Source organism: Tsuneonella sp. CC-YZS046, from assembly GCF_035581365.1.
Lineage (GTDB): Bacteria > Pseudomonadota > Alphaproteobacteria > Sphingomonadales > Sphingomonadaceae > JAWKXU01.
Genome location: NZ_CP141590.1, coordinates 1,529,722 through 1,586,978, shown reverse-complemented (window position 1 = coordinate 1,586,978; position 57,257 = coordinate 1,529,722). Strand labels below are relative to the sequence as shown.

At 64.7% G+C, this 57,257-nt stretch carries 50 protein-coding genes and 1 riboswitch (2 of these 51 only partly in view); of the genes, 24 read left to right on the top strand and 26 right to left on the bottom strand.

The features are described 5' to 3' along the window. The 5 genes from U8326_RS07765 to U8326_RS07745 all read left to right on the top strand — a co-directional run. Positions 1–989, top strand: the 3' portion of a protein-coding gene (locus U8326_RS07765) for a DNA-directed RNA polymerase subunit alpha (RefSeq protein WP_324743397.1). The gene continues 67 nt to the left of window position 1, outside the view; only the last 989 of its 1,056 coding nucleotides appear in the window; the start codon falls outside the window, past its left edge; the stop codon is at positions 987–989. An 81-nt stretch (positions 990–1,070) separates the two neighbouring features. Further along, entirely contained in the window at positions 1,071–1,490 is a 420-nt protein-coding gene (gene rplQ / locus U8326_RS07760) for a 50S ribosomal protein L17 (RefSeq protein ID WP_324743396.1), read from the top strand. A gap of 153 nt (positions 1,491–1,643) precedes the next feature. Further along, positions 1,644–3,749, top strand: coding sequence for a prolyl oligopeptidase family serine peptidase (locus U8326_RS07755; RefSeq protein ID WP_324743395.1), 2,106 nt, complete (start codon positions 1,644–1,646; stop codon positions 3,747–3,749). Positions 3,750–3,876: 127 nt separating this feature from the next. Next, positions 3,877–4,434 (top strand): hypothetical protein, encoded by a 558-nt coding sequence (locus U8326_RS07750; RefSeq protein ID WP_324743393.1) that lies wholly within the window; start codon positions 3,877–3,879, stop codon positions 4,432–4,434. Positions 4,435–4,549: 115 nt separating this feature from the next. Continuing rightward, positions 4,550–5,293 carry a hypothetical protein gene (locus tag U8326_RS07745; RefSeq protein WP_324743392.1) on the top strand — a complete coding sequence of 248 codons (744 nt, stop codon included), beginning with the start codon at positions 4,550–4,552 and terminating at the stop codon, positions 5,291–5,293. Positions 5,294–5,305: 12 nt separating this feature from the next. Here the strand turns inward: U8326_RS07745 and U8326_RS07740 are convergent, their stop codons facing one another. The 9 genes from U8326_RS07740 to U8326_RS07700 form a co-directional block, all read right to left on the bottom strand. Next, positions 5,306–5,914 carry a trimeric intracellular cation channel family protein gene (locus tag U8326_RS07740; protein WP_416385523.1) on the bottom strand — a complete coding sequence of 203 codons (609 nt, stop codon included), beginning with the start codon at positions 5,912–5,914 and terminating at the stop codon, positions 5,306–5,308. Positions 5,915–5,926: 12 nt separating this feature from the next. Beyond that, positions 5,927–7,330 (bottom strand): dihydrolipoyl dehydrogenase, encoded by a 1,404-nt coding sequence (lpdA, locus tag U8326_RS07735; RefSeq protein ID WP_324743391.1) that lies wholly within the window; start codon positions 7,328–7,330, stop codon positions 5,927–5,929. 10 nt (positions 7,331–7,340) lie between these two features. Next, on the bottom strand, positions 7,341–8,570 hold the full coding sequence (gene odhB, locus U8326_RS07730; protein WP_324743389.1) for a 2-oxoglutarate dehydrogenase complex dihydrolipoyllysine-residue succinyltransferase: 1,230 nt from the start codon (positions 8,568–8,570) through the stop codon (positions 7,341–7,343). Between the two features lie 19 nt (positions 8,571–8,589). Continuing rightward, a complete protein-coding gene (locus tag U8326_RS07725) occupies positions 8,590–11,430 on the bottom strand; it encodes a 2-oxoglutarate dehydrogenase E1 component (RefSeq protein ID WP_324743388.1) in 2,841 nt (946 codons plus the stop codon). 84 nt (positions 11,431–11,514) lie between these two features. Next, on the bottom strand, positions 11,515–12,405 hold the full coding sequence (gene sucD, locus U8326_RS07720; RefSeq protein WP_324743387.1) for a succinate--CoA ligase subunit alpha: 891 nt from the start codon (positions 12,403–12,405) through the stop codon (positions 11,515–11,517). Positions 12,406–12,428: 23 nt separating this feature from the next. Next, positions 12,429–13,391: a malate dehydrogenase gene (mdh, locus tag U8326_RS07715; RefSeq protein ID WP_324743384.1), complete on the bottom strand. Its 963-nt coding sequence runs from the start codon at positions 13,389–13,391 to the stop codon at positions 12,429–12,431. Positions 13,392–13,700: 309 nt separating this feature from the next. Further along, entirely contained in the window at positions 13,701–15,635 is a 1,935-nt protein-coding gene (locus tag U8326_RS07710; RefSeq protein WP_324743383.1) for a putative bifunctional diguanylate cyclase/phosphodiesterase, read from the bottom strand. Between the two features lie 141 nt (positions 15,636–15,776). Continuing rightward, the gene (locus U8326_RS07705) at positions 15,777–16,109 is read right to left on the bottom strand and encodes a hypothetical protein (protein WP_324743382.1); all 333 of its coding nucleotides are present in this window, start codon (positions 16,107–16,109) and stop codon (positions 15,777–15,779) included. Positions 16,110–16,246: 137 nt separating this feature from the next. Beyond that, positions 16,247–17,353, bottom strand: coding sequence for a cell wall hydrolase (locus U8326_RS07700; protein WP_324743381.1), 1,107 nt, complete (start codon positions 17,351–17,353; stop codon positions 16,247–16,249). Positions 17,354–17,514: 161 nt separating this feature from the next. Then, positions 17,515–17,703: riboswitch (cobalamin riboswitch) on the top strand. Positions 17,704–17,802: 99 nt separating this feature from the next. On the opposite strand from U8326_RS07700, the gene U8326_RS07695 reads away from it, so the two are divergent. From U8326_RS07695 to U8326_RS07680, 4 genes are read left to right on the top strand one after another with little or no spacing between them, the layout of a single operon-like run. Further along, on the top strand, positions 17,803–19,680 hold the full coding sequence (locus tag U8326_RS07695; RefSeq protein WP_324743380.1) for a TonB-dependent receptor plug domain-containing protein: 1,878 nt from the start codon (positions 17,803–17,805) through the stop codon (positions 19,678–19,680). Positions 19,681–19,682: 2 nt separating this feature from the next. Then, entirely contained in the window at positions 19,683–20,543 is an 861-nt protein-coding gene (locus U8326_RS07690; protein WP_324743379.1) for an ABC transporter substrate-binding protein, read from the top strand. Further along, a complete protein-coding gene (locus U8326_RS07685; RefSeq protein WP_324743378.1) occupies positions 20,540–21,493 on the top strand; it encodes an iron ABC transporter permease in 954 nt (317 codons plus the stop codon). Before U8326_RS07690 ends, U8326_RS07685 begins: the two co-directional genes overlap by 4 nt. After that, the gene (locus U8326_RS07680; RefSeq protein WP_324743376.1) at positions 21,493–22,239 is read left to right on the top strand and encodes an ABC transporter ATP-binding protein; all 747 of its coding nucleotides are present in this window, start codon (positions 21,493–21,495) and stop codon (positions 22,237–22,239) included. Before U8326_RS07685 ends, U8326_RS07680 begins: the two co-directional genes overlap by 1 nt. Before the next feature lie 42 nt (positions 22,240–22,281). Here the strand turns inward: U8326_RS07680 and U8326_RS07675 are convergent, their stop codons facing one another. Beyond that, entirely contained in the window at positions 22,282–24,462 is a 2,181-nt protein-coding gene (locus U8326_RS07675) for a M3 family metallopeptidase (protein ID WP_324743375.1), read from the bottom strand. A 227-nt stretch (positions 24,463–24,689) separates the two neighbouring features. Here U8326_RS07675 and U8326_RS07670 point away from each other — a divergent pair, with 227 nt between their 5' ends. Then, positions 24,690–25,409, top strand: coding sequence for a hypothetical protein (locus tag U8326_RS07670; protein ID WP_324743374.1), 720 nt, complete (start codon positions 24,690–24,692; stop codon positions 25,407–25,409). 22 nt (positions 25,410–25,431) lie between these two features. Here the strand turns inward: U8326_RS07670 and thpR are convergent, their stop codons facing one another. The 3 genes from thpR to U8326_RS07655 are packed head-to-tail and all read right to left on the bottom strand — an operon-like array spanning position 25,432 to position 27,206. Then, positions 25,432–25,950, bottom strand: a complete 519-nt coding sequence (thpR, locus tag U8326_RS07665; protein WP_324743551.1) for an RNA 2',3'-cyclic phosphodiesterase — start codon at positions 25,948–25,950, stop codon at positions 25,432–25,434. Between the two features lie 54 nt (positions 25,951–26,004). After that, positions 26,005–26,643, bottom strand: coding sequence for an HdeD family acid-resistance protein (locus tag U8326_RS07660; RefSeq protein WP_324743373.1), 639 nt, complete (start codon positions 26,641–26,643; stop codon positions 26,005–26,007). Between the two features lie 59 nt (positions 26,644–26,702). After that, on the bottom strand, positions 26,703–27,206 hold the full coding sequence (locus tag U8326_RS07655) for a hypothetical protein (RefSeq protein ID WP_324743371.1): 504 nt from the start codon (positions 27,204–27,206) through the stop codon (positions 26,703–26,705). A 167-nt stretch (positions 27,207–27,373) separates the two neighbouring features. Between U8326_RS07655 and uvrA the strand changes: the two genes are divergently transcribed. Together uvrA and U8326_RS07645 are read left to right on the top strand one after the other, a co-directional pair. After that, positions 27,374–30,355 carry an excinuclease ABC subunit UvrA gene (gene uvrA / locus U8326_RS07650; RefSeq protein WP_324743370.1) on the top strand — a complete coding sequence of 994 codons (2,982 nt, stop codon included), beginning with the start codon at positions 27,374–27,376 and terminating at the stop codon, positions 30,353–30,355. A gap of 198 nt (positions 30,356–30,553) precedes the next feature. Next, positions 30,554–31,159: a hypothetical protein gene (locus tag U8326_RS07645; RefSeq protein WP_324743369.1), complete on the top strand. Its 606-nt coding sequence runs from the start codon at positions 30,554–30,556 to the stop codon at positions 31,157–31,159. On the opposite strand, the gene U8326_RS07640 is transcribed toward U8326_RS07645, so the two are convergent. Continuing rightward, positions 31,138–31,455, bottom strand: a complete 318-nt coding sequence (locus U8326_RS07640; protein WP_324743368.1) for a hypothetical protein — start codon at positions 31,453–31,455, stop codon at positions 31,138–31,140. The genes U8326_RS07645 and U8326_RS07640 overlap by 22 nt on opposite strands. Positions 31,456–31,599: 144 nt before the next feature. Between U8326_RS07640 and U8326_RS07635 the strand changes: the two genes are divergently transcribed. The 4 genes from U8326_RS07635 (at position 31,600) to U8326_RS07620 (ending at position 34,762) form a co-directional block, all read left to right on the top strand. After that, the gene (locus tag U8326_RS07635; protein ID WP_324743366.1) at positions 31,600–32,742 is read left to right on the top strand and encodes a hypothetical protein; all 1,143 of its coding nucleotides are present in this window, start codon (positions 31,600–31,602) and stop codon (positions 32,740–32,742) included. A gap of 212 nt (positions 32,743–32,954) precedes the next feature. Then, positions 32,955–33,455: a nuclear transport factor 2 family protein gene (locus U8326_RS07630; RefSeq protein WP_324743365.1), complete on the top strand. Its 501-nt coding sequence runs from the start codon at positions 32,955–32,957 to the stop codon at positions 33,453–33,455. Between the two features lie 144 nt (positions 33,456–33,599). Then, the gene (locus tag U8326_RS07625) at positions 33,600–34,031 is read left to right on the top strand and encodes a CHRD domain-containing protein (RefSeq protein WP_324743363.1); all 432 of its coding nucleotides are present in this window, start codon (positions 33,600–33,602) and stop codon (positions 34,029–34,031) included. Between the two features lie 182 nt (positions 34,032–34,213). Next, complete coding sequence (locus U8326_RS07620) at positions 34,214–34,762, top strand: hypothetical protein (RefSeq protein WP_324743362.1); 549 nt, start codon at positions 34,214–34,216, stop codon at positions 34,760–34,762. Position 34,763: 1 nt separating this feature from the next. On the opposite strand, the gene U8326_RS07615 is transcribed toward U8326_RS07620, so the two are convergent. The 5 genes from U8326_RS07615 to rlmN all read right to left on the bottom strand — a co-directional run bounded on the left by U8326_RS07615 (position 34,764) and on the right by rlmN (position 40,399). Further along, positions 34,764–35,993: an argininosuccinate synthase gene (locus U8326_RS07615; RefSeq protein ID WP_324743361.1), complete on the bottom strand. Its 1,230-nt coding sequence runs from the start codon at positions 35,991–35,993 to the stop codon at positions 34,764–34,766. A gap of 59 nt (positions 35,994–36,052) precedes the next feature. Further along, positions 36,053–37,309 (bottom strand): cyclopropane-fatty-acyl-phospholipid synthase family protein, encoded by a 1,257-nt coding sequence (locus U8326_RS07610; protein ID WP_324743360.1) that lies wholly within the window; start codon positions 37,307–37,309, stop codon positions 36,053–36,055. A gap of 179 nt (positions 37,310–37,488) precedes the next feature. Continuing rightward, positions 37,489–38,256 (bottom strand): SDR family oxidoreductase, encoded by a 768-nt coding sequence (locus U8326_RS07605; RefSeq protein ID WP_324743359.1) that lies wholly within the window; start codon positions 38,254–38,256, stop codon positions 37,489–37,491. Positions 38,257–38,507: 251 nt separating this feature from the next. Then, complete coding sequence (locus U8326_RS07600) at positions 38,508–38,861, bottom strand: glycine zipper 2TM domain-containing protein (RefSeq protein WP_324743358.1); 354 nt, start codon at positions 38,859–38,861, stop codon at positions 38,508–38,510. Positions 38,862–39,154: 293 nt separating this feature from the next. Beyond that, the gene (gene rlmN / locus U8326_RS07595) at positions 39,155–40,399 is read right to left on the bottom strand and encodes a 23S rRNA (adenine(2503)-C(2))-methyltransferase RlmN (RefSeq protein WP_324743357.1); all 1,245 of its coding nucleotides are present in this window, start codon (positions 40,397–40,399) and stop codon (positions 39,155–39,157) included. A 282-nt stretch (positions 40,400–40,681) separates the two neighbouring features. On the opposite strand from rlmN, the gene U8326_RS07590 reads away from it, so the two are divergent. Continuing rightward, on the top strand, positions 40,682–41,347 hold the full coding sequence (locus tag U8326_RS07590; RefSeq protein ID WP_324743356.1) for an outer membrane protein: 666 nt from the start codon (positions 40,682–40,684) through the stop codon (positions 41,345–41,347). Between the two features lie 87 nt (positions 41,348–41,434). Here U8326_RS07590 and U8326_RS07585 read toward each other — a convergent pair whose 3' ends face one another. From U8326_RS07585 to U8326_RS07565, 5 genes are read right to left on the bottom strand one after another with little or no spacing between them, the layout of a single operon-like run. Further along, entirely contained in the window at positions 41,435–41,935 is a 501-nt protein-coding gene (locus tag U8326_RS07585) for a hypothetical protein (protein ID WP_324743355.1), read from the bottom strand. A gap of 56 nt (positions 41,936–41,991) precedes the next feature. Next, positions 41,992–42,195: a hypothetical protein gene (locus tag U8326_RS07580; protein ID WP_324743354.1), complete on the bottom strand. Its 204-nt coding sequence runs from the start codon at positions 42,193–42,195 to the stop codon at positions 41,992–41,994. Between the two features lie 7 nt (positions 42,196–42,202). Next, positions 42,203–42,382, bottom strand: a complete 180-nt coding sequence (locus U8326_RS07575) for a DUF4169 family protein (RefSeq protein ID WP_324743353.1) — start codon at positions 42,380–42,382, stop codon at positions 42,203–42,205. A 1-nt stretch (position 42,383) separates the two neighbouring features. Continuing rightward, entirely contained in the window at positions 42,384–42,872 is a 489-nt protein-coding gene (gene greB, locus U8326_RS07570; RefSeq protein WP_324743352.1) for a transcription elongation factor GreB, read from the bottom strand. Between the two features lie 13 nt (positions 42,873–42,885). Then, entirely contained in the window at positions 42,886–44,865 is a 1,980-nt protein-coding gene (locus U8326_RS07565; RefSeq protein ID WP_324743350.1) for a lytic transglycosylase domain-containing protein, read from the bottom strand. Between the two features lie 105 nt (positions 44,866–44,970). On the opposite strand from U8326_RS07565, the gene dapA reads away from it, so the two are divergent. From dapA to alaS, 7 genes are all read left to right on the top strand, one after another. Next, positions 44,971–45,852, top strand: a complete 882-nt coding sequence (gene dapA, locus U8326_RS07560; protein ID WP_324743348.1) for a 4-hydroxy-tetrahydrodipicolinate synthase — start codon at positions 44,971–44,973, stop codon at positions 45,850–45,852. A 52-nt stretch (positions 45,853–45,904) separates the two neighbouring features. Continuing rightward, positions 45,905–46,387, top strand: coding sequence for an SsrA-binding protein SmpB (smpB, locus tag U8326_RS07555; protein WP_324743347.1), 483 nt, complete (start codon positions 45,905–45,907; stop codon positions 46,385–46,387). A gap of 168 nt (positions 46,388–46,555) precedes the next feature. Then, entirely contained in the window at positions 46,556–47,131 is a 576-nt protein-coding gene (locus tag U8326_RS07550) for a DUF2062 domain-containing protein (RefSeq protein ID WP_324743345.1), read from the top strand. Then, complete coding sequence (locus tag U8326_RS07545) at positions 47,128–49,554, top strand: response regulator (RefSeq protein WP_324743344.1); 2,427 nt, start codon at positions 47,128–47,130, stop codon at positions 49,552–49,554. The genes U8326_RS07550 and U8326_RS07545 overlap by 4 nt, the downstream gene beginning before the upstream one ends. 111 nt (positions 49,555–49,665) lie before the next feature. After that, positions 49,666–50,730 carry a recombinase RecA gene (gene recA, locus U8326_RS07540; protein WP_324743343.1) on the top strand — a complete coding sequence of 355 codons (1,065 nt, stop codon included), beginning with the start codon at positions 49,666–49,668 and terminating at the stop codon, positions 50,728–50,730. Positions 50,731–50,840: 110 nt separating this feature from the next. Continuing rightward, the gene (locus U8326_RS07535) at positions 50,841–51,662 is read left to right on the top strand and encodes a class I SAM-dependent methyltransferase (RefSeq protein ID WP_324743341.1); all 822 of its coding nucleotides are present in this window, start codon (positions 50,841–50,843) and stop codon (positions 51,660–51,662) included. A 71-nt stretch (positions 51,663–51,733) separates the two neighbouring features. Then, a complete protein-coding gene (alaS, locus tag U8326_RS07530; protein ID WP_324743340.1) occupies positions 51,734–54,388 on the top strand; it encodes an alanine--tRNA ligase in 2,655 nt (884 codons plus the stop codon). 26 nt (positions 54,389–54,414) lie between these two features. Here the strand turns inward: alaS and U8326_RS07525 are convergent, their stop codons facing one another. Both U8326_RS07525 and U8326_RS07520 read right to left on the bottom strand, forming a co-directional pair. After that, a complete protein-coding gene (locus U8326_RS07525; RefSeq protein ID WP_324743339.1) occupies positions 54,415–56,184 on the bottom strand; it encodes a cation:proton antiporter in 1,770 nt (589 codons plus the stop codon). A 64-nt stretch (positions 56,185–56,248) separates the two neighbouring features. Further along, positions 56,249–57,257, bottom strand: the 3' portion of a protein-coding gene (locus U8326_RS07520; protein ID WP_324743338.1) for a bifunctional GNAT family N-acetyltransferase/carbon-nitrogen hydrolase family protein. The gene runs 605 nt beyond the window's last position; only the last 1,009 of its 1,614 coding nucleotides appear in the window; its start codon lies beyond the right edge, outside the window — the gene reads right to left on this strand; its stop codon occupies positions 56,249–56,251.

Genomic DNA, 57,257 nt, shown 5'->3' with positions numbered 1-57,257 from the left:
GCGATGGCAAGCGCAAGGCCACCTTTGTAGCTGAACCGCTGGAGCGTGGCTTCGGTCTGACGCTGGGCAACGCCCTGCGGCGCGTGCTGCTGTCCTCGCTGCAGGGCGCCGCGATCACTTCGATCAAGATCGAAAACGTGCTGCACGAGTTTTCTTCGCTTGCGGGCGTGCGCGAAGACGTCACCGACATCGTCCTCAACGTCAAGCAGATCGCGCTCAAGATGGAAGGCGAAGGCCCGAAGCGGCTTCAGCTTTCGGCGACCGGCCCGGCCGAGGTGCGCGCGGGCGATATCGCGGTCAGCGGTGATATCGAGGTGATGAACAAGGATCTCGTGATCTGCCATCTCGACGAAGGCGCGACGCTGAACATGGAACTCACGGCCGATACCGGCAAGGGTTACGTTCCCGCGGTTTCCAACCGCCCGGTCGATGCGCCGATCGGCCTGATCCCGGTCGACTCGCTGTATTCGCCGGTTCGCCAGGTCAGCTACAAGGTCGACAATGCCCGAGTTGGCCAGGAGCTGGACTTCGACAAGCTGAGCCTGACGGTCGAAACCGATGGCACCGTCACCCCGGAAGACGCCGTGGCCTATGCCGCGCGCATCCTGCAGGATCAGCTTGCCCTGTTCGTCCACTTCGAGGATGCGATCCCGCAGGGCGCTTCTCCGCTGATCGGCGTTGCGGCGCAGCCGGAAGAGAGCGACACCAATCAGCTCAACCGCTATCTTCTCAAGAAGGTGGACGAGCTTGAGCTGTCGGTCCGTTCCGCCAACTGCCTCAAGAACGACAACATCATCTATATCGGCGATCTGGTCCAGAAGACCGAGGCCGAGATGCTGCGCACGCCGAACTTCGGCCGCAAGTCCCTGAACGAGATCAAGGAAGTGCTGTCGAGCATGGGGCTGCGCCTCGGCATGGATATTCCGGGCTGGCCGCCCGAGAATATCGAGGAAATGGCCAAGAAGCTCGAGCAGGAGCTTCTCGGCTGATAACGGGTATCGGCGGCCGCCCCATTGGCCGCCAGGACCGGGCTACCTCATACGGGCCCCTTACGAACGAAGGAATGAGATATGCGTCACAAACTCGCCGGGCGTAAGCTCCAGCGCAAGAGCGGCCACCGCCGCGCTCTTCTGCGGAACCTTGCCGCCGCGCTCATCAAGCATGAGCAGATCCAGACCACCACGGCCAAGGCGCGCGAATTGCGGCCCTATGTCGAAAAGCTGATTACGCTGGCGAAGCGTGGCGGCCTTTCCAACCGCCGTCTGGCCCACTCGCGCCTGATGGACGAGACGCAGGAGCGCAAGCTGTTCGAAGTTCTGGCCGAGCGCTACGCCGGTCGCGAGGGCGGTTATACCCGCATCATCAAGGCCGGTATCCGCGCTTCCGACGCGGCCTCGGTTGCGATCATCGAGCTGGTCGACCGCGATGTGGACGCCAAGGGTCAGGACAGCGGCCCGGTCCAGAACGCAGAGGAATTCGAGGCGGCCTGATCGCTTGCCGATCCGATCCGCCGGCTTATTGAAAGGGCGGTTGCGAATGGTAAGTTCGCAGCCGCCTTTTCCTTTGGGAGCCGCCTTATGTTTCGTTGCGCGAGCCTCGCTTTGGGGGCCGTTTCGGTTCTCTTCTGTGCCTCTTCGAACGCCATGGAAACAGAGCAGGAAACCGTGAGCACGCTGTCCTATCCCGAAACCCGCCGCGACGAGATCGTGGAAACCATATTCGGGGAGAAGATCGCCGATCCCTACCGCTGGCTGGAAGGGGATGTGCGCAGCACCCCGGAAGTGGCGGACTGGGTGGCGCGCGAGAACGCGGTAACATATGCCTATCTGGACAAGCTCCCCGCGAGAAGCTGGTTCAAGGCGAAGATCGCGTCCTTGCTGGATTACGAGCGGTTCTCCATCCCGGAGAAGGCGGGAAAGCGCTATTTCTACACCCGCAATTCCGGACTGCAGAAGCAGTCGCAGCTTTATGTCCGCAACGGCCTGAAAGCCGAACCGCGCCTTCTGCTCGATCCGAACGAATGGTCGGCGGACGGCACCACCGCGCTCGATGCGTGGAAGGCGTCCCCCGATGGGCGCTATCTGGTTTACAGCATTCAGGAAGACGGCAGCGACTGGCGCCGCCTGAAAATCATGGATGTGAAAAGCGGCCAGGATCTTCCCGAGGAGCTGCGCTGGGCCAAGTTCACCAATCTTGCCTGGGCCGGGAAGGAAGGCTTCTTCTATTCGCGCTTTCCGAAGCCGGAAGAAGGGCAGGATTTCCAGAGCCGGAACTACAATCAGGCAATCTGGTTCCATCGCCTCGGAACCTCGCAGGATCAGGATGAGCTGGTCTTCGCCACTCCCGATCATCCCGAGCGCAGCCATCAGGCCGAGGTCACGCATGATGGCCGATGGGCGGTGATTACAAGCTCTTTGGGCACGGACGCGCGCTACGAAGTGCATGTCATCGATCTGGCGCAGCGCGGGAAATCGGGCTGGGCGGCGCGCACGCTGGTGAACGGTTTCGACAATGCCTGGAATTTGATCGACGGCGTGGGCGGGGCCTTGTGGTTCGTCACCAATCAGGATGCGCCGCGCTATCGGGTGATGGTGATAAATCTCGATGCGAAGAAGCCCGAATGGACGCAGGTCATCCCGCAGCTGGAAGAAACGATCGTCGGTGCGTCGCTGGTGGGGGATCGCCTGGTGGTGTCCTATCTCAAGGATGCGGCATCGCGCGCGCTCATCTTCAATTTCGGCGGGAAGGGTGTCGACGAAATCCGCCTGAATGGCCTCGGAACGGCGAGCGGCTTCAAGGGCAAGCCCGGCGATCCGGAGACATTCTTCAGCTTCGCCAGCTTCAATCGGCCTGCCGGGATCTACCGGATGGACCTCACCACCGGCAAAACGAGCGCGTTTGCGGAGCCGAAGCTGACTTTCGATCCCGAGGAATACGCGGTCGAGCAGCGTTTCTACACCTCGAAGGATGGTACAAAGGTGCCGATGTTCCTGGTGCGCAAGAAGTCCGTGGCGGCGGCGGGCATTCCGGTGCCGACCATGCTTTACGGCTATGGCGGGTTCGACATCGCCCTGACGCCCGGTTTCTCGCCCTTGCGCATGGCCTGGCTGGAGGCGGGCGGCGCCTTCGCGATGGCCAATATCCGGGGCGGCGGGGAATATGGCCGGGCCTGGCATGATGCCGGCCGGCTTGGCAACAAGCAGAACGTGTTCGACGATTTCATCGCCGCCGGCGAATATCTCAAGCAGGAAGGCATCGCCTCGCCGCATGGGCTTGCCATCGAAGGCCGGTCCAATGGCGGCCTGCTGGTGGGCGCGGTCGTCAATCAGCGCCCTGATCTGTTCGATGCCGCGCATGCGTCCGTGGGAGTGATGGATATGCTGCGGTTCGATCGGTGGACCGCCGGGCGCTATTGGGTCGATGACTATGGCTATCCGTCAAAAGAGCGGGATTTCCATGTCCTGCGCGCCTATTCGCCCTATCACAATATTCGCAATGGGGTGGACTATCCGGCGGTAATCGTCAGCACCGCCGACACCGACGACCGCGTGGTGCCGGGGCATAGCTTCAAATATGCGGCGGCTCTCCAGGCAGCCGATATTGGCGGCAAGCCGCATATCATCCGCATCGAGACTGGGGCCGGGCATGGTTCCGGCAAGCCGACCGACAAGGTGATCGGCGAGGGGGCCGATATTCTGGCGTTCCTTGCGGAGTGGACGGGATTGGCCTTGCCGGCAACGGAGCAATAAGGGTGTTCATAAAAGAAACGCTTTTTATGAACATTGGCTGTCAGCGAGGTTCAGTCCGATCTCAGTGACGATTCGATAGACCATCCTCATCCGGAGCAGTTCCGCTCCGATTGAAGAGGATGATGCCATGAAGACCATTTCCAAAGCCCTGGTCGGAACCGTCGCGGCTGGCGCGATGGCGATGACTTCGCTCTCCCCCGCCTATGCCCGCAGCGGCGACGGCATCGGCGCGGGCGAGATTATCGCGGGCGCCCTGATTATCGGCGGCATTGCCGCGGTCGCGGCTTCCGCCTCCAAGAACGATCGGGACCGTTATGATTATGGCGGCAACCGCTACAACTACAATGATCGTTACGGGCGGCGCGACAACTCGCGCCAGGCCGTCGATATGTGCGTCCGCACCGCCGAAAATCAGGCGAGCCGCTACAGCTATGGCCGCGCCAAGGTGACCGACGTTCGCCAGATCAACCGCAAGCGCGATGGCTATGACGTGAAGGGCCGGATCGCGGTGAACAATATGGGCCGCGCGTGGCGCAGCGGCGATCGCCAGTATGGCCGCGGCTGGAACAATGATTACCGTGGATGGAACGCCAACTATCGCGGTTACGATGCCGGCAGCTTCACCTGCAAGGTTCGTTATGGACGCGTTGTAGACGTGGACTTCAAGAATATCCGTGGTCTCTGACAGGCTGCGCGATCTTGCAAAGATCCAGGCGGTTCAGGCTCAAGCAAGCCTGGGCCGCCTATTTTCCACCCCAGAGCGCGGTATCCTGCCGCGCTCCATTTGAAGGACTGCCCATATGGCGCGTCTTCTTTCCCGCTTCGCTTCCGCAACAGCCCTGATCTCAGCCTTCTCGATGGCGGCTGCGCCGGCTTCCGCCGCTCCGCTTCCGGCAGCCCAAGGCGGATTGCCAAGCCCCGTCGCTGCGCAGGGCTGGGACGTTCGGCATGAAACCGCCAACAATTATCGCGATTATCGCCGCTGGGGCAGGCATCGCGGCGGCGGTATCGATACGGGCGATGTCATCGCCGGCGTGCTGATCCTGGGCGGCATCGCGGCCATCGCCAGCGCCGCCAGCAACAGCAAGCGGCAGCGCGAGACCGAGCGCTACCCCGACTATCCGGACCGCGATTATCGCGCGGAGGACTATCCCTCGCGCGATCGCCCATACGATTATCGCGGGGATCGGGATGATCGGGGCGGGTATTCCGATGGGCGCGGCATGGATCGCGCCGCCGATATGTGCGTCCGCGAAGTCGAGCGGCGCGAGCAGGTCGATGATGTCGATAATGTCGCCCGCACCGCTGATGGCTGGCGGGTGGAGGGCACCTTGCGCAACGGACGGGAATTCAGCTGCGAGATCGGCAACGATGGCCGGATAGGCGACGTCCGGCTCGATAGGAGCATTGCGGGAGCCGGTTCCGACGATCGCCAGTGGCGGGACGGGGATTATGCCCGCGCGCGGGAGCAAGGCTCCGCTCGAAACGGCGATGACGGACGATACCGCACGGCCGATGTTCCGGATTTCGACGGCGGGGTTTAAGTCCGCGAAAACTCAGCGCGAATAGGGCGGCAGCTCGATCTTCCAGATCAGCGCCGCCCCGCGCAAGGCAAAGCCGGCGGCGGCGGCCACCGACCAGACGATGCCGTCCGGCAATGCGAGCAGGGTGCCGGTCGCGCACAGGGCTGCAGCAAGGGCGGCGGCTGTGACGTAGAGTTCCGGGCGCATGATGATCGATGGCAGTCCCGCCAGCACATCGCGGATGACCCCGCCGATGCAGCCGGTGAACACGCCCATGATGATGGCGGGGAAGGGGGCCACTCCATAGGCGAGCGCCTTGGCCGTGCCGAGCACGGAAAAGGCCGCCATTCCGGCGGCGTCCGCCCATTCGAGCAAACGGCCTTCCCACCAGCGATGCGGCGTGAACCAGGCCACCAGCACCACCGCGAAGATCACCGGCGCGATGTAAGGATCGTGCAGCCAGAAGACGGGCACGCCGATCATGGCATCGCGCACCGAGCCGCCGCCCACGCCCGAGGAGAGCGCGAAGAAGCTCATCGTCACGAAGCTCTGGCGCAGGCGCGCCGCCAGCAAGGCGCCCGACAGTGCGAACACCGCTGTGCCGGCGAGATCGAGAACGGGTGGAAGAACGGTCGGAGCCACCGGCCCGATCCCTCAGATATGGATGGGCTTGCCCCGCACCGCCATCGCCGCTTCCTTGATCGCTTCGGAATGCGTCGGATGGGCATGGCAGGTATAGGCGATGTCTTCGGACAGGGCGCCGAATTCCATCGCCTGGGCCGCCTGGGCGATCATCGTTCCCGCAAGGGAGGCGATGCACCACACGCCCAGCACGCGGTCGGTTTCGGCATCGGCGATCACCTTCACCAATCCTTCGGTATCGCGATTGGTCTTGGCGCGGCTGTTGGCCGCCATCGGGAACTTGCCGACCTTGATTGCGTGGCCGGCTTCCTTCGCGGCTTCCTCGGTCAGGCCGACACCGGCGATCTCCGGCATGGTATAGACCACGCTGGGGATCACGGCATGGTTCACGATGCCGTGCTGGCCGGCGATATTCTCGGCCACGGCGATGCCTTCGTCTTCCGCCTTGTGCGCCAGCATCGGGCCGGGAATCACGTCGCCGATGGCCCACACGCCATCCACCCGCGTGCGGAAATCATGATCGGTTTCGATCTGGCCGCGCTGATTGGTTTCCAGTCCGATCGCTTCCAGGCCCAGCCCTTCGGTGTTCGGACGGCGGCCGATCGCCACCAGCACGCAATCGGCTTCCAGCGTTTCCGCGTCGCCGCCGGCAGCCGGTTCGATGGTCAGCGTGGCTATCTTGCCCTTCACGGCTGCGCCGGTGACCTTGGTCGAAAGCCTGAGTTCCAGGCCCTGCTTCTTGAACAGCTTGCCTGCTTCCTTGCGGATTTCGCCGTCCATCCCGGGCAGGAGCTGGTCGAGGTATTCGACCACCGTGACCTTCGCGCCGAGCCTGCGCCAGACCGAGCCGAGTTCCAGGCCGATCACCCCGCCGCCGATGACGACGAGATGGTTCGGCACCCGGTCCAGAGCCAGCGCGCCGGTGGAATCGACGACGATCCCCTTGGCGTTGTCCACTTCCACGCCCGGCAGGGGAGTGACGGAAGAGCCGGTGGCGATGACGATATTCTTCGCCGTCACCGTTTCGCCCGCCACATCCACGCTATGCGCGTCCTTGAACGCGGCCTTGCCCTTGAGCCAGGTGACCTTGTTCTTCTTGAACAGATATTCGATGCCGCCGGTCAGTTCCTTGACCGCGGTCGCCTTCTCGCCCTGGAGCGTGCCGAGATCCAGCTCGACCTTGCCTGTCCTGACGCCGAACTTGGCCAGCGTGCCATGGGCCGCTTCCTCGAACAATTCGGAGCCATGCAGCAGGGCTTTCGAGGGAATGCAGCCGACGTTGAGGCAGGTGCCGCCCAAAGTCTCGCGGCTTTCCGCGCAGGCCGTCTTCAGCCCAAGCTGCGCCGCGCGGATCGCCGCGACATAGCCGCCCGGACCGGCGCCGATGACGAGGACGTCGTAATCGTAGTCAGCCATTCCCAACTCCTCAGAGATCGATCAGCAGGCGCGTCGGATCCTCGATCGCATCCTTGATGATCTTCAGCGCGGTGACCGCCTCGCGGCCGTCGATCAGGCGATGGTCATAGCTGAGCGCGAGATACATCATCGGCCGGATGACGATCTCTCCACCCACCACCACCGGGCGGTCCTCGATACGGTGAAGGCCGAGCACGGCGGATTGCGGCGGGTTGATGATCGGCGTGGACATCAGCGAACCGAACACCCCGCCATTGGAGATGGTGAAGGTGCCGCCCTTCATGTCTTCCATCGTCAGGGTTCCCTCGCGGGCCTTGGCGCCATATTCGGCGATCGCCTTCTCGATGCCCGCGAAAGACAGCTTGTCCGCATCCCGCACCACCGGAACGACCAGGCCGTTGGGCGCCGAAACGGCGACGGAGATGTCCACATAGTTGTGATAGACAATCTCTTCGCCGTCGATCTGGGCATTGACGGCGGGGATGTCCTTCAAGGCGAGGCAGGCCGCCTTGGCGAAGAAGCCCATGAAGCCCAGCCTCACCCCATGCTTCTTCTCGAACAGGTCCTTGTACTGATTGCGGGCGGCGATCACCGCCGACATGTCGACATCGTTGAAGGTGGTCAGCAGCGCGGCGGTATCCTGCGCGCTCTTGAGCCGCTTGGCGATGGTCTGCCGCAGCCGGGTCATCTTGACCCGTTCCTCGCCCCGTCCGCTGCCCTGGGCCGCAGCCGGGCTTTCAGCCGCGACGGTTGCCGGCGCGTCGTCCGATTTCTTGGCCTGGGCGGCGGCCAGCACGTCTTCCTTGGTCAGGCGGCCATCCTTGCCCGTTCCCTTCACGACCGAAGGATCGATGCCATGCTCCAGCACGGCGCGGCGAACCGCGGGGGAGAGGGTGGTGGCGGAATCCGATGCTTCGGCAGCGGCCGGGGGCATCGAGCGGGAAGCGGGTTCGATCGGCGGCTGGGTCCGCTCCGTCACCGGCTCCGCGCCGGCGGCGGGAATCCCATCCTCGATCATGGCGATGATCGTGCCCACTTCCACGGTGTCGCCCACCGCGAACCTGTATTCGCCCATGACCCCGGCGACCGGAGCGGGAACTTCCACCGCCACCTTGTCCGTTTCCAGGCTGGCGACAGGCTCGTCGAGAGCGACTGCCTCGCCTGGCTTCTTGAGCCATTCGCCGATCGTGGCCTCTGTGACCGATTCACCGAGCGTGGGGACTTTTACTTCGCTGGACATTTGCGATTACCTTTGAGGATCAGCGCTTGTTCTTGGCTTCCTTGCGGCGGATTTCACCGCGCACGGAAAGGCCGAGGGCATCGGCGACCAGGGCCGCCTGTTCGTGGGCATGACGGGTCGCGAAGCCGGTGGCCGGCGAAGCCGATGGCGCGCGTCCCGAATAGCGAGGGCGCGCCACCTTGCCGTTCGCAACGGCCAGCGCCTGCTCGATCTGGCTTTCCACGAAGAACCAGGCGCCGTTGTTGCGCGGTTCCTCCTGGCACCATACCACTTCTTCCAGATTGGTCATCCGCGCGAGGCGCTGGGCAAGCGGTTCACCCGGGAACGGGTAGAGCTGCTCCAGCCGGATGATCGAAATATCCTTGAGATCGGCATTGTCGCGCGCTTCGATAAGATCGTAGGCGACCTTGCCCGAACACAGCACAAGGCGCCGGACATCCCGGTCGTCGATCTCCCTCGTATCGGACACGATCCGGCGGAAGTGGCTTTCGCCCAGGAATTCCTGCGTTTCCGACCGGGCCATGGGGTGACGCAGAAGGGATTTCGGCGTCATGATGACCAGCGGCTTGCGGAACGGGCGAAGCATCTGCCGGCGCAGAACGTGGAAGTAGTTGGCCGGAAGAGTGATGTTGCAGACCTGGATATTGTCGTTCGCGCAAAGCTGCAGGAAGCGCTCCAGGCGAGCCGAGCTATGTTCTGGCCCCTGGCCTTCGTAGCCATGCGGCAGCAGCAGCACGAGGCCGTTGGCGCGCAGCCATTTGGCCTCGCCGGCCGCGATATACTGGTCGATCACGATCTGCGCGCCATTGGCGAAGTCGCCGAATTGCGCTTCCCAGCATACCAGCGATTTCGGGTCCGCCAGCGCATAGCCATATTCGAAGCCCAGCACGCCATATTCCGAAAGCGGGCTGTCGTAGACTTCGAACCGGCCGTGCGGGAGCGTGCACAGCGGGATGAACTTGCGCTCGTCCTTCTGGTCGATCCACACGGCATGGCGCTGGCTGAAGGTGCCGCGCCCGGAATCCTGCCCCGACAGGCGGACATTGTAGCCTTCCGACAGCAGCGAGCCGAACGCCAGCGCTTCCGCCGTCGCCCAGTCGAAATCCTTGCCGTTCTCGAACATCGCGCGCTTGGCGTCGATGACGCGGCGCAATGTCCTGTGGATCTCGAGATCTTCGGGAACCGTGGTCAAGGTGCGGCCCAGGCTCTCGAACAGCTTTTCCTCGATGCCGGTGTGGACGTTGCGCCGCGCCGTTTCCGGATCGGCGGGCTTGTGCAGCCCGCTCCAGCGCCCGGCGAACCAGTCCACCGCATTGGGCTTGTAGCTCTTGGCCGCCTCGAACTCCTGTTCGAGAAGATCGTTGAACTCCGCGCGGGAGGCTTCGGCGAAATCCGGCTCGATCACGCCTTGGGCAAGCAGCCTGTTCCCGTAGATCTCGCTGACCCGGGGATGCTGGCGGATTCGCTCATACATCAGCGGCTGGGTGAAGCTCGGCTCGTCGCCTTCATTGTGGCCGAAGCGGCGGTAGCACCACATGTCGATCACGATGTCGCGGCGGAAGGTCTGGCGATAGTCGATCGCCAGCTTGCAGGCGAAGGTAACGGCTTCCGGATCATCGCCATTGACGTGCAGGATCGGGGCCTGAATGCCCTTGGCGACGTCGGATGGATAGGGGGATGAGCGCGCGAATTGCGGGCTGGTGGTGAAGCCGATCTGGTTGTTGATGACGAAGTGGATGCAGCCGCCGGTATTGTAGCCGCGCACGCCCGAGAAGCCGAGGCATTCCCAGACGATGCCCTGGCCGGCGAAGGCCGCGTCGCCATGGATGAGCACGGGCAGCACCTGCTCGTGCTTGCCCAGATCCTCGCGGAACGCCTGCTGCGCGCGCACCTTGCCCAGCACCACCGGGTCCACCGTTTCGAGGTGGGAGGGGTTGGGCACCAGGCTCATATGCACCTTGATGCCGTCGAACTCGCGGTCGGTGCTGGTGCCGAGGTGATACTTCACGTCGCCCGAGCCGCCGACATCGTCCGGATTGGCGGAGCCGCCCGAAAATTCGTGGAAGATGACCCGGTAGGGCTTGGCCATCACATTGGCGAGCACGTTGAGGCGGCCGCGATGGGCCATGCCGTAGACGATCTCGCGCACTCCATACTGGCCGCCGTATTTGATGACGGCTTCCAGCGCGGGAATCATGGATTCGCCGCCGTCCAGGCCGAAGCGCTTGGTGCCGACATATTTCTTGCCGAGGAATTTCTCATATTCCTCGCCACGGATCACGGCGGACAGGATCGCCTTCTTGCCGATGGCGGTGAAGTCGATCGACTTGTCCGCGCCTTCCATGCGGTCCTGCAGGAAGCGCCGTTCGTCCACATCCGAGATGTGCATGTATTCCAGGCCGACCTTGCCGCAATAATTCGCGCGCAGGATTTCGACCAGCTCGCGCACGGTGGTCCATTGCAGGCCCAGGCTTCCGCCGAGATAGACCTTGCGGTCGAGCGCCTCGTCTGAAAATCCGTTATATTCAGGGGTCAGGTCGGCGGGCAGTTCGCGATGGCTGAGGCCCAGCGGATCGAGATCCGCGGCCAGATGGCCCCGCACCCGATAGGTCCGGATCAGCATCATGGCGCGGATCGAATCCGCGGCCGCCGTCTCGATCGCGGCATCATCCAGCGGCGCGCCGGCCTTGGCCGATGCCTTGCGGATGGTGGCGGCGATTGCGGTGGGGTCGAGCGCGGGGGTGAGGTCGTCGCCCGCGGAGGTTTCGCTCAGCGGCCAGCGCGGGTTCTGCCAGCTTGGGCCGGGTTGCGGGCCGTCCTGTGCCTGGTCGGGAAGAAAATCGTGCAATTCGTTACCCATCGGGGTCACCTTCAATCACCGGCTATTCGCATTCCCATTCCCGACCGGCGGCCGGCGCCCTTGCGGAGCGCCGGCCATGCCCGGTCAGGCGATTTCCTTCAGCAGCGCATCCAGTGTGGTGCCCAGTTCGCTGGGGCTGGGGGACACGCGGATGCCTGCCTCTTCCATCGCCGCGATCTTGTCCTCGGCGCCGCCCTGGCCGCCGGACACGATGGCGCCGGCATGGCCCATGCGGCGGCCCGGAGGAGCGGTGCGGCCGGCAATGAAGCCCACCATCGGCTTCTTGCGGCCGCGCTTCGCCTCATCCTTGAGGAATTGCGCGGCTTCCTCTTCGGCCGAGCCACCGATTTCGCCGATCATGATGATCGACTTGGTGTCGTCATCGGCCAGGAAAAGCTCCAGCACGTCGATGAAGTTGGTGCCGTTGACGGGGTCGCCGCCGATGCCCACGGCCGTGGTCTGGCCCAGGCCGATGTTGGTGGTCTGGAACACGGCTTCATAAGTCAGGGTGCCGGAACGGCTGACGACGCCGACCGAGCCCTTCTTGAAGATGGAGCCGGGCATGATGCCGATCTTGCATTCCTCGGGCGTCAGCACGCCGGGGCAGTTCGGGCCGATCAGGCGCGACTTGGAACCGGAAAGCGCGCGCTTCACGCGGATCATGTCCAGCACAGGGATGCCTTCGGTGATGGCGACGATCAGTTCCATCTCCGCGTCGATCGCTTCCAGGATCGAATCCGCGGCGAATGGCGGCGGAACGTAGATGCAGCTGGCGGTGGCGCCGGTCGCAGCCTTGGCTTCGGCAACGGTGTTGAAGTTGGGCAGGCCGATATGGGTGGTGCCGCCCTTGCCGGGAGTCACACCCCCAACCATCCTGGTGCCGTAGGCGAGCGCCTGTTCGGTGTGGAAGGTGCCGGTGGCGCCGGTCATCCCCTGGGTGATGACTTTGGTGTTCTTGTCGACGAGAATGGACATGGAAAACTCCTGGGACGGGGGGATCAGGCCAGCGAGCCGTCGATGCCCTTGCAGGCGTCGAGCAGTTCCTTGACCGCGTCGACCGAAACCTGGAGGCCGGCCTTGTCGGCATCGTCCAGTTCGATCTCGATGACCTTTTCCACGCCATTGGCGCCGATCTGCACCGGCACGCCGACATAAAGCCCGTCGACGCCATAGGGGCCGTCGACATAGGCGGCGCAGGGCAGGATGCGCTTCTGGTCGTTCAGATAGGCTTCGGCCATGGCGATGCCGGATGTGGCCGGTGCATAGAACGCCGAGCCGGTCTTCAGCAGGCCCACGATCTCGCCGCCGCCCGAACGGGTGCGCTGCACGATGGCGTCGATCTTCTCCTGGGTGGAGAGGCCCATCTTGATGAGATCGGGCACAGGGATGCCGTTGACGGTGGAATAGCGCACCACGGGAACCATGGTGTCGCCATGGCCGCCCAGCACGAAGGTGTTCACGTCGCGGATCGAGACGCCGAATTCCCAGGCGAGGAAGGTCGAGAAGCGGGCGGAATCGAGCACGCCGGCCATGCCGACGACCTTGTTGTGGGGCAGGCCGGAGAATTCGCGCAGCGCCCAGACCATCGCGTCCAGCGGGTTGGTGATGCAGATCACGAAGGCGTCCGGGGCATTTTCCTTGATGCCTTCGCCTACCGACTTCATCACCTTGAGGTTGATGCCGAGCAGATCGTCGCGGCTCATGCCCGGCTTGCGGGCCACGCCGGCGGTGACGATGATGACGTCCGCGCCCGCGATGTCCTTGTAATCGTTGGTGCCGGTGATGTTGGCGTCGAAGCCTTCGATCGGGCCGCATTGCGACAGGTCGAGCGCCTTGCCCTGAGGAACGCCTTCGACCACGTCGAACAGGACGATGTCACCCAGTTCCTTCTGCGCCGCGAGGTGGGCCAAGGTGCCGCCGATGTTGCCGGCGCCGATGAGGGCAATCTTCTTGCGAGCCATAAGTCGACGAATTCCTTCCCTTTTGCGGGAGCTGGCGGCTGGCAAATGGCACAACCCCACGTCCCGCAGTGGGGAAGGCGCCGATGGACGGGGTTGCCCTAGGCTCGCCCGGACCCGATTGCAACCGCCAAAGCAAGAGGTTTCCAACTATTTTAAGATAATGGTTCGCAATATCTATAAGGGCGTGGGAAAACCCTTTTTCCGGGCCTGTGGGCGGGCGGGAACGGGCAATTTTCCTGTGTTGCGGCTACGCATAAAGCTGCCGGCGACGGAAAGGAATATCCCGCGAGCGGCGCCGGGTCGGCCGGGTCACGCGGCGTCCTTCTCCCGCTCCTTCACCAGCAGCATCGAGGCAAGGTAGTCCGGAACGGCGCGGCTGAAGTAATAGCCCTGGCCGAGGGTGCATCCCGCATTGCGGACCGCGCGGACCTGCTCGATCGTCTCGAGCCCCTCGGCGACGATGTCGAGTTCGAGGGTGGAGCCCATCCCGGCGACGGCCCGGAGGATGGCGTCGCTCTTGCGCCCGACATTGGCGCCGGACACGAAGCTGCGGTCGACCTTGATCTTCTTGAAGGGCAGCTTGTTGATATAGCCCAGAGACGAGAAGCCGGTGCCGAAATCGTCCAGCGCGAAGCGGATGCCGATCGAGGACAGCTCTTCCATGAACTGGGTCGTGTGGCTGTCGTCGTCCAGGAACAGACTTTCGGTGACTTCCAGCTCCAGCCGCCTCGGGTCGAGCCGCGCATCCTTGAGCGCATTGAGGATGCCCAGGGCCGCGCCGGGCGCCTTGATCTGCAGCGGCGAAAGATTGACGGCCACCGTGACGTCCTCGGGCCACTGCGCGCAGGCGCGCGCCGCCTGGCCGGTGATCCAGTTGCCCAGCGTGATGATGAGGCCGGTTTCCTCCGCCACCGGAATGAATTCGTCCGGGCGAAGCTCTCCCTTTTCCGGGTGGAACCAGCGCACCAGCGCCTCGAAGGTCCGAATGCGGCCGGTTTCCAGATCGACGATCGGCTGGAAGAAGACCGACAATTCGTTGCGCTGGATCGCGCCGCGCAGCTCCGCCTCGATCTCGCGGCGGCGAACCAGGTCGCGAGTCATGGATGCCGTGAAGAAGCTGGCCTGCCGCCTGCCGCTGACCTTGGCGTGATACAGCGCCAGGTCGGCGCTCTGCATCAATGTATCTACGTCGGCGCCGTCTTCGGGCAGCACGGCGATGCCCATGGATGCGCCGATCTCCAGGCGATCTCCATCGATCCGGAAGGGGCGCGTGATCTCGTCGAGAATCCGTCCGGCCAGTTCCTCGCACTCCAGCCTGGTATTCAGGTCGCAGGCGACGATGAATTCGTCGCCGCCGAAGCGCGCGACGGTCGCGTCCTGCGGAACCGAGTTGCGAAGCCGCCTGGCGACCTCCGCCAGCAGCTTGTCGCCCACGGGATGGCCGAGGGTGTCGTTGACTTCCTTGAAGCGGTCGAGGTCGATCCACAGCAGCGCCAGCCGGTGATCGTCGGGCAGAGTCATGAATTTCTCGGCTAGCTCGTAATTGAGGCCGGCCCGGTTGGCCAGCCCCGTGACGATGTCGGTCCGGGCAAGGACCTGCATTCGCTCGGCGAGCCGCGCGCTGGTTTCCGCCTCGGCCACGGACTTCCTCAGCGCGTCGTTCACATTCGCGGTGATCTCCATCATTGCCGGCAGCACCAGTACCAGCGCCACGGCGAGGGCCAGATAGGCGAGGTTGAGGTCGATCAGGGCATTGAAGCTGGCGAGCGAGATCAGCGGAATCAGCGAAAGGAACAATTGCCCGATGGCGATGAAGGGCCGGCCCGCATTGCGCGCGGAAATGCCCACGCCATAGATGATCGCGTTCGCCACCAGCAGGATCAGGATCTCGACTTCGACATGCCGCGCGATCGCGAACGCCGCGAGCACGCCGACGGTGAGGGCGTAGCTGAACGCGCCCACTTCGTAGAGCTGTTCGAGCCGCCTGGCATTCTGTTCGTTGCGGTTGCGCGCCAGCCAGAGCGCGTTGGTGACGCGCGCGATCGCGATGATCGTGAGCGCGACGCAGCCGTAGATGAGCCAGGGATCGTTGCTGACATAGGCGCCGATGCCGCTGGTCGAAATCCCGCAGATCGCGCCGATCACGAGGCTGCGCGGCTGCGAATAGAGCGTATCCACCATCAGGCGCCGGACCCGATCGTCGATCGCGTCCGTGCCGTTCAGGCCATTGAATATGCGCCGCAACCTTTGAATAGGTCTGCTCCTGAGAGAGTTCCCAGGGAGCATTTACCGGGAAAGCGTCACCGATTGGTTAAGAGCGCGCTAACGGCGACGATGGTGATATGCCGGACTGGATGGGCCCGAGGCCGGCGAATGCGATGCCGTTCAGCCCCGGCCGTTGCCGTCGCCCAGGCCGCCTTCGATCACTTCCCGGGCCAGCTGGCGGGCAACGCATTTGTCCAGGGTCCGGCAGATCGACATCCAGCGGTCATAGGATTGGCGATCGTTGGAAAAGAAGGCTTCCTTCGCTTCGTCCCGCGCCTGCTTGGCCGCGCCGAGCCCGTGCCGCGCGAAATAGCGCAAGGCGGTGTGCAGCAGCTGCTCGGCGTTCTCATCCGGATGATTGTCATTCGCCGCAATCGAGAACGCCGCTCTGGCGGCGAACCGGGTGGAGGGCATGAACCTGCTGTTCCGCGCCGCGGCGAAATGAATCGTCATTGGGGCTCCGTTTTCGGGTATACCGTGGGGAGCGCCAGTGTAGCGGGGCTTGGCTAATCCTTTCTTTGGAGTCTTGGTTTCGAAAACCGCCTCTGGCGTTAACCCTGTTCCCGCGAGCAGCTCCGGCACCCAGTGATTCACGGCTTTACGATCCATTCGCCGCTGCGCGCATATTCGGGCCGGACGCTTCCGGCAGTGGGCAGGTTCGATCCGGCGTAGAGATTCTCGCCGCCACGGCTTCGGACTGCTTCTGTATAGTCCGGCGCAATGGATTGATTGGAAATGCTTTCCCTGGATACGACGGCGGTGGATGCGGCCTGCGCAAATGCGGCCGGATCGGGAGCGGGCACATCGGCAGCGTCAGGGCGCAGCAATGCGGATGCCGCGGGTTCGGCGCCGAAATAGACGTTGCGGAATGCGGCGGGCCGGCCCGCCGCGCCGCCGAAGCGGTAGAAGATATGCGCCCCGATGATGCCCACCTGGGTCAGGCTGTCGGCCCAGTAGGGATGGACGGCGATGGTGTGGTAATGGGTCGCCAGCCCGATCGGCGCATAGACCGAACCGGAAAGGGCGGCTTGCGCGACGGCCCGCGCGCGATCCCAGCCGAAGCGGGAAGGAGTCCGCGCCAGGGCGCCGTCGCAGGTGAAGGTGAACTGGCAGCCGGTCTTGCGGGTGGAGCCCTGATACACCACGCCGCAGACCGTGTCGGGATAGGCGGGATGGGCCACGCGGTTCAGCACCACCTGCGCCACCGCTCTTTGCCCGGGGTCGGATTCGCTGGCGGCTTCGTAATAGATCGCCTGCGTCAGGCAGTGCAGGGCGCGCTCCTGATCGGTGGCGGTGCCGCGCGGGACGAGCGGCATGGCGGCCGGGCCGGCGATTGCCTGCTGGCTGCGCGCGTCGATATTTTCATTGTCCCAATGCGCGCCGGGCGCCAGCGGATCGCGCAATTGCGGAAGCGGGGCCTGGGAATCTTCCGCCAGATAATAGAAGGCGGAGCCGGGGAAACTTTCACCGGCTTTTTCAAAGGGCATCGCGGCAGCCGCCGCGGTGGTTTCGTCCTGCAGCAATGCCCAGTCGCCCGGCGCGGCGAAGGCCGGGACGGCCACCGCCACGGCCAGCGCGACAAGACGCCGGCCGCGATGCTTCACCCGCTGGCGCGCGGCCGCAGGGCGCGCGCGCCGCGAGAAGCGGGCACGAAATTCCCCGGGGCGTTCGTCTTGGATGGAAGCAGAAATTGTCACGCGATTCCCTGGATACATATCTGCGCTGAACGGCGCGCCTCGGCGCGTAATCCGGGACGGAAGCGGAAGCACTCCGTAATTTCGATCCGTGCCGAAGCGGCACAGCTCTCTCGAAAAGCCTTAATGATGCGGCTCTTGCACCGGCTGCCCGGCGCGCATATGGGCCGGGGCATGTCACGGGTGTCCGCTTCGGCGGGCCTAAGAGGGAAGCAGGCCTGATTCCTGCGCTGCCCCCGCAACTGTGACCGGGGAGCGCCTTGCCTCCAATGCCACTGGCCTCAGGGTTGGGAAGGCTGTCTCGGCGCGATGATCCGGGAGCCAGGAGACCTGCCCGTCGATGGTCGTTCAAGCCGCCGGGCGGGGTGTACCGATGGCAGCGATCCGGGATGGCGTCTGACATGCGCCAGCCTCTCGCCAGGAACGACGTTTCGTTCAAGGCAGGAGGTTCAATGCGCAAGTCACTCTATTTTCTCGGGACATTCCTTTCCATGGCCCAGCCCGCATGGGCGCAGGACCATCCCTCGGATGCCGTTCCGGATACTTCCTCCCGCCCCGATATCACGGTGACGGCCACCGGCCTGCCCCAGTCGATCGACCATACCGGGCAGCCGGTGACGATCATCGGCAGGGATGAGATCGCTTCCGTCCAGGGTGCGGATATAACCCGTATCCTGCGCCGTCTTCCCGGCACCACCTTCACCCGCAATGGCGGGCTTGGCAGCCTCACCCTGGTGGGCGTGCGCGGGGCATCCGCCGGGCAGACCCTGGTGCTGGTGGACGGGGTGCGGCTCAACGATCCGGCCAATGCCAATGGCGAATTCGACGTGTCGCAGCTTGCGGCGGGGACGGTGGAGAGCATCGAACTGCTGCGCGGCCCCAACTCGGTGGTATGGGGCTCGCAGGCCATGGGCGGCGTGATGAACATCGCCACCCGGCTGGAGAACGGGGTTTCCGCCAGCATCGAATATGGCGGGGAGGAGCAGGTGACGGCCACTGCCGCCGCCGGGGTGGTGAACGATCGGCTGGAGGCCGGGATTTCCGCCAGCTTCATCGATTCCCAGGGTTTCTCCACGGCGGCCGGCGGCGCCGAGGACGATGGATACCGCCAATACAATATCGCGGGCCGGGCCAGCTATCAGCTCACCGACGCCCTCGCCTTGACCGGCAGCGCCCGCTATGTCGAAGGGAAGGTCGATCTCGATGGCTTCCCGCCGCCGGATTATACCTTCGCCGATACCGACGCGACCGAGAAGCTGCGGGTCTGGTCCGGCCGGGTCGGCGCGCTCTATCAGGCCGGCGGGCTGACCCTGAACGCGGGTTTCGCCCTATCCGACACGCAGCGCGATGGGGACGATCCGTCCTTTCCCTACAGCATCGACGGCCGCTCCGAACGGGTCGAATTGCTGGGCCGGGTGGAACTGCCCGGCAATTTCGCGCTGGATTTCGGCGCCGACCACGAGTGGACCCGCTTTTCCAACGCGCCCGACAGCGGCAAGGCGGAAACCAGCAGCGGCCATGCGCTGATCGGCTATTACGGGCAGGCCCTGACGCTGACCGCGGGCGTCCGTTATGACGATCATTCCGAATTCGGCGACGAATGGACCTTCGGGGCCAATGGCGTGCTGGAATTTGCCCCGGACTGGCGCATTCGCGCTTCCTATGGCGAAGGCTTCAAGGCCCCCACGCTGTATCAGCTGCTGTCGCAATACGGCAATCCGGGCCTCGCCCCGGAACGGAGCAAGGGCTATGACGCCGGCATCTCCTACGGCCAGCGCGGCGATCCGCTGTATTTCTCGCTCTCCGGGTTCCGCCGGGATTCCCGCAACCTGATCGACTTCTTCAGCTGCTTCTCCGGCACCGATCCGCTTTGCGATACCCGGCCGTTCGGCTTCTATTTCAACCAGGCGAAGGCGCGGGCCGAAGGCTTCGAGGTCGAGGGCGGCGTTGCCATTGCTCCCGGCCTCTACGCGGGGCTGGTCTACAGCTACACCGATACGAAGAACCGCACGCCGGGCGACATCAACGAGGGCAATGAGTTTGCGCGCAGGCCCAAGCACATGGCCACCGGCTCGATCGACTGGACGAGCGGTTTCGGCCTTTCGCTCGGCGCCGACATCCGGATCGTGGGCAAGGCATGGGACAATGCCGCGAACACCGTCCGGCTGAAAAGCCATGCCCTTGGCGATGTGCGGGCCAGTTTCGCGGTCAGCGAGAATGTCGAGCTGTTCGGCCGGGTCGAGAACGTCTGGAACGAACGCTATGTGATCGCATCCGGCTACAACACCGAGGGGCGTGCGGCCTATATCGGGGCGCGGCTGAAGATGTGACGATGCGGGCGCTTCTCGCGGCGGCGCTGGCCGCCCTGGCGGGCTGCACTGGCCCCGGGCCGGCGGAGCAGCCGCGGGAGCACCCCACTATCGTCTCGCTCAACCCGTGCAGCGACGCGATCCTGGCGGATGTGGTGGACCCATCGCAGATCCTTGCCATTTCGCATTACAGCCATGATCCGCGCTCCAGCTCGATTGATCTGCGCGTTGCCCGCCGCTTCCCGGCCACGGGCGGCACGGTGGAGGAAATCCTCGCGCTCAAGCCCGATGTGGTGGTGGCGGGCACCTTCATGCCGTCGGCGACCCGGATCGCGCTGGAGCGCTTCGGCATCCGGGTGGAGAGCTTCGCCATCGAGCACGATGTCCCGGAAAGCATCGAGCAGATCAGGGGGCTGGCGCGCCTCACCGGCCATCCGGAAAGGGGAGAACGGCTGGTCCAAGGGATCGAGCGGGCGCTGGCCCGGGCGGCGCCAGCGGCAAGCTCGCCCGCCATTCCCGCGGTGGTATGGCAGTCCGGCGGGATCGTGCCCGGTCCCGACGCGCTGATTTCCGACATCATGCGCCGGACCGGTTTTTCCAGCCACAGCGCCGCGCGCGGGCTGCGCCAGGCCGACTACCTTCCGCTGGAGGAGATGCTGGCCGATCCGCCCCGCCTCATCCTGGCGGCGGGGGATTCCAGCACCGGCGAGGACAGGATGCTGCAACATCCCGCGCTGGAAAGCCTGGCGGATACGCGCCGCCATGTGCTCGATCCCAGCCTCATCTTCTGCGGCGGGCCGACCATCATCCGCGCCGCCGAACGGCTGCGCGAGATAAGACAGGCGATGGCCACAGGTGGGACTCAGGCGGAGGTCGCGGGATGAACCGGCTCAGCCTGATCCTCGCGCTGCTGCTGGCCGCCGTGCTGCCGCTTTCCCTGCTGGCCGGGCGGATCTGGCTCGATCCGGCGGATACGCCCAATGCCGCCGTCATTCTGCTCGAATTGCGCATGCCGCGCGGGCTCCTCGCGATCGCGGTGGGGGCCGGACTGGGCGCGGCCGGCGCCGCGATGCAGGGCTATCTGCGCAATCCGCTGGCCGATCCGGGCCTGTTCGGCATCGGCCCCGGCGCGGCGCTGGGCGCGGTTGTCAGCTTGGCGCTGGGGCTGGCGATCCATCCCTGGGCCTTGCCGCTCTTCGCTCTGGCGGGGGCTGCGGGCGCGATGGCGCTGCTGGCGGCGATTGCCGGGCGCACGGGCGGCATCGCCCTGTTCACGCTTGCCGGACTGATGATCGCGAGCCTTTCCGGCACCTTGACGTCGCTCATCATCAGCTTCGCGCCCAATGCCTTCGCGATGAGCGAGATCGTGACCTGGCTGATGGGGGCGCTGACGGACCGGGGCTGGCAGGAAGTATGGCTGGCCGCGCCGCTGACCGTAGCGGGCATCGCCTGCCTGGCGGCGGCGGGCAGGGGGCTGGACGCATTGACCCTGGGCGAGGCGGCGGCGCGCTCCCTCGGGATCGATCTGCCGCGGTTGCAGGCCTGGCTCATCGCGGGGGTGGCGCTGACGGTGGGGGCGGGCGTGGCGGTGGCGGGGATCATCGGCTTCGTCGGCCTGATCGTCCCGCATCTGGTTCGTCCGCTGACCGACAGGCGCCCGTCCAGCCTCATCCTGCCCAGCGCGCTGGCCGGGGCCTTGCTGGTGCTGGTGGCGGACAGCCTCTGCCGCATCCTGCCGCTCGTCACCGAACTGCGGCTCGGCATCGCCCTCAGCTTGCTCGGCTCGCCCTTCTTCCTGTTCCTGCTGCTGCGCATGCGCCGGGGGATCGCCTGATGCTGGCGGCGCATGGCCTTTCGCTCCGGCTGGGCACGACGCCGGCATTGCATGATGTCGCGACGGAACTGCGCCGTGGCGAGATCACCGCAATCTGCGGGCCCAATGGGGCGGGAAAATCGACCTTGCTGTCGTGCCTCGCGGGTTTGCTGAAGCCGGATACGGGTACCGTCACGCTCGATGGTTCCGCCTTGATTGGCATGGCCATCAAGAGCCGGGCGCAGGCCATCGGCTATCTCCCGCAGCACGGGGCGATTGCCTGGGATCTGTCAGTGCGCAATCTGGTCGCGCTCGGACGCCTGCCCCATGGCGACGCGGCAGCGGGCGGGGCAGAGGTGGTGGAGCGCACGCTTGCCGCGCTGGATCTCGCCGCCCTCGCTGATCGCCCCGTATCGGCGCTGTCGGGTGGCGAACGCGCCCGGGCATTGTTCGGACGGGTGCTGGCGGGCGAGCCGCACTGGATCCTCGCGGACGAGCCGCTGGCGGCGCTTGATCTCGCGCATCAGCTTGCCATGCTGGCCCGGTTGCGGGAAGCGGCCCGGCTCGGCGCGGGGGTGGTGCTGGTGCTCCATGACCTGACGCTGGCGATGAACCATGCCGACCGGGTGCTGGTGCTGTCGGAAGGGACGCTCGATCAGGACGGGCCGCCGGAACGGGCCTTGTCCCGCTCCGCCATCCGCGAGGTCTGGAACGTCGACGCCCAATGGCTGGGCGAGCCGGGCGCGCGCGCTTTGTCGACCCGCTGACGAAAAGCGCGCCGCCGGTTGGGTGGCACGCCGTTCAGCCGGTTACGGCTGCTTGTCCTCGCCTGAAAGGCCGCGTTCTTCCAGCATCGGCTCTATGCTCGGCTGACGTCCGGCATAATCCTGATACATCGTGGCATAATCGACCGTATTGCCGCGCGAGAGGATCTTCTCGCGGAACAGCTCTCCACCGGCGCGGGACACGCCCTCCGGGCTGTCCTTCATATGATCGAACGCGTCATGCGCGATCATCTCGGTCCAGATGTAGGAGTAATAGCCCGCCGCATAGCCATGGTCCCAGATATGCCGGAAATAGGGGCTGTGATAGCGCGGCGGGACGACATCGACGCGCAGCCCCAGGCTGCCCAGCGCGGATTTCTCGAATGCGTCCCCATCGCGCGGCACTTCCCCCGGCTTGAAGGCGTGCCATTTCATGTCGAGCAGGGCGGCCGCCATCACTTCGCCCAGCGCATAGCCCTGATTGAACTTCCTGGCCCGGTCGATCTTCGCCATCAATTCGGCCGGGATCGGCTCGCCGGTTTTGTAATGCCGGGCATAATTGGCGAGGATCTGCGGCTGGGTGGCGAAATGCTCGTTGAACTGGCTGGGGAACTCCACGAAGTCCCGCGCCGTGTTGGTGCCGGAGATCGAGGGATATTTCTGGGCGGCGAACAGGCCGTGCAGGCCATGGCCCATTTCGTGGAACATGGTGATGACATCGTCCCAGCTCACCAGTTGCGGTTCCCCGGCGGGAGCCTTGGCGATGTTGAGCACATTATAGACCACGGGCCTGGTGCCCATCAGCCCCGATTGCTCCACGAAATTGCCCATCCATGCGCCGCCCTGCTTGTTGGGCCGGGCGAAGGGATCGAAATAGAACAGCCCAAGCTCCGAGCCGTCCTTGTCGAACACGGTGTAGGTGCTCACATCGGCCTGATAGACCGGCAGATCGGTGCGCTTGACGAAGCGGATGCCGTAGATCTGGTTTGCGGCATGGAACACGCCGTCCTCCAGCACCCGGGTCATCTCGAAATAGGGCTTCACCGCGCTGTCATCGAGATCGTATTTCGCCTTGCGGACTTTCTCCGCATAGAAATCCCAATCCCACGGCTGGACGGTGAACTTGCCGCCGGCGGCCTTGATCGCGGCGTTCAGCTCGCTGGCCTCCTCGGTTTGCTTGGCGGCCAGGGCTGGAACCATCCCTTCCATGAAATCAATTGCTTCCCCCGGCTTCTTCACCATCCGGTCGAACATCGCATAGCTGGCATAGTCCGGATAGCCGAGCAGGGCGGCCTTCTCCGCGCGAAGCTCCGCGATCCTGACGGTGATGGCGCGGGTATCGTTCGCATCGCCGCGTGAGGTTCGTGTCACGCTGGCCTCATAGAGCTTGCGCCGCGTTTCACGATTGGTCAGCTTGGCCAGCGCGGGCTGCTGGGTGGTGTTGATGAGCGAGAGGACGTATTTGCCCTTCAACCCGCGCTCCTGCGCCTCCTTGGCGGCGGCCTCTATCTCTCCATCGGAAAGCCCGGCCAGCTCGGCCTTGGTGTTGACGACCAGCGCCGCCCGCTTGCTCGCCTCGGTCAGCTTCTGGGAAAATTCCGTGCCGAGCGTTGAAAGCTGCTCGTTGATGGATTTGAGCTTTTCCTTGTCGGCATCGTTCAATTGCGCGCCGGCATTGACGAAGCGCTCGTAAGTCACTTCCAGCAGCCGGGCGTCTTCCCCGCCAGGGGGCAGCGCGGCGCGATTGTCATGCAGCGCCTTGATCCGCGCGAACAGGCGGGAATCCAGCACGATCGCATCGCCATGGGCGGCCAGCCTGGGCGACACCGTCTTCTCGATCGCATCGAGCGCGTCGTTGGTGTTGGCCCCGACCACGGCATAGAAGGCGGCCAGCGCCCGGGTGAGCATCTGGCCCGACCGTTCCATCGCCGCCAGCGTGTTCTCTATCGTCGGTGTGGCGGGATTGCTGGCGATGGCTTCGATTTCCGCCCGCTGGATCGCCATGCCCTGCTCGATGGCCGGAAGGTAATCGGCATCGGTTATCTTCGAGAAATCGGGGGCCTCGAACGGCAGGGGCGAGGTTTCCGCGAAAATGCCGGTTCCCTGCGGAATGGCGACGGCCGGGGTGGCGGGTGCGGGTTCGATCTGGGCGGCTTGGTTCATGGTCGTGCAACCTGCGAGCAGTGCGGCGGGGGATACGGCGAGAAACAGACGGGCGACAGTCACGGTCACTTACACTCCTGTAACTTTCTGTTTCGGCTTTGCCCGATCCGGGGCCGGTTGAACAGGGCTGTTTGGCCTGGCGCATTCGCCTGCTTATCCCTCGAAAATGGAGCCAAATCCCGTGTCTGGCAAGGGATGGCTTGGCAGGTTTCCATGGACGGCCTGCCTCGCCGTGTGTTAACGAATGCGTTGATAAATATTCGATGGATAAAAGTGGGAGAGGAATCAGGATGCATCTCGCATATCTCGATCAGGAAAGATCGCCGCTTGACCGGCGGACCATGCTGCGCGGCGGAATATTGGGGGCAGGGTGCCTTGCCGCCGCCGGGTTGACCGGCGCCGCTTCGGCCGCGACCGGCGCCCCTTCCGGGGCCGGAACCCGCAGCCTTGCCACGGGGCAGAAATGGATCGACGCCTTCTTCCATGAAGGCGCGCAGGGGGTGGCGGCTTACTATGCCGACGAGTTCGTGTTCGAGGACATCATCCTGGGCCAGATGATAAACACCAAGGACGACCTGCTCCGCGCGTTCGAGCCGTTCGACAATTACGGCCCGGATTCGCCGCTCGGCGTGCATCAGTTCGACATCATCCGCTACAATGGCGGGGTGCGGAATAACCAGGCCGACGAATTTCAGGTCGGCACGCCTCAGGGTTACGACGCCGCCTATTGGGACGAGAAGACGCGCGACGCCCGGGCGGGCGCCACTATAGATTATGATGAATGGTCCATCATGCACTGGCTATGGAAGGTGCAGCACAATGCCGATTTCCTCGGCATGCCGGCCAAGGGCAAGACGACCCATACCCGGGGCGTGACTCACCACCTCTACAGGAATGGGAAGATCACGCAGGAATACAGCTACTGGAACTATCGCGACGTGGCGATCCAGCTGGGCGTCCTGCCCCAGCCGGCTTCGCGGCACGAGCTTTCCTTCGACAAGAAGGAGTGATCCCGCTTCCCGCCGCCGCGCCTCACCGCAGCGGATAGCGCACCACCGGCTCGTAGATGGAGCCGGTTTCTCCGAGGTGGCTTTCGTAGAGGGTGAAGCCGTCCACCGTGAAGGGCGCGCTGGCGAGGCCTGAGCGTGCTAGCAGGAACGGGGCAATCGGGCCGCTTGCGCTGTTCAGCCGGGCCAGGGTGACATGCGGGGTGAAGCGGCGGTGCTCCGGCTCCAGCCCAACCTCCTGGCAGGCGCGCTCGACCTTGCGCTGCAGCACCTCCAGTTCCGGCGAAGGCGCGATCCCGGCCCAGACCGCGCGGGGGTGGCCCTTGCGCTCGAAATGGCCCACGCCCCGGATCGCGAGCGGGAAGGGTGGGCAGGTCAGCGTGCCGAGCCGGTCCGCCAGATCGTTGGCCAGCGGCGTGTCGACCTCGCCCGCGAAGCGCAGGGTGAGGTGCAATTGCTCCTCGCCTTGCCAGCGCGCGCCCTCGATCCCTTCCATGCAATCCACCAGCAGGTCGCGGATCGGCTCCGGCAGGGCGATGGCGATGAACAGGCGATGCGATATGATGCTGCTCCCGCGATCCGTGCGGCGGCCGGGCCTTCAGCCTGCCCGCTTGCGCAGGCGAAGCCCCAGCATCAGCAGCATCACGCCGGTCATGATGGCGTAGAAGCCGATCAGCCAGGCCACGGAGAGGATGGAGAGGGTGGGCTGCAGCGCCGTCAGCGTGATGAGGGCAAGGCCGAGCACCACGCCGAACAGCCCCGCCAGCCCCAGAATCCATTCGCCCTCGATCTCCTCGCGCAGCCGGATGGCGGCGGCGATCTGCAAGGCCCCGGTGACGATGGCCCAGCCCGCCACCAGCAGGACCGTGGCAATCGCATAGGCCAGGGTGGAGAGCAGGGGCCAGAACAGGAAGATCACGCCCACCGCTATTCCCGCGAGGCCGGGCAGGATCATGGTCCACCACGGCGCATGGCCGGAACCGGCGCGGCGAATGCCGGTGATGAGCATGGCGATCCCGTCGGCGAAGCAGAAGGCGGCGAAGACCAGCGTGAAGGCGAACAGGGTGAGGCCGGGCGCCAGGAAGGCCGCTATCCCGAGCAGGATCGCCAGCACCCCGCGCAAGGCGAACCAGCCCCAATTATGCCGCGCCATGCCGATCACGACAAAGCCGGCGGACGGCGATTGCCGATCATGCTGCCCGGACTGCCCGGATGGGCTTTCGGTCGTTTCCGTCATTCCTGCCTCCGTTGTCTTGTTTTTCTTAGAAGGACCGGGGGTTGGCCAAAGCCTTCGTCTCAGCCCTGGCAGGGCTTGCCGTCATACTGATGCCGGTCGAGCTTGTATTCCTTCCCGTCCCAGCGCAGCACCGGGAAGCAGAAGCCGGGGCCGCCGACCTCGATGTCCGGCCAGCCGTCCGCTCCCCGCGTTCCGAGGAAAGTGGGGATGCCGCCCCGGCCATCGAGCAGGCGCCAGCTCTCGTCGGCCTGCTTGCTGACCAGGGAATAGCCCAGCCCGGTCATGCCGAAGCAGAATGCGCTGCCTTCGGTAATCACCGCTTCCGGCAGGCCATCGTTGTTCAGGTCCAGCACCTGCGAGATTTCGCCGGGGGTGTAGCCCGCCGTGCCCGGATCGCCGCAGCCGCGCCATTCGCCGCCCGCCTGCTCGAACCCGGCGGCGCGGAAGGCGGCCGATTCATCCTGCGGGGACAGCGGCGCCTGGTCCGACGGCGGCACTTCGAGCGCGAGCGCCGGCGCAGCGGCAAGCAGCGCGAGCAGGGCAAGGGGGCGGGCAATGAGCATGGCGGAATCCTCCTGTTGGAATATCGGAAGCTATACCAAGCCGGGGGTGACGAAAAGATCGCCGTGCCCACTTGACCATTGCGAACATTTAAGGAACAAATGGCGATCCAGGGCGCGCCATGAGGGCGCCTCTGGACTCTCGCCACACGAGCCTCCACATCCCGCCCATGTCCCTCACCACCATTTCCGTCCGCGGCGCCCGGGAGCACAATCTCAAGGGCATCGACATAGACCTGCCGCGCGATGCGCTGATCGTCATCACCGGCCTGAGCGGCTCGGGCAAGTCCAGCCTCGCCTTCGACACCATCTATGCGGAGGGGCAGCGGCGCTATGTGGAATCGCTTTCGGCCTATGCGCGTCAGTTCCTGGAGATGATGCAGAAGCCGGATGTCGAGCATATCGACGGCCTCAGCCCCGCCATTTCCATCGAACAGAAGACGACCAGCCGCAATCCGCGTTCCACCGTGGCGACGGTGACGGAGATCTACGACTACATGCGCCTGCTGTGGGCGCGGGTGGGCGTGCCTTATTCGCCCGCCACCGGCCTGCCGATCGCGGCGCAGACGGTCAGCCAGATGGTGGACCGGGTGATGGCCCTGCCGGAAGGGACGCGGCTCTACCTGCTCGCCCCGGTGGTGCGCGGCCGCAAGGGCGAATACCGCAAGGAGCTGGCGGAATGGCAGAAGGCCGGCTTCACCCGCGTGCGGATCGACGGGGAAATCTACCCGATCGAGGAAGCGCCCGCGCTCGACAAGAAATACAAGCACGACATCGAAGTGGTGGTCGATCGCCTCGCCGTGCGCGAAGGGATCGAGACGCGGCTGGCGGATTCCTTCGAGCAGGCGCTGAGGCTGGCGGAAGGGCTGGCCTATGTCGATCTGGCGGATGGGACTGTGGCGGAGGCTCTTGCTTCCGCTCGCCCTGAGCCTGTCGAAGGGCAGCCCTCTTCTTCGGACGGGCAGGACGGGGCTTCGACAAGCTCAGCCCGAACGGGAAAAGGGGAATCCCTCGGTTCCATGAAAGGCGCCGGCATTCCCGCCAACCGCATCGTGTTCAGCGAGAAGTTCGCCTGCCCGGTCTCCGGCTTCACCATCGAGGAGATCGAGCCGCGCCTGTTCAGCTTCAACGCGCCGCAGGGCGCTTGCCCGGCCTGCGACGGGCTGGGGGAGAAGCTGCTGTTCGACCCGCAGCTGGTCGTCCCGAACGAGAACCTGACGCTCAAGCAGGGCGCGGTGGTGCCGTGGGCCAAGTCCAACCCGCCGTCGCCCTATTACATGCAGGTGCTGGAAAGCCTGGCCCGCGCCTATGGCTTCGACCTGACCACGCCGTGGAACGCGCTGGAACCGGACCAGCGTGCCATCATCCTGCACGGCACCGGCGGCCTGCCGGTGGAACTGACCTTCAAGGACGGGCGCAAGAGCTACACGGTCCAGAAGCCGTTCGAGGGCGTGATCGGCAATCTCAACCGCCGCATGCTGCAGACCGACAGCGCCTGGATGCGGGAGGAGCTGTCCCGCTACCAGACCGCGCAGCCCTGCGAGACTTGCGGCGGCAAGCGCCTCAACGAGAAGGCGCTGGCGGTGAAGGTGGCGGGGCAGGACATCGCCGGGCCGACCAAGCTGTCGGTGGCCGACGCGCTGGCGTTCTTCGCCACGCTGGACGGCAGGCTGACCGAGCAGCAGAACCAGATCGCCCGCGCCATCCTCAAGGAAATCAACGAGCGGCTGGGCTTCCTCAACAATGTCGGGCTGGACTACCTCAATCTCGACCGGACCAGCGGCACGCTGTCGGGCGGGGAAAGCCAGCGCATCCGCCTTGCCAGCCAGATCGGCAGCGGGCTGTCGGGCGTGCTCTATGTGCTGGACGAGCCGAGCATCGGCCTCCACCAGCGCGACAACGACCGGCTGCTGGAAACGCTCAAGCGCCTGCGCGACCTCGGCAACACGGTGATCGTGGTGGAGCATGACGAGGATGCGATCCGCGCCGCCGACCATATCGTGGACCTGGGGCCGGGCGCGGGGGTGCATGGCGGGCAGGTGGTGGCGCAGGGCACGCTGGCGCAGATCCTCAAGAGCAGGGACAGCCTGACCGCCGCCTATCTCAACGGCACGCGCGAGATCGAAGTGCCGAAGCAGCGGCGCAAGGGCAACGGCCACCACATCACCGTCCACGGCGCCCGCGCCAACAATCTGCGCAACGTCACCGCCGCCATCCCGCTCGGCACCTTCTGCTGCGTCACCGGCGTCTCGGGCAGCGGCAAGTCCAGCTTCACCATCGACACGCTGCACGCCGGGGCCGCCCGCGTGCTCAACGGCGCGCGGGTGATCGCCGGCGCGCATGACCGGATCACCGGCCTCGAATATTGCGACAAGGTGATCGAGATCGACCAGTCGCCGATCGGCCGCACCCCGCGCAGCAACCCGGCCACCTATACCGGCGCCTTCACCAATATCCGCGACTGGTTCGCCGCCCTGCCGGAGAGCGAGGCGCGCGGCTACAAGCCGGGGCGGTTCAGCTTCAATGTGAAGGGTGGGCGGTGCGAGGCCTGCCAGGGCGACGGGCTGATCAAGATCGAGATGCACTTCCTGCCCGATGTCTACGTCACCTGCGAGGAATGCCACGGCAAGCGCTACAACCGCGAGACGCTGGAAGTGAAGTTCAAGGGCATGAGCATCGCCGACGTGCTCGACATGACGATCGAGGACGCGGAGGAATTCTTCAAGGCGGTGCCGCCGATCCGCGACAAGATGCATATGCTGAACGAAGTCGGCCTCGGCTATGTCAAGGTCGGCCAGCAGGCCACCACCCTGTCAGGGGGCGAAGCGCAGCGGGTGAAGCTCGCCAAGGAACTCAGCCGCCGCTCCACCGGGCAGACGCTCTATATCCTCGACGAGCCGACCACCGGCCTTCACTTCGAGGATGTGCGCAAGCTGCTGGAAGTGCTGCAGCGGCTGGTCGATCAGGGCAATTCCGTGGTGGTGATCGAGCACAATCTGGACGTCATCAAGACGGCGGACTGGATTATCGACCTCGGCCCCGAAGGCGGCGTGCGCGGCGGGGAGATCATTGCCGAGGGAACTCCCGAAGATGTCGCCGCAGAGCCACGCTCCTTCACGGGCGGTTATCTCGCCCCCCTGCTCAAGCGTTAAGGCAATGATAGCCTGCCCCTGCGCGGGCGGGATGGCGGAAGGCGCGCCGGAGGAAGTGGGGGCCAACCCGCGCAGCTTTACCGGCGGCTATCTCGGCCCGCTGCTGAGGCGGTAGATGAAAGATTTTTCAGAAAATTGAATTGTTAGAGTCGTTTAGATGATATTGACTAAGCCATTGATTCTGATAAATTAATAATCATGGATGCTACATATCACCTTAACGGCGGGTTCAAGCCGACTATGAAGCGGTTTGCTGATTTAGACGGTCCTGATTTCTTTCCTACACCCGCATGGGCAACCTACGCGCTCATCGATAACGAGAAGTTCGTCGGTGATATTTGGGAGTGTGCTTGCGGTGATGGAGCCATGTCAGAGGTGCTGGAAGCCACTGGCAATAGAGTCATTAGCTCGGATCTCGTTGATCGAGGCTATGGCGATGGTGATCACGATTTTCTTGAGAGTTGGCGCAAGGCATCGAATATTATTACTAATCCACCTTATAATGCAGCAGAAGGTTTCGTGCAGGCCGGCTTAAAGAAAGCCGATAAAAAGTTCGCGTTACTTTTGCGGTTGGCCTTCCTTGAAGGTGCAAACCGGCAGCGCACTATATTTTCGGAAGCGCCGCCGTCGCGTGTATGGGTTTTTAGTGAGCGGATCACATTCTATCCGGCAGGCGCTGTACAGAAGGGTACAGGCACTACCGCCTATGCTTGGTTCGTTTGGGATAAAGATGCGACCAGCGGAACAGAACTGAAATGGTTCAAGCCGGGTTATAAGGCGCTCTACTCATCTGCGGGAACTTGATCGAGAAATTTCCGCCCTAAATCGGTAATGCGAATAGATTCCGATTGAGCTATATAAATGGCATATCCCCGGGAGAATATGCTAGTACTGTTCTCTCTATGAGAGACTAGATTGCGTACCTTCTGGCTAAATTTGCTATCATTGCGATGTTCAATAATTTGGGCATCTTCACCTTCTGGCTCAAATTCATCAATCATCATATCAATCAACTTGGTCATGTGAATTTCACCGCCCATCTTAACGGCTGCGCGTAGTGCTGGAATTACAAGATCGCGCTCACGAATACGTCCGGCCATATCTTTCTCCCAAAGTTAGAGCAGGAAATCAGTTGGGCCTAATTCAGTAATCATTTTCCTACAGGCCCTCGCCTGACCTAGATGCCTTGATTCCCCTCGGTGCCCAGCACCTATCTTGCCGCCATTTTCGGCTGGAGGTGAATCATGTTCGATCCATTCCCGATACATCGTGTTTCCGCTGCTTCGTTGGAGGGGGACGTTCCCACTTTTGCTGGAGGGGAGTCTCTGCCGCCCCTCCCGGGCGCAAAACCGGTTCCCACTTTTGCTGGAGGGGCGGGTGAATTCACCCCGGACCGCCGCCTGCTGTTTTGCGACCGGCTTGCCGCCAGCGGCAATGTCCGCCTCGCCTGCAAGGCGGCGCGGATCTCCCCGCAGACCGCCTACAAGGCGCGGCGGCGCGATGCGGCCTTCGCGCTCGCCTGGGATGCGGCGCTGGCGCTCGCCCGCGACCATGCCGAGGCGGTGCTGGCCGATCATGCGCTGAACGGGGTGGATGAGCCGGTGTTCTATCACGGCGAGGAAGTGGCGCGCCGCCGCCGCTATGACGGCCGCCTGCTCCTCGCCCATCTCGGGCGGCTCGACCGGCTGTGCGATCGGCCGGAGGTGGAGGATGCCGCCGCGCGCTTCGACGAGCTGCTGGCCATGCTGGGCGGCCATCCGCCCGATCCCGGCATGATGGAGCGTGCGCCCGGCGCGGAGGATGGCCATGTGCCGGGCCTTGCCACTCCGCGCGAGGCATGGGTGGATTACCGCGGGCGCTGGACCGAGCTGGACGAGGAAGCGGCGCTGCTGGAGGAAGGGCTGGGTGAGGAGCAGGCGTTCGAGCTGGCGGCGGAGGCCGGCGAGGCCGCCCGGGAGGAAGCCGGGGCCGAATGGGACGCGCATCATGCCGAAGCCTGCGCCTTCGTGGATGCGATGGGGGAGGAGACGCAGGCCGGGGCAGGGGATTCCCGCGCAGCGGAGAATTTTTCTCCTGAACAGTGTCAACCCTGTCACCCCCTGCCGGAACCGGCGTGCGTTCGCCCTGCCGCCGCATCGCAACGGGCCGCCCGCCGCCCGCGCGATTGCTCGCTTGCCCGCCCCGGTCCGTCGCGCGCGGGGGAACGCGGGCGGGGGGATGCCATTCTTTCGGGTAAGGCCGGCGTCGAAACCCCTCCCTCGACAAAATCCCGTCCGGCGCCGGCCGATCCGCCAAGGAACGAGGGCAGCATGGGTATGGCGACCCACTTTCCCAAGGCGAGGCGCGACAAGGCGGATGGTCCGCGCCCGCCGGGCGGGGGCTTGTGAAGGCATGGCGTGTGCGGGCTGCAATACGCCTTTCGCGCGCGGCCGTGCAGGCATGAACCACAAGTCCCCGCCTTCCGCGCGTCCCTCCCTCACGCATCCATCTCTTACTGGGTCAGGCACCGTCCGGGCGCCGCCGTCCAAGCCCTATGGTGGCGGACGGATCAACTTGCTACGCTGCCTCTTCAAAAGAAACAGAGGGGGATTGAGGCCTGATGGAGGATCTCGCACGCTTGCTGGCGATAGAAGGCGTTCGCCGGACCAAGGCGCAATATTGGTATGCCGTGGACACGAAGGACCGGGCGCTGCTCGCCAGTCTGTTCACCGAGGATGCCCTGCTGGACGTGCGGCAGGACGCGGCGTTCGCGCAGGCGAAGGTGTTGCCGCCGCCGTTCCCGCTGGATGAGCCGCTCGATCCCGGCGATCCGGCGGTGGTGGGACCGGGCGGGGCGGTCATCGCGGACTGGATCGTCCATGTGATCGAGCCGCTGGTCACCGTCCATCACGGCCATGCGCCGGTGATCGACATTCTGGACGAGGACAGCGCCACGGCGATCTGGCCGCTGTTCGACTATATCGACAACCGCGCGGGCAATTCGCTGAAGGGCTACGGCCATTATCACGAACGCTATCGCCGGGCGGGGGACCGCTGGCTGATCGCGGAAAGCCGGGTGACGCGGCTGCGGCTGGACGGCAGGCACCCGCTGGGCGGCTGAGGCCCGCGCGCTTGAGGTTTGAGCGGCTGCGCCGGGAAGGGGCAGGTCAGGCGGAATACTGTTTCCGGCGGGCATGAAGCGGCGTAATCATCCTTTCCGGGCGCCAGGCCGGATCGAGTCCGGGGCTGCTCGAGGAGAGATGCGATGAAGAAATCCTTGCTTTTGGCTCACGCCCTGCTGGGCATGGCGATCTGTTCCACTCCGGCGCTGGCCGACGATATGGTTCAGCTCGGCGCCACGCTGGCCGGCGCCGAACAGACCGGCGGCGGCGACACCGACGGAACCGGGACCTTCGCGGCGGAGATCGACGCCGGGTCCGGCGATCTCTGCTACACGCTGGCGGTGGACAAGATCGCTCCGCCGACAGCCGCGCACATCCATCTCGGGGCGGCCGGCGCCGATGGCGATCCGGTGGCGACGATCAGCGTGACCGGCAAAGGCGGCGATGAATGCGTCGCCCTGCAGCGCGAGGTGGCCAAGGCGATCGTGACCAATCCCGCGGGCTATTACGTGAACGTCCATACCGCCGATTTCCCGAAGGGGGCGATCCGGGGGCAGCTTGCGAAGAAGGACTGATCGGGGTTCGGAAAAAACGGGGTGAGGGCCGGTTCGCGCCGGGATGGCGGATCGGCCCCGGACGGCGCATCGGCCTGTCTGTCGCCTAAAGAACAATAGGGCCGGAGAAACCGGGGGTAGCGAGAGGGGATGCGGAAGGTAGCGCAAGAAGATGCGAAGGGGAGACAGAGGGAAATAGAGTAATGGGGCCGACATTCCTGCCGACCCCACTCTCACCGGCTTTCGCACCGGCGGCTCACCCCAAAGGGCTCTGTCGCGCGGCGCTCGCGCCGGCATCCAGTCCCGTCAGGCGGGGCGGTATCCATCACGGGGATGGCACCTTCCGCCTGGCGGTTCCGCGGTCGAAGTTCGTTTCTTCGCTTCATCTGGTTCCGAACCGCGCGAAGCCGTTCGTTTCCATCACCGTCGATTCGTTCCTCGACCTGGCGACCGATCAGATCGCGACCTCTGCGGTTCGCCACTACCTCAGCCCTAGAGCGTCAGAGAGGCGTGTTTTCCGAGGGCGCGCAAATCTTGCCGCCTGTATCGATCCGTTAAACTTTTCCGTGCTCTTTCAAAGCTTTGGGCTTGTCCAGAGCGGGTTGGTTTCTCGTTTCGACAAGTGGATGCTGCGCCCGGACTCCGAGTCGTGGCAAGGAAAAAATGCAAAACTTATCCACAGCTTCCATTTTGGCGGTGGACAAAGGTGGATAAGTCCGTCAAAGGGCGCGGTTCGCCGCGCTTCCGGGTGACTTATCGGTCGCGCCGCGCCAGCAATTTCAGCCGCAATGCATTCAGCTTGATGAAGCCTTCGGCGTCCTTCTGGTCATATGCGCCGGCATCGTCCTCGAAGGTGACGTGCCGTTCCGAATAGAGGCTGTTCGCACTCTTGCGGCCCACCACGCTGGCCGAGCCCTTGTAGAGCTTCAGCCGGACCGTGCCGGAAACCTTCTGCTGGCTGTGGTCGATCGCGGTCTGCAGCATCTCCCGCTCCGGCGCGAACCAGAAGCCGTTGTAGATCAGCTCGGCATAGCGCGGCATCAGCTCGTCCTTGAGATGCGCTGCGCCCCGATCCAGCGTGATCTGCTCGATCCCGCGATGGGCGGCGGCATAGATCGTGCCGCCCGGCGTTTCATACATCCCGCGGCTCTTCATGCCGACGAAGCGGTTTTCCACCAGATCGAGGCGGCCAATGCCGTGCCTGCGGCCGAGTTCGTTCAGTTCGGTCAGCAGGGAGGCCGGGCTGAGTGCCTTGCCGTTCAGCGCAACCCCGTCGCCTTTTTCGAAGTCGATCGTGATATATTCCGGCTGGTCGGGCGCGTCTTCCGGATTGACCGTGCGCGAATAGACGTAGTCCGGCGTCTCTTCCCACGGATCTTCCAGCACCTTGCCTTCGGACGAGGTGTGGAGAAGGTTCGCGTCGGTAGAGAACGGGCTTTCCCCGCGCTTGTCCTTGGGCACCGGAATCTGGTGCTGCTCCGCCCAGGCGATCAGCGCGGTGCGCGACGTCAGCTCCCATTCGCGCCAGGGCGCGATCACGCGGATATCGGGATCGAGCGCATAGGCGGACAATTCGAAGCGAACCTGATCGTTGCCCTTGCCGGTCGCGCCATGGGCGATCGCATCCGCCCCGGTTTCCCGCGCGATCTCGATCAGGCGCTTGGAAATCAGCGGGCGGGCGATCGAGGTGCCCAGCAGATAGTCCCCTTCATAGCGCGCATTGGCGCGCATCATCGGGAACACGAAGTCCCGCACGAATTCCTCGCGCAGGTCGTCGATATAGATATGCTGATCGGGCACGCCCATCAGCCGCGCCTTGGCGCGCGCCGGCTCCAGCTCCTCGCCCTGGCCGAGATCGGCGGTGAAGGTCACGACCTCGCAATTGTAGGTGACCTGCAGCCATTTGAGGATCACGCTGGTGTCGAGGCCACCGGAATAGGCGAGGACGACACGCTTGATCTCTGAGCGCTGGATTTCGGACATGGAAAGCTCCGGCTGTGGGAATCGCGCGCCGCCTATCAGGCGCGCTCATGCGGCGCAACTTAGGAAGCGGTTCCGCTTGTCATCAGCAGCCTTTCCGCCTGTTGCATATAGTCGCGGCTGAGGGGCAGGGCGCGCCGGTCGCGCGCATACTGGATCTGGTAATTGCACATCCCCCCGCTTTCGAAAGCGGCGGTCGCCCCGGCCAGATAGAAGATCCACAGCCGGAAGAAGCGTTCGTCATACATCGCTTCGATTTCGCGGCGATGCGCCAGGCAGCGGGCATACCATTCGCGCAGGGTGAAGGCGTAGTGGAGGCGCAGGTTCTCCACGTCGGTGGCGATCAGCCGATGCTTCTCGCTTGCGGCGACCGTTTCGCTGAGGGCGGGAATATAGCCGCCCGGGAAGATGTATTTCCGGGTGAAGGCATCGGTGCTGCCGGGCGATCCCATGCGACCGATGGTGTGGAGCAGCATGGCCCCATCCTCCTTGAGCAGCCGTTTGGATGCCTGGAAGAAGGTTTCGAATTGCGGGCGCCCGACATGCTCGAACATGCCGACGGAGACGATCCGGTCGAAGCTGTCGCCCCGCTCCGCAAGGTCGCGATAATCGACCAGCTCGAAGGATACGCGGCCCGCCACGCCCGCCTGCTTCGCGCGTTCGCAGGCCAGCGCCAGCTGTTCGGTGCTCAGCGTGATGCCGAGAACCGAAACGTCGAAATGCCGGGCCAGATAGATCGCCATGCCGCCCCAGCCGCAGCCGATATCGAGCACCCGGTTGCCAGGCTCCAGACGCAGCTTGGCCGCGATATGGGCGAGCTTCGCCTGCTGCGCCTGTTCGAGCGTCATCCCTTCGTTGGGCCAGTAAGCGCAGCTGTATTGCATGTGATCCCGATCCAGCATCAGGCGGTAGAGATCATTGCCGATGTCATAATGATGGGAGACATTGGCCCTGGCGCGCGCTTGCCGGTTGACCTGATCCAGCAGGCTCGCCGCCTTCCCGGCCAGGCGATTGGCGGCGGACTTGCGGCCCTTGCCGTCCCGCTCGAACGGACGGTTGGCGCGCAGCAGCGTGACCAGGCCCATGATGTCGCCTTCCTCGATCACCAGCTGGCCTTCCATATAGGCTTCGCCCGCGCCCAGCGACTGATCGCGCAAGATTTGTTTGACGGCTTCCTGATCGGTGAAGCGGATGCGCACTTCCGGCCAGCCGGGAGCGGATTCGCCGAATTTCACGATCCGTCCATTGGCGTGGGTTATTTCCAGCACGCCCTGCTTGACGGTGCTCGCCAGCACGCGGTCGATCACTTTATCAAGCATGTTTCCCAACCTTCATCCTGTCCCTCATCTTGCAGATTGCACACCGGAGCCATGCCATCCCGCACAACACCGGCAATTAGGCCGATCTTCCGTATCCGCCCCTTCCGTCGCCCATAGTATCAGGCCTTGCAACCGCTGCGATAGCCTTGCGCCATTTTGCCTGCCAGCGATATGCCGCTTTATCCCTGCCGGCCTTCGCGTTCCAGGTAGATCACATCGCGCGGCTGGGCGAGCAGGTGCTGCCCGGAATCGACGAACAGGACCTGCCCGCTTTCGAGCCATCCTTCGGCCAGGAACAGCGCGGCCTGCGCGATCTCTCCAGTCCCGGTCAGCCGCTTGAGCAGGTTGAGCCGGTGGGAACGGGCCGCTTCCTCCGCCGTCTGGTCATGGCTCGGCAGGATCGCGCCCGGGCACAGGCCATAGACGCGATCGGCGGAACCGGCCGCCGCCATCGCCATCATCGGCACGGTGGCGGCGAGCGCGTGCTTGCTCATGGTATAGGAGAAGAAATCGGGGTTCGGATTGTCGAGCTTCTGATCGAGCATCTGGATCACCACCCGCTGCCCGCTGCCGGCCCGGGCGTGAGCGAGGAAGGCCTGCGCCATCCGCGCCGGGGTGCCGGCATTGACCTGCATGGCCTCGTCGAAAATCGCGGGGTCGAGAGCCTGGACGCTGTCGTGGTTGAACACCGACGCGTTGTTGATGAGCACGCGAAAATCGGGAAGCCGGGCGGCGAGCGCCCCGATCATGGCCGCGCCGTCGACCCAATTGCCGAGGTCGCCCTGGACGATCTCGGCGCTCGGCAATTGTGCGGCCAGCGCCTCGGCCTGATCGCGCGAGCGGCCGTAATGGATCACCACATGCCAGCCCGCTTCGCCGAAGGCCCGGCAGATCGCGGAACCGATGCGCTTCGCGCCGCCGGTGACGAGAACCGCCGGGCGAGTCATGCGGCGAAACGCCCGGACGGGGGAGGGGGGGTGACAGGGTTGACACTGTTCAGGAGAAAAATCTCCGGAGCGGGGCAAGAGGCTCCATGCCATCCGGCGAAACGCTGGAAATCAGAGGGAATATCGGCTGTCATCGAGTGGCAATGGAGCACATTTGCCGTGTGTAGGAAAGCCGACGCGGATTGCCCTGTCACCCGGGTTGTCGCGTCATCAGCTATCCTGTCGCCATCGCCCCGTCAGCGGCACTTCAGTCAGCGGCACTTCACATCGCCGCGGTCGATTGCCCGGCCGAGCAGGCCGCCGCCGACCGCGCCAATGATCGCGCCCAGGGTCTTGTCCCCGCTTCCGGCGATTTCATGGCCGGCAAGCCCGCCCACGGCGGCCCCGATCACCAGGCCCGTGGTGCCATTGTCGCGCTTGCAGTAATAGCGGCCGTCCCGGCCCCGCCAGATCCGGTCGGAACGGTCGAGGCGGCGCGGTTCGACATAGCGGCCGTGGGAATCATAGGCCTTCTTGTTATAGTAGCGGCGCGGCTGGTCCGCCATTGCCGGAGCCGTGGGGATAGCCAGCGAGGCCGCTACCGCTGCAAGAATGAATTTCCTCATGATCGAAGCCTTTCCAAGCCAATTTTGTTCCTGTCTCGATGGCCGATGATGGAAGGCGGTTCACAACTTCAGATGAACGAGCGGGATTTTCGCGAAAGCCGGGACGAGCGGTGAGATTCGGGCGGCGAATTGCCGCCAAGGGCAGGCTTCTATGTCCGAACGCCCCTCGATTGCGATGAATATCCGTTAATATTTGGGGTGTTAGAGTGATTTGGAGGCAAGCGGAATCACTTGCGGTCTCGGAACATCGCGCGGGCAAATTCCAGGCTGGTTCCGGCTCAACCGGAACGAGTTTAGCCGAGTGACGCCTGCTTTTCGGCATGGAGCCGATCCAGTTCGGCGCGGCTCTTTTTCTCGGCGGCGGTCTTGAGCTGGCCGCAGGCCGCGTCGATGTCCCGCCCGCGGGGGGTGCGCACCGGCGCGCTGATTCCGGCTTCGAACACGATGTCGGAAAAGCGCTTGATCCGTTCCGGCGTGGAGCATTCATAGGGCGCGCCCGGCCAGGGGTTGAAGGGGATCAGGTTGACCTTGGCGGGCAGCTTGTATTTGCGGATCAGGCGGACCAGCTCGCGCGCATCCTCGTCGCTGTCGTTCCGGTCCCTGAGCATCACATATTCGAAGGTGATCCGCCGCGCGTTGGAGGCGCCGGGATAGGCCGCGCAGGCTTCCAGCAATTCCTCGATGCCGAACTTGCGGTTGAGCGGCACGATCTCGTCCCGAATCTCCTTGGTCACGGCATGCAGGCTGACGGCGAGGTTCACGCCGATCTCCTCGCCGCAGCGCTCCATCATCGGCACCACGCCGCTGGTGGAGAGCGTGATGCGCCGCTTCGACAAGGCCAGCCCGTCGCCGTCCATCACCAGCTTGAGCGCATCGCGGACATTGTCGAAATTATAGAGCGGCTCGCCCATCCCCATCATCACGATATTGGTGAGCAGCCGGCCATCGGCGCTATAGGCGGCTTCGTCTTCCTCTTCCGCCACGTCCATCCGGCCTTTCGGCCATTCGCCCAGCGCGTCGCGGGCCAGCATCACCTGGCCGACTATCTCGCCGGGCGTCAGGTTGCGCACCAGCCGCATCGTGCCGGTGTGGCAGAAGCGGCAATTGAGCGTGCAGCCGACCTGGCTGGACACGCACAGGGTCCCCCGGTCGGCATCGGGAATGAACACCATCTCGAAATCGTGGCCATCCGCCGTGCGCAGCAGCCATTTGCGGGTGCCGTCGGTGGAGTGCTGGGCTTCCACGATCTCGGGCCGCCCGATGACGAAGCGCTCCGCCAGCCATGGCCGCATGGTCTTGGCGATGTCGGTCATCGCCTCGAAATCGGAGACGCCGCGATGATAGAGCCAGTGATATACCTGGCGCGAGCGCAGCTTCGCCTGCTTCGCGTCCAGCCCGGCCTGCTCGAACAGTTCCGCGATCCGCTTGCGGGGCAGGCCGATCAGGTCCACGCGCCCATCCTCGCGCGGGGTGATCTCGCGCGCCACCGGCACCGGATCGATCTGTCCGGGAATAGGCATGAGCGGGGTATGGGCCATGATGCCGCGCATATAGGTGCCCGCGCGGTTCAAGCAAAGCAAACTTGGCACGGGTCCCCGCGCGGCTGCATCGCAATGCAGCGGAAAACAGGGCGCCAACGTCCGTGCGCGGGTTGCGTTCCGGCAATTCGCCGCGTTGCAGCAACCGGCCATCGCGGCAAGTGTTGCCGAAAAACATCAATAATTTCGTTGTGTTAGGTTAAGGAAACCCCCTGCTGTCCCGATCATTCCAGCAGTCCGCACGGCAAAACTGCCGCGGAAGCAGGAATGAATGGAGTAGTTATGAGAAAGACAATCGCCATCCTAACCGCCGGCTCGGCAATCGCGCTTACTTCGCCCGCCTTCGCACAGGATACTGGCGAACCGACCTTCACCGGCCCGCGCGTCGAAGCGATCCTGGGCTATGACATCATGAAGGCCGGAAGTTCCATCGACGACACGCTTGGCGACGACGACAAATCCATCGACGGCCTGCTCTATGGCGCAGGCATCGGTTACGACATGGATCTCGGCGGGGTCGTGCTCGGCGTCGAAGGCGAAATCAGCGATTCCACCGCCAAGTCCAAGTTCTCCGGCGGCGATTTCGCCGGGTTCGGCTATGGCAATGTGAAGACCAATCGCGATCTTTATCTCGGCGCGCGCGCCGGTGCGAAGATCAGTCCCTCCACGCTGCTGTATGTGAAGGGCGGCTACACCAACACCAAGCTCGACATCATGTCGAACGACGGCACCACCGAGTTCAAGCAGGATTTCGATCTGGACGGCTGGCGTGCCGGCGCGGGTGTGGAACAGGCCTGGAACCGGAACATGTTCACCAAGCTGGAATATCGCTATTCCAACTACCAGAAGGCCGAGGTGGATTTTGAAGGTTCGATCCCGGACAGCGACCGCTTCGATGTCGATACCGACCGCCACCAGATCGTGGCGAGCGTGGGCTGGCGCTTCTGATCGGATCGTCCGCGAGGGAGCCTGCGCTCCCCAGCGGATGGATGCGGGCCGGGGGAAACTCCGGCCCGTTTTTCATGGTTCCTGGCCCTAGCGCAATTTCGCGCAGCCCAGCGTGGCGGCGTCCATCGCCGTCTCCGCCCCGGCCAGCGCATAGCTGTCGGTGAAGGAATTGCCCCGTTCGTCGCGCGCGCGCACCGTCATGCGCTCCGCCGAGCGGATGGCCGCGACGATGGCAGCATCCATCCGCCTGTCCTGCGCCCAGGCATCTCCGCCGCCCCCGGCCAGCTCGAAGCTCTGCCGGCCGATGGTAAGGGTGATCGGGCGGCTCACCATGATCCGGCGCGACAGCCGGATGTGGAACTGGTTGCGGATCTGGCGCTTGGGCCATGTCCCGACGCTGGCGTAGGGTTCGTAATCGCGCCTCAGCCTGCTGGGCGCGGGCATGGCGATCGCATAGCAGCGCGGGACCTTCGGATCGCGGAATGCCGCCCAGTCCGAAAAGACGCCGAGGCTGTCCCTGGCGGCGGCGGGCGCGGCGAGCGACAGCATGGCGCAGGCGCAGATCAGGCGAAGGAGCATTGCGGGCATCGGGAACCCATTAGCCGCTTGCCCGGCCGGTCGCCACTGCAATGCGCGCCGGATTTTCAGCCTTCGATCAGGTCGAGATAGGCCACCACATCGTTGTCGGTGGCGATGAACAGCCCATCCTGCACGGATTCGGGCTGGGCCGCCGCGATCCGCAGCGCTTCCTCCAGCGAACCGTAGAACAGCGTGCTGGCAGCGCCGCCCTCTGTCTCGGTGTCCAGCAGATAGAGCCGGACCGACGCATCCCAAAAGGTCGTGCGCACGGCTTTCCTACTCCTTGTCCCGCTTGGCGCCGTCCAGAGTGCGCTCCGCGCGGTCGGCTTCCAGCTGGCGAACGGCCTTGGCAGCCTTAGATTGGCCGAATTGCGCGCGATTGGCGGCCGCCGATTCCGCCTTGCCGGCGCGCTTCCTCGCCTTGCGCGCCATCCGCAGATTGACGATCTCGGCCATATCAGGCGGTTTCGGGATAGTGGATCGCGACCACTTCCCATTCCTTCTCGCCGCCGGGCAGGCGGACGATCCGCAGGTCCCCCAGGGCCGCGCCGCGCAAGGCCCGCGCCATGGGCGAACTCCAGCCGATCTTGCCGGCCGAGGCGTCCTGCTCGTCATCGCCCACCAGGGTGAGGCTGCGCTGGTCGTCATCCTCGTCGGCGATGGTCACCGTGGAGCCGAACCAGGCGCGGCTCCTGTCCGTCTGCCGGGCAGGGTCCACCACCCGGGCGGCCTTCATCCGCCGGGCCAGATGCGCCAGCTCCCGGTCGATCTCGCGCATCCGCTTGCGGCCATAGAGATAATCGCCGTTTTCCGAACGATCGCCATTGCCGGCCGCCCAGCTCACGATTTCCACGATCTGCGGGCGTTCGGTGCCGAGCAGCCGGTCATAGCGCGCCTTGAGCGACGCCAGGCCCGCCGGCGTGATCGGATTGCCTTCGATTTTCATCGCACGCCGGAAATCAGCCGGGCGTGGACTTGCCAAGCACCCGGCTGACCGATTTCGGACTGCCGTAGAGCACCTTGTCCGGGTTCATCGCCTCATAGACCACGGCATTCTCGATCACGCGCTGGACGTAGTTCTTGGTCTCGAAGATCGGAATCCGCTCGATCCATTCGACCCAGCCGACCCCGCCGTTGCGCGGGTCGCCATTGGCGCGCAGCCATTTGTTCACATTGCCCGGCCCGGCATTATAGGCCGCGATCGCCAGCGGATAGGCGCCGCCGTAATAATCCATCATCCGCGAGAAATAGCCGTCGCCGAGGCGGATGTTATAGCTGGCGTCGTTGATGAGCGAGGCGCTGAGATAGCTCATGCCCATCTTGCCCGCCTGTTCCTGCGCCGTGCCGGGCATCAACTGCATCAGGCCGCGCGCGCCGGCATGGCTGACCGCGTTCTGGGCGAACTGGCTTTCCTGCCGCGTGATGGCATGGACCATGGTCCAGTTGGTTCCGGCCGGCGCCGGGATGGTCGGGAAGGCGATCTTGTAGAAGCCGGCATGGCCATGCTCCTGTGCCTTTTCGCCCAGGATCACGGCCAGGTCGCGGCGGCCCAGGTCGCGCGCGAGTTCCGCGACCAGCGCATGCTCGCCCGGGGTCTTGGCCTGATCGGCGATTTCGCGGAAGAAACGGATCGAGGTGGTCCACGGCGCGTCGCGCGCGGCTTCGCGCACGGCGCCGGTGATCGGCTTGGAATAGAACGCGGCGCGTTCCGCCGAGCTGGGCTGGATCAGCGGAGCGGCGGTGAGATCGGGCACGGAGCGGCCCAGCCGTTCGAGCGCGAGCAGGCCGTAGAACTGCGCGGGATAGGCGGCCGCCATCTCGAAATGGCGGTTCGCCTCGGCCCGGTTGCCCGCCTGGCTATAGGCCAGCCCGGCCCAGTAAAAACCCTTGGAGCGGGTCTGCGGCGTCCGTGCCGCGGCGCCATAGCGGTAGAACAGCGGGGCGGCGGAGGACGGATCGCGCAGTTCCCACAGCGCGGTCGTGCCGCCGAGCCACACCAGCGAGGTGTAATCGTCGCGCAGGCCATAGGCCATCGAGCTGATGTCCGCGCCCGGCGCGAAGCCGTCGTCGATGGATGCCGCGATCCGCACCACATTGCTGCCGCCGCCCATCTTGGCGACGGTCAGCAGTTCCTTCACCCAGTCGTCCGGGTCGGCGGGCAGGCTGGCGAGCGGCGGGCGAGTGGCCAGCAGGCTGACGGCCGCATAGGCCTTCCCGCTTCGGCGCATCTGGCGCGACAGATTGTAGACATAGCCCGGATCGCGCAACGCGCCCGGCCCGGGCGAAAGGCCCTGCGAAGCCGGATCGCTGCCCTGCGCAGCGGCCAGGCGCGCCATGAAGATCGTGCGCTTCGCCGGCGAGACATAGGCGATCTGGCGCGCCGCGGCCGTGGTGTCCCCGGCCCAGAGCAGCGCGTCCATCCGCGCATCGTGATCGTCGGCGGTCAGGCTGCCGCCATAAAGCGAAAAGAGCGTGCTTTCCGTGGCGCTGCCCATCGACCCGCCGCGCCACGCTTCCCTGGCCGCGCTCGCCGCTTCGGGCCGCCGGAGCGAGGAGAGTGCGACCGCATATTGCGCCTTGGCCGGGTTGGTGAGCGGAGGGAACTTCTCGAAATAGGCGATCCGCCGGGAAGGCTCGGCATATTCGCGTTCCAGCGCGGCTTCCGCATAGCCCCGGATCTTGCCTTCCTGGGGAAAGCCCGGATAGCTCAGCAGGAAGCCAGAATATTCGGCGAAGCTGAGGCGGGAGGAGTTGTTCAGCTGCTCCCATCGCTTCACCGCATAGGCCATCTGGCCGGGCTGGCTGGCGACCAGCGAGGCGCGGGCGCGATCCCAGTGCGCGGCATCGGATGCGGCGCTCTGCGCGGCAAGCGGGGCGGATGCCGAAAGCGCGGGCAGCATGACGGCAAGGACGACAGGTATTCTGAGCATGCTGGACATAGTGCCCATTGGCTCCTTATCAGGCGCTGAACGAAATTCCCCCATTGGGACCGGCTCCTTGTGTCGCCGTGATTCTAGCATGGGGCAAGAGCAAGGGTGAAGTCCATGTTTTCCGGTTCTATTCCGGCTTTGGTGACTCCGTTTCGCGATGGAGCGTTCGATGAGGCCGCTTTTCGCCGCCTGGTGGATTGGCAGATCGAAAACGGGTCCAGCGCGCTGGTGCCCTGCGGAACCACCGGCGAGGCATCGACCCTGACCAATGAAGAGCATCACCATGTGATCCAGGTCTGCGTGGAGCAGGCGGCGGGACGGGTTCCGGTCATCGCCGGCTGCGGATCGAACGATACCAGAAACGCCCTGATGCATATGCAGTATTCCAGGAAGGTCGGCGCCGATGCCGCTCTTGTAGTCGCGCCTTATTACAACCGGCCGAACCAGGAGGGGCTGATCGCCCATTTCTCCCATCTGGCCGAGCATGGCGAATTGCCGATCGTGCTTTACAACGTGCCCGGCCGCACGGTGACGGACATCGCCCCGGAAACCGTGGTGGAGCTTGCCTGCAGCTATCCGGACAGGATCATCGGCATCAAGGATGCGAGCGGCGATCTTTCGCGCGTGACCGATCATCGCATGGGAATCGGCAATGGCTTCTGCCAGCTTTCAGGCGACGATGAACTGGCCCTGCCTGCCAATGCGGCCGGGGCCGTGGGCTGCATTTCCGTTACCGCCAATGTCGCACCCCGGCTTTGCGCCGATTTCCAGCAGGCCTGCGCCGAGGGTGATTTCGCGCGGGCGCGCGAGCTGAACGACCTGCTCTATCCGCTGCATTACGCCATGTTCGAGGATGCCTCGCCGGGGCCTTGCAAATACGCGCTGACCCGGGTCCACAACTGGCTGACCGAGGATCTGCGGCTTCCGCTCACTCCCTGCAATGCCGCCGCGCGCAAGGCGGTGGACGAGGCGCTGGATCACGCGGGGCTGATCTGATCGCGGCGCCGGTTTGCTTTCCGGCGTCCGGCTCCATACATGCCCCCAGATCATGGCCCGTCCCAAACCCACCACCTTCGACAAGAAGAAGACCGTCGCGGAAAATCGCCGCGCGCGGTTCGACTATCATATCGAGGATACGTTCGAGGCCGGGATCGCCCTGACCGGGACCGAGGTGAAGAGCCTGCGCTTCGGCGAAGGCTCCATCGCCGAAAGCTATGCCGAGGTGAAAAACGGCGAAGTGTGGCTTATCAATTCCAATGTTCCGGAATTCAGCCATGGAAACCGTTTCAACCACGAGCCGAAACGCCCGCGCAAGCTGCTGCTGCATGAGCGGGAGATCGCCCGCCTGCATGGCGCGGTGGAGCGCAAGGGCATGACCCTGGTGCCCTTGTCGGTCTATTTCAACTCGCGGGGCCGGGCGAAGGTGGAGCTGGCCCTGGCCAAGGGCAAGCAGGCCCATGACAAGCGCCAGACGATCAAGGACCGGGACTGGAAGCGCGACCAGGCCAGGATCATGCGGGATCGCGGTTGAGCGCGGCGGTGCGTAAGCCGTGAAAGAGGCTTGCCGACTCATGCGGGCTTCGCGATGGGCATGATGTTCAGCCACCGTTCGGCGACGGCCTTCCATATTCGGCCCATATTTCGGCATCGCGCCGCGACCCGGCGTGATACAGCTCATCGAAAGAAGTACGACCCAGCCGTGAAGACCCGTATTTTCAATTGGACCCGGCGCAATATGCCGACCCGCGAGCAGATGGAGCGCAGCCGCTGGATACGCCCTTTCGCAAATCGGGTGTTGCGCTCCGAACTGTGGCGCTTCACCCGGCGTTCGGTGCCGCGCGGCGTGGCGCTGGGCATGCTGGTGGGCATCATCATACCCTTTGCGCAGATTCTGTTCGCATCCCTGCTCAGCCTGACGGTCCGCGCCAATGTTCCGGTTGCCGCGCTGACCACTTTCGTTACCAATCCGTTCACCACGCCCTTGATCTGGGTGCTGTCCTACAAGGTCGGCAGCTGGCTGCTGCAGGTGGATGCGATGACGATTGTTGCTCCGGTCAATACGGCCATGGAACACACCGAACTGCAGGATGCCCTGCAATGGCTGACGGGCGCCACGCTCGTCACCGCCTTCGGCCTGGTGGTGGTGGCGGTCGTCGCGGCTGCCGTCAGCTATCTGGTGGCCAGCCTGTCGTGGCGCGCCTGGATCGCTCACAAGCGCAAGGTGCGTTTGGCCGAAGCGCGTGAGCGGATGCATGCGCGGATGCGAATGCAATGACGGCGCTGGGCGGTTCGCGCAGCCCTGCTTTCGGCGTCATGGCCGTTGGCGGGGCGCTGCTTGCCAGCCTTGTCCTGCTGTGGCTCGTCACCGGGCAGCCGCTGGTCGTCGCGGCCTATGGCGGCGGCCTGCTCAGCCTGGCCGCGCTGGTCGCGGTCCTTTCGCACCGCCGCTCCGCCCCGTTGATCCAGGAATTTCCGCTGCCGGACTGGTCGGTCACGGTCGCGGCGATCGAAGGGGACGGTGCGGCCGTCGTCATCACGGACCGGGCCAATCGCATGGTATGCGCGAACAGCGCCTTCAGCGAGGCTTTCGGGCTGGATTACGCTCCCCCTCTGCTCAAGCTCGCCGCCGGTTCCGCCGAGCGGCTGGAGCGGGCCGGGCGCGCCGCATGGCGCGATGGAACCGGCAGCGTGGCGCAGCTTCAGGATGAAGGCGGCGCGCGCTGGCGGGGCGATATCATGCGGGCCGGGCGGGGCGACGATTACCTGATCTGGCGATTTGCTCCGTTGCGGGAAACCGATCCCGTCGCGGAGCTGGGGGAGCGCATCACCGGCACGTTCGGCCGGATGCTGAGCGAAGGCGGGGTGGAAGCCGCGCTGGTCGGCCCGGAAGGCGCGATCCGCGTGGCAAGCAGGGGCTTCGCCTTGCGCGCGGCCGGGGATGAAGCGGCGACCATGGCGGGGCAGGATTTCGCCGGCCTGCTGCGCGCGGACAACCGGGACCGGATATTCTTCGCGCGTGAAGGGCGCAACGGATCTTCGCAGACCCTGGTGCAGATCGCCCTTGCCGATCCGGACGATCTCGATCCGGCGGCGCCCGGCAATGCGCCTTCGCTGATGCTGCTGCTCGATTCGGGCATCGGGCTGGGCGCTTCGGCGGGCATGGAGGGCCATGCCGGCACCAGCCAGCTGGAAGCCCTGCTGGCGCAATTGCCGGTGGGCCTGGCGATGGCCGACCGCGATGGCCGCTTCCTGTTCGCCAATCGCGCCTTCCTGCGCGCGGCCGGGGTGGATGGCAAGGCGCTGCCCCCTTATCCGACCGATCTGGTGGTGCGGGAGGACAAGGGGCCGCTCGCGGATTCGGTCCGGCGGTTCGCGCAGGGGCCGGCCAGTTCGGGCGACATGGCGATCCGCCTGCGCGACAATCCGGAAGAGCCGGTGTCGCTTGGCCTGGCCGGGGTGCGCGGGCTGGGCGAATCGGCCGTCCTGCTGAGCCTGGCGGACACGACGGAGGAGGCGCGGCTCAAGCGCCAGGTCGCCCAGGCCACCAAGATGCAGGCCGTCGGCCAGCTTGCGGGCGGGGTGGCGCATGATTTCAACAATGTGCTGACCGCGATCATCGGCCATTGCGACCTGATGCTGCTGCGCCACATTCCCGGCGACAGCGATTACGACGACATCCAGCAGATCAAGGCGAACTCGAATCGCGCGGCATCGCTGACCCGGCAGTTGCTGGCCTTTTCCCGCCAGCAGACCCTGCGGCCCGAAGTGCTGCAATTGCCCGATGTGGTCTCGGAGGTTTCCCAGCTGCTCAAGCGGCTGATGGGCGAGAAGATCGGGTTCCAGGTCCACCATGATCGCGATCTCGGTCCGGTTCGGGCCGACCCGCAGCAATTGGAGCAGGTCATCGTCAATCTCGCGGTCAATGCCCGCGACGCGATCCAGGCGCATGGGGATGGCGCCGGCCGCGTGACCATAGCGACTCGCCGCATCGCCTCCAGCGATGTGCGCCGGATGAAGACCGACATCATCCCGATCGGGGATTATACGGCGCTGATCGTCGAGGATACGGGCGGCGGCATACCGCAGGAGCATTTTGGCAAGATTTTCGAGCCGTTCTTCACCACCAAGGAAATGGGGAAGGGCACGGGGCTGGGCCTGTCCACGGTCTATGGCATCGTCAAGCAGTCCGGCGGCTTCGTCTTTGTCGAGAATGTGCCGGGCCCGGGCGGGCGGACCGTGGGCGCGCGTTTCGTGATCTATCTGCCGGTCTATGACGGCCTGGTCCCCACGGCCGCCCAGCGCGCGGAAGAGGTGACGGAATGGGCCGGTGGCGGCCGCCTGCTGCTGGTGGAGGACGAGGATATGGTTCGCGCGGTGGCGGAGCGGGCGCTGGCGCGCGAGGGCTACGATATCGTCACGGCCTGCGATGGCGAGGAAGGGCTGGAAAAGGTGAAGGCCGGGGAGGAATTCGATCTGGTCATCAGCGACGTGGTGATGCCCAGCATGGATGGCCCCGCGATGCTGCGCGAAATCCGCAAGCTGCGGCCCGGCCTGCCGGTCCTGTTCATGTCGGGCTATGCCGAGGAACAGCTGCGGCGCGACATCGACATCGAGAACATGCACTTTATCCCCAAGCCGTTTTCCGTGCAGCAGATCGCCCGGAAAGTGGCGGAAGTCCTGGGGGGAAGGGCCGCCTGATCCCTGTTGGGAAATTTTTTGTTCCGCTCTTGTTCCATGAGAACAAAGGTGATACATCCTCGCTCGGTTGACTGTTCCGTTCAGCCCGGTAGGCAGCGAGGAGGCCATCACATGGCGGCAAGTTTGAAGCTCGTGGATAAGGAAAACAACGTGGATCGTCAGAAGGCGCTCGAAGCCGCGCTCGCTCAGATCGACCGGGCCTTCGGCAAGGGTTCCGCGATGAAGCTGGGCAGCCGGGAAGCCATGCAGGTGGAAGCGATTTCCACCGGCTCGCTCGGGCTGGACATCGCCCTGGGCATTGGCGGGCTGCCGCGCGGCCGGATCATCGAAATCTACGGGCCGGAAAGCTCCGGCAAGACCACGCTGGCCCTGCATGCCATCGCGGAAGCGCAGAAGACGGGCGGCACCGCCGCCTTCGTGGATGCGGAACATGCGCTCGATCCGGTCTATGCCAAGAAGCTGGGCGTCGACATCGACGAGCTGATCGTGTCCCAGCCGGATACGGGTGAGCAGGCGCTGGAAATCGTGGACACGCTGGTGCGTTCCAATGCGATCGACGTGCTGGTGATCGATTCGGTCGCCGCGCTGGTTCCGCGGGCGGAAATCGAAGGCGAGATGGGCGACAGCCATGTCGGCCTGCAGGCGCGGCTGATGTCGCAGGCATTGCGCAAGCTGACGGGCTCCATCAGCCGTTCGCGCTGCATGGTGATCTTCATCAACCAGGTCCGCATGAAGATCGGCGTGATGTACGGCAATCCGGAAACGACGACGGGCGGCAATGCGCTGAAATTCTATGCATCGGTCCGGCTCGACATCCGCCGCACCGGCCAGATCAAGGACCGGGACGATATCGTCGGCAACGCCACGCGGGTGAAGGTCGTCAAGAACAAGGTTGCCCCGCCGTTCAAGCAGGTCGAATTCGACATCATGTATGGCGAAGGCATTTCCAAGATCGGGGAAATTCTCGATCTGGGCGTCAAGGCGGGCCTCGTCGAGAAATCCGGCGCCTGGTTCAGCTATGACAGCATCCGGATCGGGCAGGGCCGGGAAAATGCCAAGCAGTATCTCAAGGAAAATCCTGAAATTTGCACCCGGTTGGAAGCCGCGATTCGCGGCCGCACCGATCAGGTCGCCGAGGAGATGATGTCGGGTCCGGACGCGGACGACGATATCTGATCTTCAAGAAGCGCCGGCGGATCGGCGCTTGGGAACCGGGGCCGGCGCAAGCGACCTTCATGGCGCGCGCCGGCCTTTCCAGTCGAGCGGCGCGGGGATAGATAGCTCGAATGGCGACCAAGGCTGATTGGCAGGAGGCGACGGGGAAGGTCTGGGCGGAGAATATCCGCCTTACCGATCGTGCCTTTTCCGGATTGACGCAGATCATGCTGGAACGTCTGGCCGGCGTTCCGGGCGATCGCATCCTCGACATCGGGTGCGGCGGCGGCGAATTGTCCCTGGCCTTGGGCGAAGCCCGGCCGAATGCCGGGGTGACGGGCATCGACGTGTCCCGCGATCTGGTTGAGGCGGCGCAGCGTCGCGCGGGCGAATATCCGAATATCCAATTCGAGCTGGCCGATGCGGCGACCTGGCGGAAAGACGGCTTCGCGCCCGATCTGCTGGTGTCGCGCCATGGCGTGATGTTCTTCGACGATCCGGTTGGCGCCTTCGCTCATTTTTGCGAAATTTCGGCTGACGGCGCGCAGCTTTTCTTTTCCTGTTTCCGCAGCCCGCAATTGAATGTCTGGGCCAGCGAAGCGGTCCGATTGCTGGAGCTTCCGCCTCCGCCCGACCCTTATGCGCCGGGTCCGTTCGCCTTTGCGGAGGAGGATCATGTCCGTTCGATTCTCGCCAGGGCAGGCTGGCGCGATATTGCGGTTGATCCGGTCGATTTCCGATTTGTCGCCGGGGCCGGACCGGATTCGCTGGCGGAAGCGCTTGATTTCTACACCAGGATCGGCCCGGCCGCGCGCGCCATGAAGACCATGGAGGAGGGTGAGCAGGCCGAGGTCCTGCAGCGGCTCCAGCGCTGGCTGGCCACGCAGCGCGGCGATGATCTGATCGCTTTCCCCGCCGCCGCCTGGATCGTGACCGCGCGGAGGCGCGATTGATCGCGAACCTTGCTCACACTGGCGGAGTTAATGCGCTTGTCGCGGGCCTTGCCCTCGCCTAACTGCACGGCATGACTTCGACCAACGATATCCGCCGGTCCTTCCTCGATTACTTTGCCGCCAATGGGCATGAGGCGGTGCAGTCGGCGCCGCTCGTGCCCTATAACGATCCGACCCTGATGTTCGTGAACGCGGGCATGGTCCCGTTCAAGAATGTTTTCACCGGGCTGGAAAGCCGCACCGTTCCGCGCGCGGCCAGTTCGCAGAAATGCGTGCGGGCCGGGGGCAAGCACAACGATCTGGACAATGTCGGCTACACCGCGCGGCACCACACCTTCTTCGAGATGCTGGGGAATTTCTCCTTCGGCGATTATTTCAAGGAACAGGCCATCATCCATGCCTGGACCTTGCTGACGAAGGAGTGGGGGCTTGCGCCCGACAAGCTCACCGCCACGGTCTATCACACCGATGACGAGGCGTTCGACCTGTGGCGCAGGATTTCCGGCCTGCCGGAGGAACGGATCATCCGGATCGCGACCAGCGACAATTTCTGGTCGATGGGGGATACCGGCCCCTGCGGCCCGTGCAGCGAGATTTTCTACGATCACGGCGATCATATTCCGGGCGGCCCTCCCGGCTCTCCGGATGAGGATGGCGACCGCTTCATCGAGATCTGGAATCTCGTGTTCATGCAGTTCGAGCAGGCGGCCGATGGCAGCCGCAGCGAATTGCCGAAGCCCAGCATCGACACCGGCATGGGGCTGGAACGCATCGCCGCGGTGATGCAGGGCGTGCATGACAATTACGATACGGACACTTTCAAGGCCCTGATCGCGGCATCCGAAAGCCTCACCGGCGTCAGGGCGGCGGGCGATCATGTGGCGAGCCATCGGGTGATCGCGGATCATCTGCGCTCGACGAGCTTTCTGGTGGCGGACGGCGTACTCCCTTCCAACGAAGGGCGGGGCTATGTGCTGCGCCGGATCATGCGCCGCGCCATGCGCCATGCCCATCTGCTCGGCGCTTCCGAGCCTTTGATGCATCGCCTGGTTCCCGCTCTGGTTACCGAGATGGGGCAGGCCTATCCGGAGCTTGGCCGCGCGCAGCCGCTTATCCAGGAAGTGCTGGAGAGGGAGGAAACCCGCTTCCGCCAGACCCTCGACAAGGGCTTGAAGCTGCTGGACGAAGCGACCGGCGGCATGGCGGCGGGCGAGAGCCTGCCCGGTGAAACGGCATTCCGGCTCTACGATACCTATGGCTTTCCTTACGACCTGACCGAAGATGCGCTGCGCGCGCGCGGAATTGGCGTGGACCGCGAAGGGTTCGACGCGGCCATGGCCCAGCAGAAGGCGGCCGCGCGAGCGGCGTGGAAAGGCTCCGGCGCGGCGGCGGACGGCGAATTGTGGTTCGACATCGCCGAGCGGGAAGGGGCGACGGAGTTCACGGGCTATAGCTCGACCAGCGGAGAAGGCCGCGTGGTTGCCCTTGTCGTCGACGGCAAGGAAGTGCAATCGGCGGAGGCTGGCGCGGAGGTCATCGTGCTGACCAACCAGACGCCGTTCTATGGCGAAAGCGGCGGCCAGACCGGGGACGCAGGCCGTATCGGCAACAGCAGCGGGCTGTCCATATCCGTTTCCGACACGTCGAAGCCGCTCGGGCGGCTGCATGCCCACCATGGCAGGATCGAGGCGGGCCGGATCGCGGTGGGCGAAACGGTCCATCTCGAAATCGATGTCGAACGGCGCGATGCGATCCGCGCGAACCATTCCGCGACCCATCTGCTGCACGCCGCCCTGCGCAATCGCTTGGGCGATCACGTCACCCAGAAGGGTTCGCTGGTGGCCGAGGACCGGCTGCGGTTCGATTTTTCGCATCCCAAGCCGCTGACCGACGCGGATATTGCCGCGATCGAGGCCGAGGTGAACGCCGAGATCCGCCATAATGAGCCTGTCGTTACCCGCCTGATGAGCCCCGATGACGCCATCGCCGCCGGCGCGATGGCTCTCTTCGGGGAAAAATACGGCGAGGAGGTTCGCGTCCTTTCGATGGGCCGGGCGGACGGCGATGCGAAATTCTATTCCGTGGAACTGTGCGGGGGCACCCATGTGCGCGCGCTGGGCGACATCGCCTTGTTCCGCATCGTGTCGGAAAGCGCGGTTTCTTCCGGCGTGCGCCGGATCGAGGCGCTGACGGGCGAGGCGGCCCGGCAGTGGCTGGTCGCCCGCGAGGATGCGCTCAAGGCGGTTGCCGGGGCAATGAAAACCGCGCCCGAGGAAGTCGTGGGCCGGGTTGCCGCGCTGATGGACGAACGCAAGCGGCTGGAAAAGGAACTGGCCGAAGCGAAGAAGGCCCTTGCCCTGGGCGGGGGCGGCTCTGCCTCTCCGACGGCGTCGGTCGAACAGATCGGCGGGGTGAACTTCACCTATCAGATCCTCGAAGGCTTCGACCCCAAGGGGCTTCGGGCACTGGTCGACGAGAACAAGAAGCAGCTTGGCAGTGGCGCGAATGCCGTGATTTCCGTGGTCGATGGCCGGGCCACCATTGCCGTCGGCGTGACCGATGACCTTGCCGGCCGCGTCAGCGCGGTCGATCTCGTCCGCGCGGGGGTCGAGGCGCTCGGCGGGAAAGGCGGCGGCGGCAGGCCGGACATGGCCCAGGGCGGCGGCCCGGATGGCGGCAAGGCTCAGGATGCGATAGCGGCGGTCAAGGCCGTGCTCGCCGGCTGAAGCCCGCCGGTTCTCAGGCTCTGGCCCTAGGCGTTCAGCGTGCTGGTCCGCAATTGCGGCTTGTGATCCAGTTCGCCCTGTTCCTGAATCTTTGCGCGGAATTCGTCCCGCTTTTCGTGGATGGACGCGATAACCGGCCCCATCGCCACGCCGAGATCGACCAGCACCGCTTCGGATAGCTGGAGCGAGCTTTCCAGCGTTTCCGGCACGGCATGGGTCGCGCCGCTGCGATAGAGCATGGCGGCGTGATCGCTGTCGCGCGCGCGGGCGATGATCGGCACGTCGGGATAGTTCGCGCGCAGCTTGCGGGTGAGGCCCTGGGCGAGAATGGGTTCGTCCATCGTCAGCACCACGGCGGATGCCCGGTCGATGCCGAGCTTGGTCAGCGCATCGCTGCGCGCGGCGTTGCCGAAGGTGGCGTTGTATCCCTTGCGCCGGGCCGTGAGGATCAGGTCGGCATCGGAATCGACGGCGATGTAAGGCTTCTTGTGGACGGTTAGCATGTCGGCGACCAGCCGGCCCACGCGCCCGAAGCCGACTATGATGACCCTGTGCTCATCGCTTCCATCGTCCAGTTCTGCCTGGGCCGGCGCGGGATCGACCCGCCGTGCCATCATCCGCCCCAGCGTGGCGAGCAGCGGCGTGATGGTCAGCCCGATGGCGGTCACGATCTGCCAGAATTGGGCGGTGCCCGGCTGGATCAGCATGGCGTGAGTCGCGGCGGCAAGGACGATGAGCGTGGTTTCGGAAGGGCTTGCCATCAGGATTCCGGTTTCCGTCGCGGTGCTGCGCCGCGCACCCATCATGCGCAGCAGCAGCCCGGTGACCACTGCCTTGAGCGTCAGCACCCCGACCACCGCGAAGGCGATGCTCCAAAGGTTTTCCCAGATGGTGGCGAGATCGATCCCCATTCCGACCGTAATCAGGAACACCCCGAGGGCCAGCCCCTTGAACGGTTCGGTGATCCCCTCGACTTCCGTATGGTATTCGGTTTCGGCGATCAGCAGGCCGGCCAGCAAGGCGCCGACGATGGGAGAAAGCCCGACGGCCGCCGTGGCCAGGCTGGCGCCGATCACGACCAGAAGGCTGGCGGCCATGAACAGCTCGGGGCTCTTGGTTCGGGCGGCCTGGGCGAACAGGTGAGGCAGTGTGAAGCGGCCCACCACCATCATCGCCACGATCACCGCCGCGCCGAGCCAGATGGTGCGCATCAGGTTGCCCACCCCGTCGCTCGCCGCATAGGGCGCCATGGCGCCCAGCATGAAGATGATGGGGACGATCGCGATGTCCTCGAACAGCAGCATCGAGAGCGCCGCCCGGCCCACCGGCGTCCTGGTTCCCGCAATCGGCAGGACCAGCGCGGTGGAGGACAGGGCAAGCGCCAGCCCCAGCGCCAGCGCACCGGTCCAGTATTGCCCGACCATGGTGAGGATCGCGGCGAGCAGCCCGGCGATGATGATGAGTTCGAGCGCCCCGAGCCCGAAGACCAGCCGCCGCATGGCCCACAGGCGATTGAAGGAAAGCTCCAGCCCGATCGTGAAGAGCAGGAGGATGATCCCGAATTCGGCGAAAGGAGCCAGTCCTTCCGGGTCGGTGATGGTGAAATGGGCGAGCCATGGATGCTCGTAGACCATCTGGCCAAGCCCGAATGGCCCGACCGCCAATCCGACCATTAGGAAGCCGATGATCGGCGTGATCCGGAACCGCGCGAAGACGGGGATGACGATCCCGGCCGCGCCCAAAATCACGAGCGCGTCCGACAGCAGGGGAGAGGCGTGAGTCAATTCGGCGGACATTGTTTCCAGACGCTATCTCGCAGCCACGGGAAACGCCAGCATTCCGGTGCTTTTGCCCGCTATTTTAACCGCCGCCCGGCCCGCCCTTGTGCGAGGGCGGCGGCCCGGCCGGATCGCGGCCCGCCGATCCCACGCGGCCATCCCATTCGATGCGGTAGAGATCGAAGCGCCGGTCCGCCAGGTTGCGCACGGTTCCTTCCGCCCTGGCCCAGCTGAGATCGGCCAGATTCACTTCGCTGATCGTCAGGGTTTCCACATTTTCGCTCGCCTCGGCGGCTATCCCGTCGCGCGCGAAGGGGAAGTCGCATGGCGTGAGAATGCAGCTCTGCGCATATTGGATGTCCATATTGCCGACATTGGGCAGGTTGCCGACATTGCCGCTCATCACCACGAAGCACTGGTTCTCGACCGCCCGGGCCTGTGCGCAGTAGCGCACCCGCATGTAGCCCTGCCGGCTGTCGGTGCAGAAGGGGATGAAAATGATCCGCGCCCCTTCGTCGACCAGGCGCCGGGCAAGCTCCGGAAATTCGCTGTCGTAGCAGATCAGCACCCCGATCGGGCCGCAATCGGTGGGGATCACGTCGATGGAATCGCCGCCCTTGATGTTCCACCAATAGGCTTCGTTCGGAGTGGGATGGATCTTCTCCTGCTCATGCACCGATCCGTCGCGCAGGCAGACATGGGCGACATTGTGGATGTCGCCGTCTTCCATCCGGGTCGGGTGCGATCCGCCAACGATGTTGATATTGTAGTTCAGCGCCATTTCCGACAGCGCCTTGCGTATGCGCGGGGTGTAGCGCGAGAGGGTTTCGATCGCCTCCAGCGGGGAAAGCTCCTGCTCCTCGAACGACAGCAGCATCAGCGTGAACAATTCGGGAAAGACTATGAAGTCCGACTCGTAATCGGATGCCACATCGACGAAATATTCGATCTGCCTGATGAACTCGTCGTAATCCGCCACGGCCCGGGCCTGCAACTGGCAGGTCGCGATCCGGACGCTTTCGACCCCGCGCGGAACCCGCTGCTTCTGCGGCTTGTCCGTGTCCACGAAAGGATTGCGCCACACCATGTGA

Coding starts and splice junctions, on each gene's coding strand:
- rplQ (WP_324743396.1), top strand. CDS start 1,071: ATGCGTCACAAACTCGCCGGGCGTAAGCTCCAGCGCAAGAGCGGCCAC.
- U8326_RS07755 (WP_324743395.1), top strand. CDS start 1,644: ATGGAAACAGAGCAGGAAACCGTGAGCACGCTGTCCTATCCCGAAACC.
- U8326_RS07750 (WP_324743393.1), top strand. CDS start 3,877: ATGAAGACCATTTCCAAAGCCCTGGTCGGAACCGTCGCGGCTGGCGCG.
- U8326_RS07745 (WP_324743392.1), top strand. CDS start 4,550: ATGGCGCGTCTTCTTTCCCGCTTCGCTTCCGCAACAGCCCTGATCTCA.
- lpdA (WP_324743391.1), bottom strand. CDS start 7,330: ATGGCTGACTACGATTACGACGTCCTCGTCATCGGCGCCGGTCCGGGC.
- odhB (WP_324743389.1), bottom strand. CDS start 8,570: ATGTCCAGCGAAGTAAAAGTCCCCACGCTCGGTGAATCGGTCACAGAG.
- U8326_RS07725 (WP_324743388.1), bottom strand. CDS start 11,430: ATGGGTAACGAATTGCACGATTTTCTTCCCGACCAGGCACAGGACGGC.
- sucD (WP_324743387.1), bottom strand. CDS start 12,405: ATGTCCATTCTCGTCGACAAGAACACCAAAGTCATCACCCAGGGGATG.
- mdh (WP_324743384.1), bottom strand. CDS start 13,391: ATGGCTCGCAAGAAGATTGCCCTCATCGGCGCCGGCAACATCGGCGGC.
- U8326_RS07705 (WP_324743382.1), bottom strand. CDS start 16,109: ATGACGATTCATTTCGCCGCGGCGCGGAACAGCAGGTTCATGCCCTCC.
- U8326_RS07695 (WP_324743380.1), top strand. CDS start 17,803: ATGCGCAAGTCACTCTATTTTCTCGGGACATTCCTTTCCATGGCCCAG.
- U8326_RS07690 (WP_324743379.1), top strand. CDS start 19,683: ATGCGGGCGCTTCTCGCGGCGGCGCTGGCCGCCCTGGCGGGCTGCACT.
- U8326_RS07685 (WP_324743378.1), top strand. CDS start 20,540: ATGAACCGGCTCAGCCTGATCCTCGCGCTGCTGCTGGCCGCCGTGCTG.
- U8326_RS07680 (WP_324743376.1), top strand. CDS start 21,493: ATGCTGGCGGCGCATGGCCTTTCGCTCCGGCTGGGCACGACGCCGGCA.
- U8326_RS07670 (WP_324743374.1), top strand. CDS start 24,690: ATGCATCTCGCATATCTCGATCAGGAAAGATCGCCGCTTGACCGGCGG.
- U8326_RS07660 (WP_324743373.1), bottom strand. CDS start 26,643: ATGACGGAAACGACCGAAAGCCCATCCGGGCAGTCCGGGCAGCATGAT.
- U8326_RS07655 (WP_324743371.1), bottom strand. CDS start 27,206: ATGCTCATTGCCCGCCCCCTTGCCCTGCTCGCGCTGCTTGCCGCTGCG.
- uvrA (WP_324743370.1), top strand. CDS start 27,374: ATGTCCCTCACCACCATTTCCGTCCGCGGCGCCCGGGAGCACAATCTC.
- U8326_RS07645 (WP_324743369.1), top strand. CDS start 30,554: ATGGATGCTACATATCACCTTAACGGCGGGTTCAAGCCGACTATGAAG.
- U8326_RS07640 (WP_324743368.1), bottom strand. CDS start 31,455: ATGGCCGGACGTATTCGTGAGCGCGATCTTGTAATTCCAGCACTACGC.
- U8326_RS07635 (WP_324743366.1), top strand. CDS start 31,600: ATGTTCGATCCATTCCCGATACATCGTGTTTCCGCTGCTTCGTTGGAG.
- U8326_RS07630 (WP_324743365.1), top strand. CDS start 32,955: ATGGAGGATCTCGCACGCTTGCTGGCGATAGAAGGCGTTCGCCGGACC.
- U8326_RS07625 (WP_324743363.1), top strand. CDS start 33,600: ATGAAGAAATCCTTGCTTTTGGCTCACGCCCTGCTGGGCATGGCGATC.
- U8326_RS07620 (WP_324743362.1), top strand. CDS start 34,214: ATGGGGCCGACATTCCTGCCGACCCCACTCTCACCGGCTTTCGCACCG.
- U8326_RS07615 (WP_324743361.1), bottom strand. CDS start 35,993: ATGTCCGAAATCCAGCGCTCAGAGATCAAGCGTGTCGTCCTCGCCTAT.
- U8326_RS07610 (WP_324743360.1), bottom strand. CDS start 37,309: ATGCTTGATAAAGTGATCGACCGCGTGCTGGCGAGCACCGTCAAGCAG.
- U8326_RS07605 (WP_324743359.1), bottom strand. CDS start 38,256: ATGACTCGCCCGGCGGTTCTCGTCACCGGCGGCGCGAAGCGCATCGGT.
- U8326_RS07600 (WP_324743358.1), bottom strand. CDS start 38,861: ATGAGGAAATTCATTCTTGCAGCGGTAGCGGCCTCGCTGGCTATCCCC.
- rlmN (WP_324743357.1), bottom strand. CDS start 40,399: ATGGCCCATACCCCGCTCATGCCTATTCCCGGACAGATCGATCCGGTG.
- U8326_RS07590 (WP_324743356.1), top strand. CDS start 40,682: ATGAGAAAGACAATCGCCATCCTAACCGCCGGCTCGGCAATCGCGCTT.
- U8326_RS07585 (WP_324743355.1), bottom strand. CDS start 41,935: ATGCCCGCAATGCTCCTTCGCCTGATCTGCGCCTGCGCCATGCTGTCG.
- U8326_RS07575 (WP_324743353.1), bottom strand. CDS start 42,382: ATGGCCGAGATCGTCAATCTGCGGATGGCGCGCAAGGCGAGGAAGCGC.
- greB (WP_324743352.1), bottom strand. CDS start 42,872: ATGAAAATCGAAGGCAATCCGATCACGCCGGCGGGCCTGGCGTCGCTC.
- U8326_RS07565 (WP_324743350.1), bottom strand. CDS start 44,865: ATGTCCAGCATGCTCAGAATACCTGTCGTCCTTGCCGTCATGCTGCCC.
- dapA (WP_324743348.1), top strand. CDS start 44,971: ATGTTTTCCGGTTCTATTCCGGCTTTGGTGACTCCGTTTCGCGATGGA.
- smpB (WP_324743347.1), top strand. CDS start 45,905: ATGGCCCGTCCCAAACCCACCACCTTCGACAAGAAGAAGACCGTCGCG.
- U8326_RS07545 (WP_324743344.1), top strand. CDS start 47,128: ATGACGGCGCTGGGCGGTTCGCGCAGCCCTGCTTTCGGCGTCATGGCC.
- recA (WP_324743343.1), top strand. CDS start 49,666: ATGGCGGCAAGTTTGAAGCTCGTGGATAAGGAAAACAACGTGGATCGT.
- U8326_RS07535 (WP_324743341.1), top strand. CDS start 50,841: ATGGCGACCAAGGCTGATTGGCAGGAGGCGACGGGGAAGGTCTGGGCG.
- alaS (WP_324743340.1), top strand. CDS start 51,734: ATGACTTCGACCAACGATATCCGCCGGTCCTTCCTCGATTACTTTGCC.
- U8326_RS07525 (WP_324743339.1), bottom strand. CDS start 56,184: ATGTCCGCCGAATTGACTCACGCCTCTCCCCTGCTGTCGGACGCGCTC.